This is a genomic window from Citreimonas salinaria (assembly GCF_900107235.1).
GTDB classification, from domain to species: Bacteria; Pseudomonadota; Alphaproteobacteria; order Rhodobacterales; family Rhodobacteraceae; genus Citreimonas; species Citreimonas salinaria.
Genome location: NZ_FNPF01000009.1, coordinates 57464 through 113682 on the forward strand (window position 1 = coordinate 57464; position 56219 = coordinate 113682).

At 68.9% G+C, this 56219-nt stretch carries 50 protein-coding genes and 1 tRNA gene (1 of these 51 cut by a window edge); 28 read left to right on the plus strand and 23 right to left on the minus strand.

What is annotated here, in order from left to right:
* The first annotated feature begins 118 nt into the window (after positions 1–118).
* Positions 119–1423: a GumC family protein gene (locus BLW27_RS12165; protein WP_089883772.1), complete on the plus strand. Its 1305-nt coding sequence runs from the start codon at positions 119–121 to the stop codon at positions 1421–1423.
* 57 nt (positions 1424–1480) lie between these two features.
* Here BLW27_RS12165 and BLW27_RS21695 read toward each other — a convergent pair whose 3' ends face one another.
* Positions 1481–2755, minus strand: coding sequence for a CpsD/CapB family tyrosine-protein kinase (locus tag BLW27_RS21695; protein ID WP_245710863.1), 1275 nt, complete (start codon positions 2753–2755; stop codon positions 1481–1483).
* 565 nt (positions 2756–3320) lie between these two features.
* Here BLW27_RS21695 and BLW27_RS12175 point away from each other — a divergent pair.
* Positions 3321–4085: a WecB/TagA/CpsF family glycosyltransferase gene (locus BLW27_RS12175; RefSeq protein WP_089883664.1), complete on the plus strand. Its 765-nt coding sequence runs from the start codon at positions 3321–3323 to the stop codon at positions 4083–4085.
* Between the two features lie 6 nt (positions 4086–4091).
* Here BLW27_RS12175 and BLW27_RS12180 read toward each other — a convergent pair whose 3' ends face one another.
* From BLW27_RS12180 to BLW27_RS12195, 4 genes are all read right to left on the minus strand, one after another.
* Complete coding sequence (locus BLW27_RS12180) at positions 4092–5486, minus strand: hypothetical protein (RefSeq protein ID WP_089883665.1); 1395 nt, start codon at positions 5484–5486, stop codon at positions 4092–4094.
* Between the two features lie 122 nt (positions 5487–5608).
* Positions 5609–6229: a DUF1523 family protein gene (locus tag BLW27_RS12185; protein ID WP_089883666.1), complete on the minus strand. Its 621-nt coding sequence runs from the start codon at positions 6227–6229 to the stop codon at positions 5609–5611.
* Between the two features lie 72 nt (positions 6230–6301).
* Entirely contained in the window at positions 6302–6703 is a 402-nt protein-coding gene (locus tag BLW27_RS12190) for a hypothetical protein (RefSeq protein ID WP_218141114.1), read from the minus strand.
* Positions 6704–6806: 103 nt separating this feature from the next.
* Entirely contained in the window at positions 6807–8279 is a 1473-nt protein-coding gene (locus BLW27_RS12195; RefSeq protein ID WP_089883668.1) for an NAD-dependent succinate-semialdehyde dehydrogenase, read from the minus strand.
* An 83-nt stretch (positions 8280–8362) separates the two neighbouring features.
* Here BLW27_RS12195 and BLW27_RS12200 point away from each other — a divergent pair, with 83 nt between their 5' ends.
* Positions 8363–9151, plus strand: a complete 789-nt coding sequence (locus BLW27_RS12200) for an alpha/beta hydrolase (RefSeq protein WP_089883669.1) — start codon at positions 8363–8365, stop codon at positions 9149–9151.
* A 63-nt stretch (positions 9152–9214) separates the two neighbouring features.
* Here BLW27_RS12200 and BLW27_RS12205 read toward each other — a convergent pair whose 3' ends face one another.
* The 5 genes from BLW27_RS12205 to BLW27_RS12225 form a co-directional block, all read right to left on the minus strand.
* Complete coding sequence (locus BLW27_RS12205) at positions 9215–9691, minus strand: Hsp20 family protein (protein ID WP_089883670.1); 477 nt, start codon at positions 9689–9691, stop codon at positions 9215–9217.
* A 192-nt stretch (positions 9692–9883) separates the two neighbouring features.
* The gene (locus BLW27_RS12210) at positions 9884–10711 is read right to left on the minus strand and encodes a trypsin-like serine peptidase (protein WP_342708065.1); all 828 of its coding nucleotides are present in this window, start codon (positions 10709–10711) and stop codon (positions 9884–9886) included.
* A gap of 57 nt (positions 10712–10768) precedes the next feature.
* A complete protein-coding gene (gene glcF / locus BLW27_RS12215) occupies positions 10769–12145 on the minus strand; it encodes a glycolate oxidase subunit GlcF (RefSeq protein WP_089883671.1) in 1377 nt (458 codons plus the stop codon).
* 36 nt (positions 12146–12181) lie between these two features.
* Positions 12182–13294, minus strand: a complete 1113-nt coding sequence (locus BLW27_RS12220) for an FAD-binding protein (RefSeq protein WP_089883672.1) — start codon at positions 13292–13294, stop codon at positions 12182–12184.
* Positions 13295–13363: 69 nt separating this feature from the next.
* Positions 13364–14812: an FAD-linked oxidase C-terminal domain-containing protein gene (locus tag BLW27_RS12225; RefSeq protein WP_089883673.1), complete on the minus strand. Its 1449-nt coding sequence runs from the start codon at positions 14810–14812 to the stop codon at positions 13364–13366.
* Positions 14813–14975: 163 nt separating this feature from the next.
* On the opposite strand from BLW27_RS12225, the gene BLW27_RS12230 reads away from it, so the two are divergent.
* A complete protein-coding gene (locus BLW27_RS12230) occupies positions 14976–15386 on the plus strand; it encodes a CopD family protein (protein ID WP_089883674.1) in 411 nt (136 codons plus the stop codon).
* An 8-nt stretch (positions 15387–15394) separates the two neighbouring features.
* On the opposite strand, the gene BLW27_RS12235 is transcribed toward BLW27_RS12230, so the two are convergent.
* Genes BLW27_RS12235 through BLW27_RS12250 form a run of 4 tightly spaced genes read right to left on the minus strand, consistent with a single transcriptional unit; the run spans position 15395 to position 22118 of the window.
* Positions 15395–17434 carry a DUF7408 domain-containing protein gene (locus tag BLW27_RS12235; protein WP_089883675.1) on the minus strand — a complete coding sequence of 680 codons (2040 nt, stop codon included), beginning with the start codon at positions 17432–17434 and terminating at the stop codon, positions 15395–15397.
* 33 nt (positions 17435–17467) lie between these two features.
* A complete protein-coding gene (locus tag BLW27_RS12240; RefSeq protein WP_089883676.1) occupies positions 17468–20239 on the minus strand; it encodes a DUF4159 domain-containing protein in 2772 nt (923 codons plus the stop codon).
* The gene (locus tag BLW27_RS12245; protein WP_089883677.1) at positions 20236–21114 is read right to left on the minus strand and encodes a DUF58 domain-containing protein; all 879 of its coding nucleotides are present in this window, start codon (positions 21112–21114) and stop codon (positions 20236–20238) included. The genes BLW27_RS12240 and BLW27_RS12245 overlap by 4 nt, the downstream gene beginning before the upstream one ends.
* Complete coding sequence (locus BLW27_RS12250) at positions 21111–22118, minus strand: AAA family ATPase (protein ID WP_089883678.1); 1008 nt, start codon at positions 22116–22118, stop codon at positions 21111–21113. Before BLW27_RS12250 ends, BLW27_RS12245 begins: the two co-directional genes overlap by 4 nt.
* Before the next feature lie 70 nt (positions 22119–22188).
* Here BLW27_RS12250 and BLW27_RS12255 point away from each other — a divergent pair, with 70 nt between their 5' ends.
* Complete coding sequence (locus BLW27_RS12255; protein WP_089883679.1) at positions 22189–22770, plus strand: DUF1285 domain-containing protein; 582 nt, start codon at positions 22189–22191, stop codon at positions 22768–22770.
* A 90-nt stretch (positions 22771–22860) separates the two neighbouring features.
* Positions 22861–23061 carry a DUF2798 domain-containing protein gene (locus BLW27_RS12260; protein ID WP_281242753.1) on the plus strand — a complete coding sequence of 67 codons (201 nt, stop codon included), beginning with the start codon at positions 22861–22863 and terminating at the stop codon, positions 23059–23061.
* A gap of 10 nt (positions 23062–23071) precedes the next feature.
* On the opposite strand, the gene BLW27_RS12265 is transcribed toward BLW27_RS12260, so the two are convergent.
* The gene (locus BLW27_RS12265) at positions 23072–23890 is read right to left on the minus strand and encodes a sulfotransferase family protein (protein WP_089883681.1); all 819 of its coding nucleotides are present in this window, start codon (positions 23888–23890) and stop codon (positions 23072–23074) included.
* A 104-nt stretch (positions 23891–23994) separates the two neighbouring features.
* Here BLW27_RS12265 and BLW27_RS12270 point away from each other — a divergent pair, with 104 nt between their 5' ends.
* Positions 23995–25578: a DUF5928 domain-containing protein gene (locus BLW27_RS12270; protein WP_089883682.1), complete on the plus strand. Its 1584-nt coding sequence runs from the start codon at positions 23995–23997 to the stop codon at positions 25576–25578.
* A gap of 4 nt (positions 25579–25582) precedes the next feature.
* Complete coding sequence (locus BLW27_RS12275; protein ID WP_089883683.1) at positions 25583–25951, plus strand: histidine triad nucleotide-binding protein; 369 nt, start codon at positions 25583–25585, stop codon at positions 25949–25951.
* Between the two features lie 141 nt (positions 25952–26092).
* On the opposite strand, the gene BLW27_RS12280 is transcribed toward BLW27_RS12275, so the two are convergent.
* Positions 26093–27019 carry an ABC transporter ATP-binding protein gene (locus BLW27_RS12280; RefSeq protein ID WP_089883684.1) on the minus strand — a complete coding sequence of 309 codons (927 nt, stop codon included), beginning with the start codon at positions 27017–27019 and terminating at the stop codon, positions 26093–26095.
* Positions 27020–27090: 71 nt separating this feature from the next.
* Here BLW27_RS12280 and BLW27_RS12285 point away from each other — a divergent pair, with 71 nt between their 5' ends.
* Positions 27091–27288: a zinc-finger domain-containing protein gene (locus tag BLW27_RS12285; protein WP_089883685.1), complete on the plus strand. Its 198-nt coding sequence runs from the start codon at positions 27091–27093 to the stop codon at positions 27286–27288.
* A gap of 28 nt (positions 27289–27316) precedes the next feature.
* Here BLW27_RS12285 and BLW27_RS12290 read toward each other — a convergent pair whose 3' ends face one another.
* Positions 27317–28126 (minus strand): ABC transporter permease, encoded by an 810-nt coding sequence (locus tag BLW27_RS12290; protein ID WP_089883686.1) that lies wholly within the window; start codon positions 28124–28126, stop codon positions 27317–27319.
* A 122-nt stretch (positions 28127–28248) separates the two neighbouring features.
* On the opposite strand from BLW27_RS12290, the gene BLW27_RS12295 reads away from it, so the two are divergent.
* Positions 28249–28857, plus strand: coding sequence for a GcrA family cell cycle regulator (locus BLW27_RS12295; protein ID WP_089883687.1), 609 nt, complete (start codon positions 28249–28251; stop codon positions 28855–28857).
* 78 nt (positions 28858–28935) lie between these two features.
* On the opposite strand, the gene BLW27_RS12300 is transcribed toward BLW27_RS12295, so the two are convergent.
* The 3 genes from BLW27_RS12300 to BLW27_RS12310 form a co-directional block, all read right to left on the minus strand.
* On the minus strand, positions 28936–30405 hold the full coding sequence (locus tag BLW27_RS12300) for an ABC transporter substrate-binding protein (protein WP_089883688.1): 1470 nt from the start codon (positions 30403–30405) through the stop codon (positions 28936–28938).
* Positions 30406–30569: 164 nt separating this feature from the next.
* Positions 30570–31859: an acetylornithine deacetylase/succinyl-diaminopimelate desuccinylase family protein gene (locus BLW27_RS12305; RefSeq protein ID WP_089883689.1), complete on the minus strand. Its 1290-nt coding sequence runs from the start codon at positions 31857–31859 to the stop codon at positions 30570–30572.
* Between the two features lie 103 nt (positions 31860–31962).
* The gene (locus BLW27_RS12310) at positions 31963–32922 is read right to left on the minus strand and encodes a DUF2125 domain-containing protein (RefSeq protein WP_089883690.1); all 960 of its coding nucleotides are present in this window, start codon (positions 32920–32922) and stop codon (positions 31963–31965) included.
* A gap of 92 nt (positions 32923–33014) precedes the next feature.
* On the opposite strand from BLW27_RS12310, the gene BLW27_RS12315 reads away from it, so the two are divergent.
* From BLW27_RS12315 to BLW27_RS12325, 3 genes are all read left to right on the plus strand, one after another.
* Positions 33015–33542 carry a gamma-glutamylcyclotransferase gene (locus BLW27_RS12315; RefSeq protein WP_089883691.1) on the plus strand — a complete coding sequence of 176 codons (528 nt, stop codon included), beginning with the start codon at positions 33015–33017 and terminating at the stop codon, positions 33540–33542.
* A 64-nt stretch (positions 33543–33606) separates the two neighbouring features.
* Complete coding sequence (locus BLW27_RS12320) at positions 33607–34782, plus strand: biopolymer transporter ExbB (RefSeq protein WP_089883692.1); 1176 nt, start codon at positions 33607–33609, stop codon at positions 34780–34782.
* A gap of 3 nt (positions 34783–34785) precedes the next feature.
* Positions 34786–37059, plus strand: a complete 2274-nt coding sequence (locus BLW27_RS12325; RefSeq protein ID WP_089883693.1) for a peptidoglycan -binding protein — start codon at positions 34786–34788, stop codon at positions 37057–37059.
* A 79-nt stretch (positions 37060–37138) separates the two neighbouring features.
* Here BLW27_RS12325 and BLW27_RS12330 read toward each other — a convergent pair whose 3' ends face one another.
* Positions 37139–39559 (minus strand): DNA topoisomerase IV subunit A, encoded by a 2421-nt coding sequence (locus BLW27_RS12330; protein WP_089883694.1) that lies wholly within the window; start codon positions 39557–39559, stop codon positions 37139–37141.
* 218 nt (positions 39560–39777) lie between these two features.
* Between BLW27_RS12330 and BLW27_RS12335 the strand changes: the two genes are divergently transcribed.
* From BLW27_RS12335 to tuf, 6 genes are all read left to right on the plus strand, one after another.
* Positions 39778–40485, plus strand: a complete 708-nt coding sequence (locus BLW27_RS12335; RefSeq protein ID WP_089883695.1) for an SH3 domain-containing protein — start codon at positions 39778–39780, stop codon at positions 40483–40485.
* A 49-nt stretch (positions 40486–40534) separates the two neighbouring features.
* Positions 40535–41365 carry an SDR family NAD(P)-dependent oxidoreductase gene (locus tag BLW27_RS12340; protein ID WP_089883696.1) on the plus strand — a complete coding sequence of 277 codons (831 nt, stop codon included), beginning with the start codon at positions 40535–40537 and terminating at the stop codon, positions 41363–41365.
* A 61-nt stretch (positions 41366–41426) separates the two neighbouring features.
* Entirely contained in the window at positions 41427–41627 is a 201-nt protein-coding gene (locus BLW27_RS12345; RefSeq protein ID WP_089883697.1) for a twin transmembrane helix small protein, read from the plus strand.
* A 1-nt stretch (position 41628) separates the two neighbouring features.
* Positions 41629–42204 (plus strand): cob(I)yrinic acid a,c-diamide adenosyltransferase, encoded by a 576-nt coding sequence (locus tag BLW27_RS12350; RefSeq protein ID WP_089883698.1) that lies wholly within the window; start codon positions 41629–41631, stop codon positions 42202–42204.
* Between the two features lie 215 nt (positions 42205–42419).
* Entirely contained in the window at positions 42420–42983 is a 564-nt protein-coding gene (locus BLW27_RS12355) for a hypothetical protein (protein ID WP_089883699.1), read from the plus strand.
* 137 nt (positions 42984–43120) lie between these two features.
* Positions 43121–44296, plus strand: a complete 1176-nt coding sequence (gene tuf / locus BLW27_RS12360; protein WP_089883700.1) for an elongation factor Tu — start codon at positions 43121–43123, stop codon at positions 44294–44296.
* Between the two features lie 191 nt (positions 44297–44487).
* On the opposite strand, the gene BLW27_RS12365 is transcribed toward tuf, so the two are convergent.
* Positions 44488–44715: a hypothetical protein gene (locus BLW27_RS12365; protein ID WP_089883701.1), complete on the minus strand. Its 228-nt coding sequence runs from the start codon at positions 44713–44715 to the stop codon at positions 44488–44490.
* Positions 44716–45201: 486 nt separating this feature from the next.
* Between BLW27_RS12365 and BLW27_RS12370 the strand changes: the two genes are divergently transcribed.
* Positions 45202–45277, plus strand: a tRNA-Trp gene (locus BLW27_RS12370).
* Positions 45278–45430: 153 nt separating this feature from the next.
* Here the strand turns inward: BLW27_RS12370 and BLW27_RS12375 are convergent.
* A complete protein-coding gene (locus tag BLW27_RS12375) occupies positions 45431–46045 on the minus strand; it encodes a hypothetical protein (protein ID WP_143042254.1) in 615 nt (204 codons plus the stop codon).
* 310 nt (positions 46046–46355) lie between these two features.
* Here BLW27_RS12375 and secE point away from each other — a divergent pair, with 310 nt between their 5' ends.
* The 8 genes from secE to rpoB form a co-directional block, all read left to right on the plus strand.
* Positions 46356–46553, plus strand: coding sequence for a preprotein translocase subunit SecE (gene secE, locus BLW27_RS12380; protein WP_089883703.1), 198 nt, complete (start codon positions 46356–46358; stop codon positions 46551–46553).
* 193 nt (positions 46554–46746) lie between these two features.
* Positions 46747–47280, plus strand: a complete 534-nt coding sequence (gene nusG, locus BLW27_RS12385; RefSeq protein ID WP_089883775.1) for a transcription termination/antitermination protein NusG — start codon at positions 46747–46749, stop codon at positions 47278–47280.
* A 121-nt stretch (positions 47281–47401) separates the two neighbouring features.
* Positions 47402–47854 (plus strand): 50S ribosomal protein L11, encoded by a 453-nt coding sequence (gene rplK / locus BLW27_RS12390; protein ID WP_089883704.1) that lies wholly within the window; start codon positions 47402–47404, stop codon positions 47852–47854.
* 4 nt (positions 47855–47858) lie between these two features.
* Positions 47859–48563, plus strand: coding sequence for a 50S ribosomal protein L1 (gene rplA, locus BLW27_RS12395; protein ID WP_089883705.1), 705 nt, complete (start codon positions 47859–47861; stop codon positions 48561–48563).
* A gap of 261 nt (positions 48564–48824) precedes the next feature.
* Entirely contained in the window at positions 48825–51140 is a 2316-nt protein-coding gene (locus tag BLW27_RS12400; protein ID WP_089883706.1) for a DEAD/DEAH box helicase, read from the plus strand.
* 440 nt (positions 51141–51580) lie between these two features.
* A complete protein-coding gene (rplJ, locus tag BLW27_RS12405; protein ID WP_089883707.1) occupies positions 51581–52099 on the plus strand; it encodes a 50S ribosomal protein L10 in 519 nt (172 codons plus the stop codon).
* Between the two features lie 75 nt (positions 52100–52174).
* Positions 52175–52558, plus strand: a complete 384-nt coding sequence (gene rplL, locus BLW27_RS12410) for a 50S ribosomal protein L7/L12 (protein ID WP_089883708.1) — start codon at positions 52175–52177, stop codon at positions 52556–52558.
* A 251-nt stretch (positions 52559–52809) separates the two neighbouring features.
* Positions 52810–56219, plus strand: partial view of a DNA-directed RNA polymerase subunit beta gene (gene rpoB / locus BLW27_RS12415; protein WP_089883709.1) — the 5' portion only. 733 nt of this gene lie beyond the right edge of the window; 3410 of the gene's 4143 nt are visible here — the first part of the coding sequence; the start codon lies at positions 52810–52812; the stop codon falls past the right edge of the window.

Genomic DNA, 56219 nt, shown 5'->3' on the forward strand with positions numbered 1-56219 from the left:
GGTCGCACCCTGCGGGCGTGACAGCGCCGCTTGCGTTCTGCTACGCAGGCGCACCGCGCGATGCGCGCAGCGGCGCGGTCCGGCCGAACGACTCGACCACCTTTTGCGGGAGCGCATGATGGACAGGTTTCAATCGCTCGACGAGATCATCGCGGCGCTGCGGCGGCGGGCCTTCGTGATCCTGGTCATCACGATCACCGGCTGCATCCTGTCGCTGTTCTACGCGCTGCAGATGCCGAAGGTCTACGAGGCGACCGCCGTCCTGCAGGTCGAGGAGGCACGCGTTCCCGGCGGCCTGGCCGGCGCGGGCACCGAGACCGGCCAGGCGTCGCGCCGCGTGCGCCTGATCGAACAGCGGCTCATGGCGCGCGACAGCCTTCTGGCGGTGATGGAGAAATACGACCTGTTCACCGACGATCCGGCCATGCCGGTCACCGAACGGCTGGCCCTGATGCGCGAAGCGTCCTCGATCGAGGAGATCGTCAACCCGCTGGGCGGGGCGGCCGAGGTTCCGTCGGGGCTTTATATCACGGTGCGGATGGAAGACCCGCAGAAGGCCGCGGACGTGGCGAACGAGTTGATGAACACGCTGGTCGCGCATTCACGCGATCGCGGCATCACACGCGCGCGCGAGACGCTCGACTTCTTCGCCACCGAAGAGGCGCGCGTGCGCGACGAGATCGAGGCACTGGAGGCCGAACTGGCGGAGTTCAAACGCGCCAACGCCGAACAGCTTCCCGAGGGGCTCGTGGAACTGCGCCGCCAGCTCAGTTCTCTGCGCGCCAGCCAGCTGGACATCGACAGCCGGATCGTCGCGCTTCAGACGTCGGCCGACCGCCAGCGTGAATCGGTGCAGGCGCGCAACGAGGCGCTGCTGCGCGAGCAGCGCGCGCTGCTGCAGGCGCGGATCGAGCAGGTCGAGGCCATGCTGGCCGACGCCCCCGAGGTCGAGCGCGCCCTGAGCGCGCGCGAGCGGGCGCTGGCGCAATTGCAGGAGGAATATACCGTTCTGGCCCGTCGCAAGGCCGAGGCCGAGCTGGGACAGGAACTGCAGGACCGCGAGCAGACCGACCGCATCGAGGTGCTGGAGACCGCGCTGGTGCCGGCGACCGCTGTCTCGCGCAGCCGGCAATCGGCGGCCTTGCTGGGCGCGATGCTCAGTTTCGCCGCCGGGCTGGCCTTCGCCGCCGCGATCGAGCTCGTGAACCCGGCGATCCGCACCACCGGCCACATGGAGCGCGCGCTGGGCGTGTCGCCGGTCGTGGCGGTGCCCTATGTCAACAACGAGGCCGACCGGCGGCACGAGAACCACATGCGGATGGGCTGGGCCGCGGCTTTCGCCGTGCTGCTTTTCGTCGGGGCCTGGCTGAGCACCGGCGGGCTGACCAACGCGATCTCGAGACTGTTCTTCGGCGGGACCTGAAGGTTTCGCGTCGGGGTGCGTCACACCGCGCGCGCCGGGCCCTGCAGCGGCCGGCCGTCAGTAGGGGTAGTGCCGGACGTCGCTGTCCTCGGCCATGTTCAGAACCATGCACAGCAGGGGCACCCGGTCGCCCATGCGGCGTTCGACGGACTTGACCTCCTTCGGGGTGGTGATGCCGCCCCCGATCACAAGGATCACCCCGTCGAAATGCGGCCGCAACGCCATCACGTCGTCGGTATAAAGCGCGGGCGGCAGGTCGAACAGCATGACGTCCGGCGCAAGCTCGGCCTCGATCCGGGACAGCGTATCGGCGGTGCGCGGGTCCTGCATCAGCTCGGCGGCGTAAGGCTCTCGCCGGCCGTTGAAGCCGATCGCGAGGTTGTGGCCGCCGTCGAAATCGTTCTGCCCCAGCCGCAGCAGATGACCGGACGGCGCCACCTCGCCCCGCAGCATGGCGCCGATTGCCGCCGGGTCTGCGTGCCCCAGCGTCGTGTGCAGCGACGGGCGCCGCAGGTCGAGGTCCAGCATCACCGTGCGGCAGTTTTCCTGGCGCGACAGGCTGATCGCCAGGTTCGCGGCGGTGAACGTCTTGCCGCAGCGCGCGGTGGGCGAGGTGATGGCGACGCGCTTCCAGCCGTTGTCGGACAGTGCCTGCAGCAGGCGCGTGCGCAGCATGTCGAAGGCGGCATGCGCGGGATCGTCGCGCCGGGCCGCGACGATGCGGTGGCGGTCCAGATGCGCGCTGGAGGCCGTGAACCGGCCCAATGCGTCCCAAGAGGACGTGCGGGAATCCGTTCGAGGCGTCGCCGGAGGATGCGCCGGTCGTGCCAGCTCCTGCGCGGCGGGCGGCGTCTCGGGCGCCTCCTGCCGGGGCAGTGCGGGCATGGCGTCGGCATCGCGCGCGCTGCCCGAAGCGTCCCCGGGATCGTCGTCCGCGGCGGCGGGCGTGGTTGCGGGCGGAGCGTCCGCAGGCTGCGGGTGCTGTGGTTCGGCCGCCGTGACGGGGCCCCGAGCGCCGGCGGCACTTGGTCGCTCGCCCGGCGTGGGGGAGGCGCGGGGCGGGTATTCGGGGCGTTCTTCCTGCGGCGGCGCGGCGATGGCGGGACCTTGCCCGCGCACCCGGCGCAGGACCCGCGCGAGTTCCGCCTTCGGAAGCGCTGCCAGACGCACGCGCCGCGCGCCGCTGGCGGGCGAAGCGGCAGGCGCGGGTTCCATGTCCGGAGGCGTGGGGTGCGCTTCGGCCTTGCCGGCAGCTTTCGGCAGCTGTGCGTCAAACGCTTCCCGCGAGGGGCCGGTATCGGGCGGTGCGGAGGCGTCGCCCGTATTGGCCACGGTCGGTTCGGTGGCGCGCGGCGTAGAGGGGACGTCGTGCCGCTCTTCCGGCGCGGAAGGGACGGCCTTGCGGTGTTTGCGGACCAGCCTTGGGCGGCGAGGGCGCGGCACGTCGTCGGACTCCGCCGACGGCGGAGGCGGGTCCTCTTGCGGCGCGAAGCGATCGCATGACCGGGTTTCCGGCCCGAGGACGAGAGGGGCTTCCCGATAATCCTCCGCCCCGTCGTGCAGCGGCCAGCGTCTGCGGAACCGGGGGCCGGCGTTCATCCGACGCGCCCCGACGTGGTTCGCCCGCCAAGAGCCGGGCACAGGGGCGCGATCTTCTGTGTGCGGGCGTCGTGCATGAATCACCGTGGTCGTGGGCGGCCATGAACGGCCGGGATCATCGTTTGGTTAATCAGCTAAATCTGTCCGGAATAAGGAGCTTTTGCGGGCATTGTGGACGGTCCGGGCCGCAGTGGATCGAACTGGCTGGGCGCGGCGGATTCATCCCGTCAGTTGCGAAAATGTCACGGCATTTCCGGCCGAAAGTCGCTATTTCTATTCCCGAGGAGAACGCACATCCATGGACTTCACCGTCGAGGGACAAACGGTGCGCGTCACCGTTCCGAACTGGGCCGCGCTCGAGGCGCGTGTGACCGAAAGGCTGGCGCAGCGGAAGGGCTTTGCGCTGGCCACGCTGAACCTGGATCACCTTGTGAAGCTGCGCCAGTCGCCCGCCTTCCGGAGCGCCTATGCGGCGCACGAACTTGTCACGGCCGACGGCAATCCGATCGTCTGGGCGTCGCGCCTGGCCGGGCGCCCCGTCGCGCTGGTGCCCGGATCGGACGCGGTGCTGCCGCTGGCGCGGGTGGCGGCGCGGCAGGGCGTGCCCGTCGCGCTGGTCGGCGCGACGGCCGAGACGCTGGCGGCGGCGACAGCCGCGCTGGAGCGTGACGTGCGCGATCTCGAGGTCGTGCTGTGCACGGCACCGCCGATGGGCTTCGACCCCGAGGGGCCGGGCGGTGCCGAGATTCTGGAACAGGTGGTGGCCTCGGGCGCGCGGCTTTGCTTCATCGCCCTGGGCGCCCCGCGGCAGGAAATCCTGGCGGCGCGCGGCCGCGCGCTGGCGCCGCATGTCGGGTTCGCCTCGGTGGGCGCGGGGCTGGATTTCCTCGCGGGCACGCAGCGGCGTGCGCCGCTCTGGGCGCGGCGGCTTTCGGTCGAATGGATGTGGCGGGCGCTGTCCGATCCCCGGCGGCTGGCGGGACGCTACGCCCGCTGCGTGGCGATCCTGCCCGGGCAACTGGCCCAGGCGGTCGTGCAGCGTTTCAGGACGCGCGGCGCCTGAGCGGCGTCACATCACGGGTTTCCACTTCAGCCGCAGCGCGCCGACGCGGCCGATGGCGCGACGGGCGGACAGGCGTTCGGCGTGGCCGAGCAGCGCGCCGGTGATCAGCCAGGTGACCGGCGTCAGCGTGGCATTGGGCAGCAGGTCGACGATGTTGATGGCCAGCAGCAGGCACAGCGGCCCGGTCGTGGCCGCGACCAGCCGCGCGGTGGCGCCACGCGACAGCCACCACAGCATCACCAGTGGCCATAGAAGCAAGCCGAACTCGGCCAAGTAGCCGATCCAGCCGTAGACGCCGATCAGGATGATCCACCGCCCGTCGGTCACCGTGTCGATCTCGCCCGAGCGGGGGTCGAAGATCTGGTTGCGGCCGTAGCTGCCCCAGCCGAAGAACGGCTTCTCGTAGGCGCGTTCGATCAGCCGCGTCTCGTTGTCGAAGCGGAACCGCAGCGATGCCGCGCGATCGGGATCGACCCGCGCCGCGGCGTTCAGCATCCTGTCCTCGGGTATCAGGTCGGCGTTCTTCAGCACCGGGTAGGCGGTCGCCAGCAGCGCCAGGAGCAGCGCGATGCGTATCTGCATGCGGTTTCCCAGAAACAGCGTCAGCGGCAGCAGCAGCACGGCGAAGAGGATCGCGCCCAGCGACTTCGCTAGGATCAGCACGATCGTCAGCCAGACGGCCGCCAGAAGCATCCGTGGCCGGCGCGGTCCGCGCGTGCGCCACAGCGCCACCGCGCAGATCAGCCCGGTCAGGGCGAAGAACGCGACCCAGATGCCGTGATACAGGAACACCATCGGTCGGAAGCCGCCGAACCGGATCGTCTGGGCGAACTCGTGCTGATACCAGCCGTAGATCCACAGGTTGAGCTGCGGTGACAGGCGGATCTCGATCAGCATCGGGATGGTATAAAGCACCGCCGCGACCACGAGCGCCCGCATCAGCACCCGCTGCGCGCCGCCGGTGGCGATGAATTGCCGCGCCAGCAGGAACGGCAGGATCAGCAGGATCTGCCCCAGGACCAGCGCCACAGCCTCCTTGAGCCCCAGGCCCGGCAGGTGGACGACCCCGTAGTGGACGGGGGCCGGGTTGGTCAGCGCGGTGAACAGCGGAGAGAAGACGAAAATCAGCGTCAGCCCCCAAGCCACCGGGTTCAGCGGCAGCAGCGGGCCGGGCGGGCCGTGCCGCGTCAGGATCAGGAAGAAGGCGGCCAGCGCCGGGATGTTGTGCTTGTCCAGTGGCGGCATCATCGGAAAGTCGAAGCCGGCGGGACGCTCGGGCAGCAGAAGGTAGCCCAGAAGCAGCGACCAGATCAGCGCATGCCGCGGCGGCCGCAGCGCGAACAGCAGCAGCGTGATCAGCGGCCAGACGGCCAGCATGAGGGTCGCGAAGAGGTTGGGCATCGGCTGCGTCGGGTCTCCTGACACAGGCGGTAGCGCGGCGATCCGTCAATGTCGTGCCGGATTTGCGTCGAAAGCAAGGAAAGGCGCGGCAGCGCCGGCCCGGGCGCGGCCTAGGTCGGAGACTAGTGCCGAGACCGCGAGAACGCCCGCCGCAGCCGACTTCCGCCGTCGTCCAACCGCTGCCCCATGCTGTCGAGCGCCGGGGCCAGCCGGTTGCGGTGGAAACGCCGCCAGCGCACCCACAGCGCCCAGCCGACCGCCGCAAGCACGATCAGGATCACGATCGACGTCCACGGGATCACCGTCACGTCCGGACCCGCGACCCGCCGGACCGAGAGCGCGTTGGGGAAGATGGTGAACAGCTCGGCCCGCCATCCGTAGTGCTTGATCGCCACCCAGACCGGGTCGGCGGCGGTCGAGCGCAGGTCGGCGGCCTCGGCCTGCAGGTTGGAGGTGTCGAACTTGAAATAGGGTGGCCAGCCCCAGCCCGTATCCTCGTTGCGGTAGACCATCACGTCGCCGTCGGCGCGGCGGGTCTGGATGAAGAACACGTCGCGGTTGGCCATGGTGCCGTCGGTGCCGACGTCCGCCCGCGCCCAGAACCAGCGGTTGTCGCCGGGATCGATGCGCTTTTCATACGTGTCGGTGATCCGCGCGATGTCGGTCTGCGGCAGCGTGTAGTGCAGGAAGGCCGCGGCGAGCAGCCAGAACACGATGATGAACGTCCACTTCACGTAGGCCATGCGACCCCCTTCGGCTGAGTCTTCCGGATAGACGATCCGCAATGCTCTGGCCAGTGCCGGCTGCGGGCCGCGCTACCAGCGTCCGTGCCGCCAGCGCCGCGGGGCGGTCACCACCACGAGCAGCATCGGCGGCGCCCAGATGAGCGCGGATTTAAGCCCGAGTCCGAGGAAATGCATGACGCCACCGCGCGGATCGGCGCCGAGAAGCGTCGACAGCGGCGCGTCGCCGGCCGCGTAGAGCCCCGCGAAGGCCGCCGCGGACAACAGCGTCAGCGCGACCGCGGAGAGCGCCGCCTGAAGCGCCAGCCCCGCCGGCGTTTCGGGCACCAGCGCCTCGACCCCGCGGGCAACGGCGACGGCCAGCGCGAAAAGCACGAGCGTGGGCAGGGCGAGTGCGGCGATCATCGGGATGAGGTGGCGCCGACACGAGCCTTCGTCAAGCGGCGCGGCGCCTGCGTCAGGTTTGGCTGCCAAGCCCGCCGCCTCGCGCTTTGCGGCGCTTTCCAACCGATGAAGGCAGGGCGGCGTGCGCCCGATATGGTAGTCCCGCGCCCGGCCAGGGGCGCGGGGCGCGTCATCAGACCGTCAGGCAGACGTATTTCATCTCGAGGTAGTCCTCGATCCCGTGGTGGCTGCCTTCGCGGCCGAGCCCCGACTGCTTCACGCCGCCGAAGGGGGCAAGTTCGGTCGAGATGATGCCGGTGTTGACGCCGACGATGCCGTATTCCAGCGCCTCGGCGACCTTGTACACGCGGCTGAGGTCCCTGGCGTAGAAGTACGACGCCAGGCCGAAGATCGTGTCGTTGGCCATGGCGATCACGTCGTCCTCGTCCTCGAACCGGAACAGTGGTGCGAGGGGGCCGAAGGTTTCCTCGGTCGCGAAGGCCATGTCCTGCGTGGCGCCGGTGACGATGGTGGGCCGGAAGAAGCTGCCCTTCATCTGCTGCTTCTCTCCGCCCAGGATGATCTTCGCGCCCTTGGATTTCGCGTCCGCGATATGCGCCTCGACCTTTTCCACGGCCTTGTCGGTGATGAGGGGGCCAAGCTCGGTGCCCTCTTCCAGACCGTCGCCGACCTTCATCTCGGACACGCGCTTGGCGAGCTTCTCGGCGAACTGGTCGTACACGCCGGCCTGCACGTAGATCCGGTTGGCGCAGACGCAGGTCTGGCCGTTGTTGCGGAACTTGCACAGGATCGCGCCCTCGACCGCGGCGTCGATGTCGGCGTCGTCGAACACGATGAAGGGTGCGTTGCCGCCCAGCTCCATGCTGCACTTCATCACCTGGTCGGCGGCCTGCTTCAGCAGGATGCGGCCCACCTCGGTGCTGCCGGTGAAGGTCAGCTTGCGCACCTTGGGGTTCTCGCAGAACTCCTTGCCCACGTCCGACGACGACGAGGACGGCACCACGTTGAACACGCCCGCCGGAATGCCCGCGCGCTCGGCCAGCACGCCGAGTGCGATCGCCGACAGCGGCGTTTCCGACGCCGGTCGGCCGACGAAGGCGCATCCGGCGGCCAGCGCCGGGCCGGCCTTGCGGGTGATCATTGCGGTGGGGAAGTTCCACGGCGTGATCGAGGCAGCGACACCAATCGGCTGCTTGATGACGTGGATGCGCTTGTCGCGCCCGTGGCCGGGAATGATCTCGCCGTAGATGCGCTTGGCCTCTTCGCCGAAGAATTCGATGAAGGAGGCGCCGTAGGCGATCTCGCCCTTGGCTTCGGCCAGCGGCTTGCCCTGTTCGGCGGTCATGATGGTGCCAAGGTCGTCCTGGTTCTCCATCATCAGGTCGAACCACTTGCGCATGATCGCGGCGCGTTCCTTGCCGGTGTACTTCGCCCAGTCCTTCTGGGCGGCGTAGGCGGCGTCGATCGCCTGGGCGACCTGCTCGCGCGAAAGGTCGGCCACCTGGGCGATCACGTCGCCGCGGGCGGGGTTGGTGACGTCGAAGGTCTTCTCGCCGTCGATCCATTCGCCATTCACGTAGGCACGCGTCTCCAGCAGCGACGGGTCCTTGAGGCGCGATTTGAGATCGGTCGTGTCGTCGAGCATGAGAGTCTCCGATGCGGTTGCCGCTTGGCGGGCGGTGGATCTTCTGGTGTCATGTCAGCCGAAACCCGACGTGGAGGATCCGGATGACCCTGGACGATGCCTATGCCAATGCAGCCTATATCGCGGATGCGGACGCCTATCCAGACCAGTGGGCACAAGCCGCCGAGGCCTACCGCGGCCGCCTGGCCGCGGCGGGGCGGGCGCGGCTGGGCATCATGTACGGCCATGGCCCGCGCGAGGCGCTGGACTTGTTCCTGCCCGACGGCGTGCCCGAGGGCCTGTGCGTCTTCGTGCATGGCGGCTACTGGCTGAAGTTCGACCGGGCCCATTGGTCGCACCTGGCCGAAGGTCCTCGCGCGGCGGGCTGGGCGGTGGCGATGCCGTCCTACGACCTGGCGCCGCGCGTGCGCATCAAGGACATCACGCGGCAGATCGCGCAGGCGGTCACGCGCGCCGCGCACGAGGTCGAGGGCCCGATCCGGCTGACCGGGCACTCGGCCGGGGGGCATCTGGTGGCGCGGATGGCGATGCCGGGCGTGCTGCCCGACGCGGTGGCGGCGCGGCTGGCGCACGTCATGCCGATCTCGCCCGTGGCGGACCTGAGGCCGCTGATGCAGACATCGATGAACCGCGACCTGCAGATCGACGAGGCCGAGGCGCAGGCCGAAAGCCCGATGCTGCACCCCGCGCCAAAAGTGCCGGTGACCGTCTGGGTCGGCGGCGACGAGCGGCCCGCCTTCCTGGAGCAGGCCGAGGCGCTGGCGAAAGCGTGGGGCGCGGGTCACGTGGTGGACGCGGGCAGGCACCACTTCGACGTGATCGACGGACTGGCCGATGCCGACAGCCGCATGACACGCACGCTGCTGGACTGAGACCGCGAACGGAAAAGGCCCCGGACGAACCGGGGCCTTGGGCGGATTGGCTGATCGAATGGATCAGTTGACGGTTTCGGCGTCCTGCACGTCCTTCGTGACGGCCTGCCGCGCCTGCGGCTTGGCGATCTCGATGCGACGCGGCTTCAGCGCCTCGGGCATCTCGCGCACCAAGTCGATGTGCAACATGCCGTTCTCGTGGCTGGCCCCGGTCACGCGTACGTGGTCGGCGAGGGTGAACCGACGCTCGAACGCGCGGGTGGCGATGCCGCGATGCAGGTAGGTGCGGCCTTCGTCGTTCTCGGACTTGCGGGCCGAGACGAGCAGCGCGCCTTCCTTGACCTCGACGGTCAGGTCGTCGTTGGAGAAGCCCGCGACGGCGATCGAGATGCGATAGGCATCATCGGCGGTCTTCTCGATATTGTAGGGGGGGTAGCCCGGCTGGCTGACGTCGTTGGCCAGGACCCGGTCCATCAGGTCGGCGATCTGGTCGAAGCCGACGGTTGCACGGTAGAGCGGTGCAAAATCGTAGTGTCGCATGGAATCCTCCGTTGAGCGATACCGATGTCCGCGCCTTCCACAGGGGACAGGCGCCAAGTCGTGCCGGAACCCGCCACGGGCATCCCGGCGACGAATATCTGGGAAGGCCGCTTCGCCGATTCAAGAGGTCCGGAGGCTCGGGAAGCGCAGGAGTTCGCCGAATGAGGCGCGCAGCCGGCGCACGAAGCGCCGTCAGGGCCGCGCCGAGGTGACGAACTTCGCGCCGGTGTCGCGGCGCATGCCGGCGCGCATCGGATCGGGCCCGGCGCCCGATCCAGTGCGCGCTTCCAGCGCCGCGCGCAGCGCGGGGAGCGGCGCGGCGAGGCTCGTGCCCAGGCTGACCGCGCGTTCTCCGGCCCGGGCCATGGCCGATATCACCGATACGATCCGCGGCGTGCCATCCTCGGCATAGTGGAAGACCGGGGATCCCGAGGCGCCGAAATCGACCGGGCAGGACAGGATCAGCATTCCCTGCTGCCGCGCCAGAACCTCGCAGGCATCCTGCAGGCTGGGGGCGTCGGCGCGGTCATGGGCATAGGAGACGACGCCGACCCTCTCGCCTTCGGCCGGCTCGACATCGAGGGCCAGCGGTTTGATCATGCCGGTGCGGATCGGGTGTTGCAGCTCGACCAAGGCCAGGTCGTTGCGCACGCGGATGGCGGTGTCTGCGTTGCCGGGGTCGAAATCCGGATGGGCGAGGGCACGCTTCACCCTGCGGTAGGCGGCGGCGCGACCGTTTCGCCAGCCGGCCAGAAAGCGGATCTCGTCCTCCGCGACCGGGTGCCCGGCCTCGTCGAACAGGCAATGCGCGGCCGTCAGGACCAGGTGCTCTTCGATCAGCGCGCCGGTGCAGAACACGCGGCCGTCGATCTCCAGCCGGCCGACCGCCGCCCAGGCGCGGCCGGATTCGCTGGTTTCCATCGAAAACAGGCCTTGTGCGTTCGCGGTGCCTGCCGCGAAAGCGATGAGGAGAAAGACAAACGTGCGCACCGGATGGCCCTTGAAGGTCAACTGCCGCATTCTGCCCCGCCCTGATGGCGAAAGTGGGGCAGGTCCTGAAGATCGGAGGAAACCCGCCTATTCCGCCCGCTGCATCGCGGGAGGCATCGGCCCCCCGGTTGCCCAGTCGAGCAGCTCGACCGTGTGCACGACCGGCACCTCGGTGCCCGATCCGATCTGCATCATGCAACCGATATTGCCTGCCGCGATCACCTGTGGCGCCCTGGCTTCAAGCGTGCGGACCTTGCGCTCCTTCAGCTTGGCCGAGATGTCGGGCTGCATCAGGTTGTAGGTGCCGGCGCTGCCGCAGCACAGGTGGCTGTCCGCCGGCTCGACCACCTCGAAGCCCGCGCGTTTCAGCAATGCCTTGGGGTGCGTCTTGATCTTCTGGCCGTGCTGGAGCGAGCAGGCCGCGTGGTAGGCCACGCGCAGCCCGCCGGGCGTCGCGGCGGGCGGCGCGTGCACGCCCTTGCCCGGACCCGCGTCGATGCCCGCAACACCGTCTTTCGCTTCCTGCGCGGTGCGGGTGTCGGATTCGGGCATGAGTTCGGCCAGCACCTCGCTGACATCCTTGGCAATGGCCGAGACACGCGCCGCGTCATCCGCCAGCGGATCCTGGGCGAACATGTGGCCGTAATCCTTCACGGTCGTGCCGCAGCCGCTGGTGTTGATGACGATCGCGTCCAGCCCCTTGCCGTCCATCTCGCGCGTCCAGGCGCGGATGTTGGCGGCGGCGTGCGCGTGGCTGTCGTCGGTCTTGCCCATGTGGTGGGTCAGAGCCCCGCAGCAGCCGGCGCCCTTCGCCACGACGACCTCGGCGCCCAGCCGGGTCAGCAGGCGGATGGTGGCGTCGTTGATGTCGGTGTTCAGTGCCTTCTGCGCACAGCCGGTCATCAGCGCCACACGCATCCGCGGCGTGGCTTCGGGCGCGAAGCTTTGCGGATCGTCGTTGCGGCTGACCGGCGGGATGCGCTTCGGCGCCATGGCCAGCATCGCGCGCAGCCGCGCGTCGGGGATCAGTCGCGCGAAAGGCCGGCCCAGCTTGGCCGCGACCAGCGCCGCACGGAACCGCCCCGAATAGGGAAGGATCCGCGCCAGCGTCCAGCGCAGCGCGCGGTCGTGCCACGGGCGCTCGTAGTGCTTCTCGATGTAGTCCCGCGCGTGGTCGACGAGATGCATGTAATGCACGCCCGAGGGGCAGGTGGTCATGCAGGCAAGGCAGGACAGGCAGCGGTCGATGTGCTTGACGGTCTTCGCGTCCGGCTTGCGCTCGTTCTCGAGCATGTCCTTCATCAGGTAGATGCGGCCGCGCGGACTGTCGAGCTCGTCGCCCAGCACCTGGTACGTCGGACAGGTCGCGGTGCAGAACCCGCAATGCACGCAGGCGCGCAGGATCTCGTTCGCGCGGGCGGTGCCGGGATCGGCCAGCTGCTCTTCGGTGAAATTGGTCTGCATGGCACTCTCTGTCGTAAAAAGGGGCGCGGCGGGGCTTCAGGCGGTCATCAGCCCCGGGTTGAGGATGCCGCGCGGGTCGAACCGGGTGCGCAGCCCGTCCGACAGCGCGGCCAGCGGGCCGGGCTCGGGCTGGAGCGCCGGGGCATCTCCGGTGCCGCGCACGCGCGTCGCGTGGCCGCGGAATTCCCCCAGCCGCGCGCGGGCGTCGGTACCCACCGGCAGCAGCGCCCAGATCAGCCCGCCGCCCCAGTCGAAGTGATGCGCCTCGGCGCTAAGGCGCGCGGCCAGCGCCGGACCGTCAGAGGGCTTGCACGAGATCCGCCACACATCTCCTTCGCGGCCCGCCAACGCCTGCACGTCGCGCACGGCGAGCCAGCTTGCCGCCACGCTGTCGGGATCGTCGTCGACCCGCACGGCTTGGCCGCCGAACATGTCGCGCAATCGGCCGGCGCGGTAGGAGACGGATTTCTCGAAGCCCTCGATGCGCAGCATGGTGACCGGCTGGCCGTCCGCGCCGCGCGGGAAATGCGCCGCCCCCGTCACCTCGAAAGGTGACCCCAGCGCGCGCGCCATCGCTGCCACGGCAGCCTCGTCGCCGAGTCCGTCGAGCACCACGCAGGCCTGCGTCTCGGGGCGCGGCAGCACCTTCAGGCTGACCTCGGTCAGCACGCCCAGCGTGCCCCGGCTGCCGGTCATCAGCTTGACCAGATCGTAGCCGGTGACGTTCTTCATCACGCGACCGCCGTTCTTGATGACGGTTCCCGAGCCGTCGACGAAGCGCACGCCCAGCATGAAATCGCGGCAGGCCCCCGCTTGGATCCGCCGCGGCCCCGAGACGTTGGCGGCGACGACGCCGCCGATCGTGGGCGTGCCGTTCGTGCCCAGCAGGGGCCGGTGATCCATCGGCTCGAAGGCCAGTCGCTGGTTCTCGGCCGCCAGCGCCTGCTCGATCTCGTCTAGCGGCGTGCCCGCCCGCACCACGACGGTCAGCGCGCCGGGCTCGTAAAGCGTGATGCCCGACAGCCCGCCGGTTTCCAGCACCGCGCCCTGCGACGCGCCGAGCCCCCGCGTGCCGCCGCCGCGAATGGTCAGCGGTCCGGTCGCGCCGGCGACGGCTTCAGCCAGCTCGGCCTCGCTTTCAACTCTCATCCACCACGCCTCTTCATTCTGGCGAAAAATATTCGTCGGGAGTCGCCATGCGACGGTGGCAGAGCCCGCTTACTCCGCCGCGACCGGCACGACGCGCCGGGCATCCGATGCGTCCAGCGGAAAGACCTTCGCCGGGTTCAGCAGCCATTTCGGGTCGAACACGTCCTTCACCGCCATCTGCGCCTCGAGATCCGCGGCGTCGTACTGGTCGTGCATCAGGTCGCGCTTCTCGATGCCCACGCCATGCTCGCCGGTGAGACACCCGCCGACCTCGACGCACAGCTTGAGGATCTCGGCGCCGAAGGCCTCGCACAACTCCAGCTGGCCCTCCTGGTTGGCGTTGAACAGGATCAGCGGATGCATGTTGCCGTCGCCCGCGTGGAACACGTTGGCCACGCCCAGTCCGAACTCCTTCGACATCTCGCCGATGCGGCGCAGCACGTAAGGCAGCTCGGACACCGGGATCGTGCCGTCGAGACACATGTAGTCGTTGATCTGCCCCATCGCGCCGAACGCGGACTTGCGGCCAAGCCAGATGCGGCCGGCCTCGTCGGCATCCTTCGCCTCGCGCAGCTCGACCGGGTCATGGCGGCGGGCGATCGTCGTGATCTTGCCCAGCTGCTCGTCGATCTCGGCGGGGCTGCCCTCGACCTCGACGATCAACAGCGCCTCGCACATCGGGTAGCCGGCCTTGGCGAACGCCTCGCAGGCCTCGATGCAGGGGCGGTCCATGAACTCAATCGCCACGGGCAGCACGCCCGCCTTTATGATGTCGGACACGCAGGCGCCCGCGACCTCGGAGCTGTCGAAGCCCATCAGCACCGGGCGCGCGCCTTCGGGTTTGCGCAGGATGCGCAGGGTCGCCTCGGTCACCACGCCAAGCTGCCCCTCCGAGCCGCAGATCACGCCCAGCAGGTCGTAGCCGCCGGCGTCCAGATGCGCGCCGCCGATCTCCATGATCGTGCCGTCCATCGCCACCATCGTGACGCCCAGCAGGTTGTTGGTAGTCACGCCGTATTTCAGGCAATGCGCGCCGCCGGAATTCATCGCGATGTTGCCGGCGATCGCGCAGGCCAGCTGCGACGACGGGTCGGGGGCGTAGAAGAAATCGTCCGCTTCCACCGCGCCGGTCACCGACAGGTTCGTGCGCCCGGTCTGCACGCGGACGAAGCGGTTGTCGTAATCGGTCTCCAGCACCCCCGTCATGCGTGCGACGCCCAGCAGCACGCAGTCGGCGGTGGGCAGCGCGCCCCCGGCCAGCGAGGTGCCCGAGCCGCGGGGCACGACCGGTACGCCTTCCTCGTGGCAGATGCGCAGCACGTCCGAGACCTCGGCCGTCGTAGACGGCAGCACCACGGCCAGCGGTGGACAGCGATAGGCGGTCAGCGCATCGCATTCATAGGCGCGGGTCTCGGACTCGTCCTCGATCACGGCGTCGGCGGGCAGCACGTCGCGCAGCCGTTCGACGATCCGCCTCTTGCGCGAGATCACCCCTGCGTTCGGTTGAGGCATCTGCATGGCCGTCCTCCATGGGTCGGTAAGCCTGAATTGGTCAGTTTATATAACCAGATCAGCGGATGGGCGAGTCTTTTCTGGTCTCGCCGGGTGCTGGCAGGACAACGCGCGCCACGGGGCTCCGGCTCCGCTTGCCTTTCGGGGCGCCCTTGGGTCAGGTGCGCGCATGGCCTGGATCAAGATCATTCACCTTCTATGCGTCATGGGCTGGATGACGTCCATCTTCGCCGTCCCGCGCGCGCTGATCTACTGGCGGCGCGAATGGGACCGGCTGGGCGAGTTCGGCCCGCTGGGCGACCTGACGATCCGACTTTATCGCTTTTCGCTGGGGCTGGGCGTCATCGCGCTGGGGACCGGGATCTGGCTTGCCACGATCTGGGGCTGGCCCGCCTGGACGCACCTGAAGCTGGCGCTGGTCCTGGTGCTGGTCGCGCATTACGGCTGGACCGGGCTTCTGGTGCTGCGGGCGCGCAAGGGCGGCTTCGGCCGGACCGACCGTTATCTGCGCATCTTCAACGAGATCAGCGTGCTGGTGGTGATTGCCGTGCTGTGGGTCGTGGTGGTCAAGCCTTTCTGAGTCGACGCTCAGCGCCGCCCCTCGCGCAGCCAGCCCGCCAGGATCAGCGCCGAGGCCAGCAGCAGCACCAGCCACGAAGGCAGCACCGGCATCTGCGTGACGCTGAGCGTCTCGTAGGCTTCGCGCGGGGTGATGCCGATCCAGCCGCGCCCGGCGGCGGGGCGGCCTTCGCGGACTTCGCGAATGTCCGGCACGCCCTCTTCCAGCCGCAGCACGCCGCCGCGCCCCTCCTCGATCAGCGGGCGCAGGGCCTCGCCGCTGGCGATGGTCTGCTCGAACTCGCGCGGGGCGGCGGGGCCGAGGCCGACGACCGCCTGCTGCTCGCCCTCGGACAGGCGGTAGAGCCCGATCTCGGGGCCCTCGTAGACCGTCTCGAACCGGCCGGGGGCGACCTGTTCCAGCACCAGCTCCTCGGTCTCGCCGTCGGGGCGGGTGATCGTGACGGGGCCGACCTCGTCCTCGAGCGAGCGGCGGATGATGCGCATGGTCTGCCCCGTGGGTTCGGCCCACAGCGCCTCTTCCTCGAGCTCGGGTTCCTTCATCATCCAGTGCGCCAGCCGGCGCAGCAGTTCCAGCTGCGGGCCGCCGCCCTCGAAGCCGCGGTTCCACAGCCAGGCGTGGTCCGATGCCAGCAGCGCGACACGGCCCTCGCCCACGCGGTCCAGGATCAGCAGCGGGCGGTCGTCCGCGCCCTGCATGACGACCTCGCCGCCCGTCGGCTCGACTTCGATCTGGCGCAGCCAGCGGCCCCACTCGCCTTCGCCTTCCAGCCCGGCGGTCACCGGGTGCTTCTGGCCCAGTTCGGTGATTTCGGGGCGATAGGCTTCCTCGATCAGCCGTGCGGTGGGTTCGGCGGGGATGATCTCGGCCAGGGGCGATCGGTAGATGGAATCCGCGCTGGCGAAATCGGGGCCGGCGGCGATCAGCACCGCGCCGCCGTCCTCGACGTAGCGGCGCACGTTGTCGAGATAGATCGCCGGCAGGATGCCGCGCCGCTGGTAGCGGTCGAAGATGATCAGGTCGAAATCCTCGATCTTGTCGAGGAACAGTTCGCGCGTGGGGAAAGCGATCAGCGACAGTTCGGTGACCGGCACGCCGTCCTGCTTTTCCGGCGGCCGCAGGATGGTGAAGTGCACCAGGTCGACCGAGGAATCGGATTTCAGCAGGTTGCGCCAGGTGCGGCCACCGGCATGCGGCTCTCCCGAGACCAGCAGCACGCGCAGCCGGTCGCGCACGCCGTTGATCTGCACCAGCGCGGTGTTGTTGCGGTCGGTCAACTCTCCCTCGGCCTCGGGGACGGTGAACTGGATCACGTTCAGGCCGCCGTGTGGCAGGGTGATCGGCAGTTCTAGGTCCTCGCCGATGGGCACCGAGAAGGTGCTTGGCTCGGCGCCGTCGATCGAGATCTCGATGTCGGTGCGGATCTCATCGGGTGCGGCGCCCTCGTCCTCGATCCGCAGGGTCAGCACCACTTCCTCGTCGAGGATGGCGAAGGCGGGTGCGTTCTTGACGATCAGGCGCCGGTCCCAGTCGTCTTCCTGTCCGCTCAGCAGCAACTGCATCGGCGCCGGCAGGTCCGGGGCGATTTCAAGGTCGTGCAGCCGGCCGTCCGACAGAAGGAACACACCCGCCACGCGGCCGCGCGGTTCCTCGGCCAGCGCGGCCGACAAGGCAGTCATCAACTGCGTGCCGGCATCGCCCTCGCCGTCGCCCACGGCGATGCGGCGCACCTCGGTGTTGGGGCGCGCCTCCAGTTCGGCCTGCAGGGCGTCGGCTGCGGCCGTGGTGACGCCCGCGCGTTCCGCCAGCCGTTGCGAGGCCGAGCGGTCCTCGATCATCAGCACGATGTCGGACAACGGGTCGCGGTTCTCGACCTGCCACGAGGGCTGGGTCAGCGCGCCGACCAGAACGGCGGCGGCAAGGCCGCGCAGCGCCCAGCCGGCCAAGCCGCGCCAGACCGCCAGCGCGGTGCCGGCCAGCGCCAGCACCCCCAGCGCGGCGATCACCGCCCAGGGCAGCAGCGGGTCGAAAACGATCTGTCCCATGATGTCAGTCCTGTTTACGGGTGCCGGCGTGCGCGGTCAGTTGCCGAGCCGGTCGAGCAGCGCGGGCACGTGAACCTGGTCGGATTTGTAGTTCCCGGTCAGCACGTGCATCACCAGGTTCACGCCGAAGCGATAGGCGATCTCGCGCTGCCGCTCACCGCCGAAGCCGCTGCCGACCGGCACCATCGGGTTGCCGTTCTCGTCCATCGCCCAGGCGCTGGCCCAGTCGTTGCCGCCGATCACGACCGGCGTGACGTTGTCGTTGAGGTTGCGGAAGGGCATGCCCTCGACCAGTTCGGCGTCGGGCGGTGCTGCCTCGACCCACAGGTCGCGCCCGGCATAGCGGCCGGGGAAATCCTGCAGCAGGTAGAACGTCCGCGTCAGCACGTGGTCGGCCGGCACGGGCTCCAGCGGGGGGATGTCCAGCGGCGCCGCGATCTGGCGCAGCCGGCGGTTCTCCGGCGTGTCGCCGCCGAAATCCGCCACGTCGCCGTCGCGCGTGTCGAACAGGATCATCCCGCCCGAGCGCAGGTACTCGTTCAGCTTTGCGTAGGCCGCGTCCGAGGGGATCGGCTGGTCGGCGGTGATCGGCCAGTAGAGGAACGGGAAGAACGACAGTTCGTCGGTTTCCAGGTTCACGCCCATCGGGTCTGCGGGTTCGACCGAAGTGCGGAAGTACAGCGTCTGCGAAAGACCATAAAGGCCGGCGCGGGCCAGTTCGTCGACCTGTTCGTCGCCGGTCAGGACATGCGCCAGAACCACGTCCGTCGTCGCCGCGACGGCGCGGGATTCGTCGGTGGTGTCCTGCGCCTGCGCGTACTGCGGCGACAGCGTCAGCAGCGCGAGGCCGATCGCGGCCAAACCGGCGCGCGGCCCGCGCAACCGGCCCGACAGCGCCAGAGAGGCGACGATGTCGGCCGCCAACAGCGCCAGGGCCAGCGCGATCAGCCAGCCCGACAGCGGCGTCTCCTGCGGGCGGCTCAGCCCCTCGACCGCGATGCGTTCGGGCCAGGCCGCGGGCTGCAGCACGGCGTCGCCGCCCATGACGTTGCGCGCCACCGCGCGGTCCTCGCCTTCGTAGAGTCCCGGTAGCAGGTCCGGGCCAAGCGGCGCATTCGCCAGATCCTCGCCGGCGACGCCGGGCAGGGTGTCGGCCTCGTTCTCGCGCCCGAATGCGTCCAGTACGGTGACCGGCTGCCAGACCGTACCTTCGAGGTCCTGCGCCTCGCCCTCTCCGACCGAGGACGACACGGCCAGGCGTTCGAGCATGCGCACGAACAGCCCCGACAGCGGCAGCGTCGACCAGTCGGCATTGGCGGTGACGTGGAACAGCACGACCTGGCCCTGTCCCACCTGCTTGCGCGTCACCAGCGGCGTGCCATCGGCCAGCTGCGCGATCACGCGGCTGGCCAGCGAGGGGTCGGGCTGGGCCATCACCTGGCTCGACACCGTGACGTCGGGCGGGATCGCCAGCCCGTGGAAGGGGCTGTCCTCGTCGAAGGGGGCGATGGCCTTCGGCTCGCCCCAGCTCATGGCGCCACCGACGCTGCGACCGCCGGCCCGCAGGCGCACCGGCATCAGCGGATCCTCGGCGTCGCGTCCGACATCGCTTGCGGCCAGGCGCGGCCCGGCGAAGCGCAGCAGCATGCCGCCGCTCTCGACCCATTCGGTCACCGCGTCACGTTCGCCGGGCGACAGCGTCGCCACGTCGGCCAGCACGATCACGTCGGGATTGGCGGGCAACACGTCGGTCAGCGCCCCGTCGAGCAGTTCTGCCGTCGGCTCGAGCGCGCGGCTGAGGTAATGCAGCGGCGACAGCAGCTCGAGCCCCTCGCGGTCGTCGCGCCCAGCGATCAGGGCGACTTCGCGCCGGCGCAGGGAATCGTCGGTCAGCGCGACCGCACCGGCGCTGCGGCTGCCCTCGATCTCGAACCGGGTCATGCGCGCGCGCAACTCGGCCGGCAGGGCGATCTCGGTCGTGGCGGTGGTGGCGTCGGCTTCGAACGTGACGGGGCTGCGCACCAGCACGGCCGGGTTGCCGGCCGGGTCCAGCCCTTGACCGGTCAGCGTGACCTCGGACACGGGGCCGGGACGCAGGCGGTGCGCGGTGATCTGCACGGCGCCGTCCTCGAAGCGCGCGGGCTCCAGCGCGTACAGGCTGCGGGGGCTTTCGAACACGGTGACCGTGCCGCGGGCTTCGAGCGCCGCCAGCAGCTGGTCGCGGCTGTCGCGCGCAAGGCCGTCGGACATCCAGTAGCTGTCGAACGCGCCTTCGGGCAGGGCGGCCAGCGCGCGTTCGACCGTCTCGGCCGACGGCTCCCACGGGTTGGGCAGCACGCCCTCGATCCGGGTGCGCATGACGTCCGCCGACTGGAAGCGCACCGTCTCGGGTTCGGTCAAGCGAAGGAGGCCCACGGTGCGGTCGTCACGTGCCGCGCGGGTCAGCAGCGCATCCAGCGCCGTCTGCCGCGCACGCCAGTCGTCGGCCGAGGCCCAGCTGGCATCCATCACCACCAGAAGCGGCCCCGTTCCGCCGGCGCTGTCCTCGGCCTGCGGGTTCAGCACCGGCCCGGCGAGGCCCACGATCACCGCCGCGACCGCCAGCATGCGCAGCAGCAGCAGCCACCACGGCGTGCGGTCGCTGACCTGCTCGTCGTCGCGCAGGCCCAGCAGCAGCGCCACGCCGGGAAAGCGCCGGCGGATCGGCGCGGGCGGCACGGCGCGCAGGATCACCCACAGGATCGGCAGCGCCAGCAGGCCCAGCAGCAGCCAGGGGGCGGTGAATCCGAGGACACCGAAAAGCGTCATCCGTGGCTCCCGTCGATTGCGCGATACAGCCACAGCAGCGCCGATTGCGCGCCGTGGTCGGTGTGGTGGCAGTGGTAGTGCCAGCCGGTCAGCCGCGCCAGCCGGGCCAGCCGGTCCTTGCGCTCGGCCAGCCGGTCCAGGTAGCGGCCGCGCAGGTCGCCGGCCTTCAGCGTCTCGTGCGCCATGGTGCCGCCGACGGACTCGAAGATCGTGCGGCCCTGGTAGGGAAAGGCCTCTTCGGCGGGGTCGAGAACCTGCAGCAGCGCGCCGCGCACGCCGCGATCGGCGGCCTTGGTCAGCGCGCCCTCGACCGGTTCGAGATTGCCGAGGAAGTCCGAGACGAAGATCGCGCGGGCATGGGGCAGCATGCCGCGCGATTCGGGAGCGGCGTAATCGTCCACGCCCTCGTCCGACAACAGCTCGGCCAGGCGCGCGATCTGCTGGTTACCGCGGCGGGGCGGCAACTCCCAACCCGTCAGTCCGACGCGTTCGCCGCCGCGGATCAGCAGGATCGCGACCGCCAGCGCAGTCAGACGCGCTCGGTGCGACTTGGTCGGCAGGTCCTTGTCGGACGCGAAGCGCATCGACGCACCCTGATCGACCCACAGCTGCACCGACTGCGCGACCTGCCATTCCCGCTCGCGCACGAACTGGTCGTCGCCCCGGGCGGAGCGGCGCCAGTCGATATGGCGATAGCTGTCGCCGGCGCGCAGCGGGCGGTATTGCCAGAAATCGTCGCCAAGCCCCGCGCGGCGGCGGCCGTGCTCGCCCAGCAGTACGGTGCCGGCAAGCTGCTCGGCCCGCGCCAGAAGGGCGGGAAAGCGGGCGGCCTCTTCCTGGGCGTTCTGTCGAAGAAGGGCTGTGTCGGCTGTCACGCAGCGGCCTCGGCGGCGGTCATGCGGCTGGCGACGCCGTCGATGAGCCCGCCCAGATCCTCGCCGCGCGCACGAGCCGAGAAGGTCAGCGCCATGCGGTGCACCAGCACGGGCCGCGCCATGTCGATCACGTCCTCGGGCGAGGGCGCCAGCCGGCCCTGCAGCAGAGCGCGGGCCCGCACGGTCAGCATCAGCGCCTGCGCCGCGCGCGGGCCGGGACCCCAGGCGACCATCTCGCGCACCTGCTCGGACGCCGCCGGATCGCCGGGGCGGAAGGCGCGCACGAGGTCGAGGATCATCTCGACCACCGCGTCGCCGACCGGCATCCGGCGCAGCAGCGTTTGCGCCGCGATCAGGCTGGGTCCGTCGAACACGGCATGGGCCTGCGACTCCTCGACGCCGGTGGTGGCCAGCAGGATGTCGCGCTCGGTCTCGCGGGTGGGGTAGGGCACGTCGATCTGCACCAGGAACCGGTCGAGCTGCGCCTCGGGCAGGGGATAGGTGCCCTCCTGCTCGATCGGGTTCTGGGTCGCCAGCACGTGAAACGGCGCCTCGAGCTTGCGGGTCGCGCCGGCCACCGTGACCTCTTTCTCCTGCATCGCCTGCAGCAGCGCGGATTGGGTACGGGGCGAGGCGCGGTTGATCTCGTCCGCCATCAGAAGCTGGCAGAAGATCGGACCCTCGATGAAGCGGAAGGCGCGGGTGCCGTCGGCGCCGGTTTCCAGAACTTCCGAGCCCAGGATGTCGCCCGGCATCAGGTCGGGGGTGAACTGCACGCGGTTGCCGCGCAGGCCTAGAACCGTCGACAGCGTCTCGACCAGGCGCGTCTTACCCAGCCCCGGCAAGCCGATCAGCAGCGCGTGGCCGCCGCATAGCAGCGACGCCAGCGTCAGGTCCACGACGCGCTCCTGTCCGATGAAGCGGGCGGTGATCGACCGCCGTGCTTCGGCCAGCTTTTCCTCGAGCGCCTCGATGTCGGCGACCAGATCCTCGGCAGACGCCATGGCAACTCTCCCTTGCGCGATTAGGTTGTATGGCACGAAACTACCCTTAAGCGGGAGAATGGCAAAAGTTATGAGCGCACAAAATGTCGTGACACCGTCCGCGGACGGAATCGCCGCACAGGCCAGCACCGTTGCGAAGGGCAAGGGCATTCCGCCTGTGCACAAGTGGAATCCGCCGTTCTGCGGCGACCTGGACATGCGCATAGCGCGCGATGGCACCTGGTTCTACCTGGGCACGCCGATCGGACGTCCGGGGTTGGTGCGGCTGTTCTCGTCGATCCTGAAGCTGGAGGACGGGAAGTATTTCCTGGTCACCCCGGTCGAGAAAGTCGGCATCACGGTCGAGGACGCGCCCTTCGTCGCCACAGATGTCGAGGTTCAGGGCGAGGGGCGCGTCCAGGTCCTGACCTTTCGCACCCATGTGGGCGACGTCGCCGAGGCCGGTCCGGATCATCCGATTCGCGTGGAACGCGACCCCGAGACCGGAGAGCCTTCACCCTACGTGATGATCCGCGCCGGTCTCGAGGCGCTGATCGACCGCAAGAGCTTCTACCGCCTGGTGGAGCTTGGCGCGCATCACGACGGCTGGTTCGGGCTGTGGTCGAAGGGGCAGTTCTTCGGCCTGATTCCGTCGGACGAGCTGCCCGACTAGCCGCCGCTGCCGCGTTCGACCATTCGGTGCGGCTCGCCATCTTGCGCCGCATACAACCAGGACCGCCATGTTCCCCGCTTCTTCCAGCCGCTGTTCGCCCTGTTCCTGTCGGGCATGATGTCTTGCCTGGTGTCGTTCATCTCGACCGTCCGCGGCGTGGGCCTGATCAACGGGCGGGTGGCGCTGTGGCTGACAAAGTGGATGGCGTCGTGGGCAGTGGCCTTTCCCGCCGTGCTGGTGGTGGCGCCGATCGCGCGGCGCATGGTAATGGCGCTGACGCGCGCGACGTGACGGCGCCGGGTCAGTCGCCCAAGGCCGCGTGCACCGCGTCGAGGTCGATCTCGCGCACGGGCGCGCGCCGCGACGGCTCTTCGGCATCGTAGCCGAACAGCGCGAAATCGCGGCCGTAGATCTCGTGCATCAGGTGCATCGACAGGTCGTCGAAATACGCCTCGACCGGGTGGGCGCGCTCGGGGCCGTGCCCGGCGCTTTCGTTGAAGCGCGGCAGGTCGGCCGGGTCGATCTGGTGGCGCAGGCGCGCGCCGGTCAGCACGTCGCGCAGCCCGTCCTCGAAACGCTCGGTGTGGAAGATGCGGTCGTAGCGGCCGCCGTTGGTGATGAAGGTGCCGACGTGGCCAGACATCGCTGACCAGTGGATGTCGGGCTCCATCGGGCGGCGCCAGCGGATCGTGTCGCGGGCGAACAGCAGGAAGCGGCGGAACGAGGCGATCTGGTCGAACGGCTGCTTGCCGTCGTCGCCGCCCACCTCGACCCCGTATTTCTGCACGATCAGCGGCACCATGTTGCCGCGATAGCGCCCGCCGTTGCGCTGGATGCCGCAGATCTTGTCGAAGAACGACGACAGTACCCGCGAATAAGGATTGCGCACGCAGGTGAAGGCGGGCGCGGTGCGCGCCGTCACGGCCTTGCGGATCGGCTTGCGGCTGTGGTCGAAACCCCACTTGTGGATGCCCTCCCGGGCGTCGTGGATGTCGCCGTCGTAGAAGCGCCCGTGATCGCTGAAAAACAGCGCCTGCCCGATGGTCGAGCACGCGCATTTCGGCACCACGCGGTAGATCAGGCTGCCGCTTTCGGTCATCCAGGTGCCGGGAAACCCCATTAAGATAGCCTTTCGTGCGCGCGCCGCGGGCGCCGGTTGCAAAAGAGCAAAGAAATCCGGATTGTTCAACGAAACTATGCCGATGGGCGGCGGCCGGGGGACGGGTGGCACGGATAGCCTACATTCTGCTGTGCCACGACGACGCGGACGCGGCAATCGCGCTGGTGCGTAGTCTGACTGCGGCGGGCGATGCGGTGGCGGTGCACCTGGACGCGCGGGCCCCGCGCGGGACGTGGCAGGCGCTGTGCGAAGGCTTGTCCGGGAATGCGAACGTGGTCTTCGCGCCCCGGCGCACGCGCTGCGGCTGGGGCGAATGGAGCCTGGTGCGCGCGACGCTCGACGCGCTGCGGGCCGCGCGCGATGCCTTTGCCGACGCCACGCATTTCTTCCTGATCTCGGCGGACTGCATGCCGATCAAGTCGGCCGGGCACATCCACGCGCAGCTCGACGCGCACAACGTGGACCGGATCGAAAGCGCCGATTTCTTCGCCTCCAACTGGATCAGGACCGGCTGGACCGAAGAGCGCCTGATCTACCGCCACTGGTTCAACGAACGCACCCAGAAGCGCCGCTTCTACGCGATGTACGAAATTCAGAGGCGCCTTGGCCTGACCCGCGCGATCCCCGATGACCTGCGGGTGATGATCGGGTCGCAATGGTGGTGCCTGCGGCGCGCGACCGTCGACGCGGTGCTGGACTTCCTGACCGCGCGTCCCGAGGTGGAGCGGCTCTTCCGGACCACCTGGATCCCCGACGAGACAATCTTCCAGACGCTGGTTCGGCATCTGGTGCCCGAGGCGGAGATCGATAACCGTCCGCCGACGTTCCTGACGTTCACGGATTACGGTATGCCGGTGGTCTTCCACGACGATCACTACGACATGCTCGTCGGCCAACGCGAGTTGTTCGCGCGCAAGATCAGCCGCGAGGCGCTCGACCTGCGCCGCCGGCTGCACATGCTCTACACCGCCGAGGGCGTCGGGTTTACGGTCTCGGACGAAGGGCGGGCGCTTCACGCCTTCCTGACGGGCCAGGGTCGGATCGGCCAGCGTTTCGCGCCCCGCTTCTGGGAGCGGGCGGCGACGCCGGATCCCGACTGGGATCTGATGATCCTGGTCTGCAAGAAGCGCGACGTCGGCAAGCGGCTGGTGGGGCGGATTCGCGAGGCGACGGGGCTTGCGTGCCACGATTACCTGTTCGACGAGGAAGATTGCCCGCTGCCCGACCTCGGCGGCGTGGCGACGACGCTGGAAAAGCGCGGGCGTCACCGGCGCGCGGCGCTGCAAGTGCTGTACGAGCATCACGATACCGATCGCCTGCTGATCTGCCTCGATCCCCAAAGCCACGCGCTGATAGACGATTTCGCCCGCGACCGGAACCGCACCCGGCTGCTGGAGGTGCAATGCGACCATTCCGATGCCTGGCTGGCGGGCCATGCGAGGCGTCTGGGCCTCGCCGGGGCGCACACGTCCGACGCGGCGCTGTCGGACCTCTTGCCCAGCCTGCGCAACGCGATCATGCATGAACGCGATCGAATCCGGTCCGCCCGCCACGCCGACCACGTCCGCATCCGCGAGGGTGACGCGCCCGCCGCGATTGCCGCCGCGCTGGAGGCGTTCCTGGCGGTCGAGCGCGACATCGCGGACCGGATCGCCGACCAGAACGGCCTGTTTGCCGACGAGGAGTGAGCCAATGCCTTTCGAATACGACGACCAGAACATCTTCGCGAAGATCCTGCGCGGCGAGATTCCCAATGACACCGTGTTGGAAACCGAGCACAGCCTTGCGTTCCGCGACATCCGCCCGCAGGCGCCGATCCACGTGCTGGTGATCCCGCGCGGGCGCTATGTCAGCTTCGATCATTTCGCCCAAGAGGCGTCCGAGGCCGAGATCGTCGATTTCGTGCGCGCGGTGGGGGAGGTGTGCCGGATGGCAGGCGTCGAGGCGGACGGCTTCCGGCTGATCGCGAACGCGGGCAAGCACGGCGTGCAGGATGTGCCGCACCTGCACGTCCACATCCTGGCAGGACGTTCGCTGGGGCGGATGCTGTCGCCAGCCTGAACCGGGCGCTGCCATGCGGAGCAGGCCTGCGGCCCGCGCCGGTCATCTCGTCCGTCGCGTTTCACGCGGCGTCCTCGGGATGCGCACGAACGCCGGAGGCGGGCATCTCCGTGCCTGTCGGCGAGGTGGCGAAGGGCGGGGTCAGGCGGCGGGTTTCGAGCGGGTCAGCGACAGGAACACGTCCTGAAGGTCGGCCTGCTCGGTGCGCACATCGCGGATGCGGATACCCTGCGCGCGCACCGCTTCCAGCACGTCCTCGGCCGACATGCGCCCCGAGCGGTAGCTGAGCGCGATCGTGCCGTCATCGCGCCGCTCGGGCGTCAGCCCGTCTGCGTGGGGCAGGGTGTCCGGCGCGTTCTCGGGCGTGATCACCATGGTCTTGGCATCGAGCTGACCCAGCAGGTTCGTCGTGCTGTCGCGCGCCACTAGATCGCCGTGGTTGATGATGGCGATCTCGTCGCACATCTCCTCGGCTTCCTCAAGGTAGTGCGTGGTGAGGATAATCGTCATGCCGCGCTCGCGGTTCAGCTTGCGGACGTTCTCCCACAGCATCTGGCGCAGCTCGATGTCGACGCCGGCGGTAGGCTCGTCCAGAACCAGCACCTGCGGGTGGTGGACCAGCGCCTTGGCCAGCAGGAGCCGGCGCCGCATGCCGCCCGACAGGGTGCGGGCATAGGCCTCGGCCTTGTCGGACAGGCCGACCATCTCCAGGATCTCGTCGCTGCGGCGGTGCGATTTCGGCACGCCGTAAAGCCCCGCCTGCACCTCGAGCGCGCCGCGCGGGGTGAAGAACGGATCGAGGTTCAGTTCCTGCGGCATCACCCCGATCGAGGCGCGCGACTGGCGCGGGTTGTCGTCCTGGTCCCAGCCCCAGATCCGGACCTTGCCCGCGGTCTTGATCACCAGCCCGGCGAGGATGTTGATCAGCGTCGACTTGCCCGCGCCGTTGGGCCCCAAAAGCCCGAAGACAGAGCCCGCCGGGACGGTCAGGTCGATGTCGCGCAGGGCCCGGTGGCCACCGTCGTAGGTCTTGGAGAGGCCCTCGATGCGGATCGCGTCCTGTGTCATGCCGTCCCTTGCTCCTGCCATGCGCTTAATTCATAACGCATGTAGGCCAAGCTTCAGCGAAAGGGAATGGCATGAGCTTTGACGCGCCCGAGACCAAGATCGTCGACAGCCACCGCGTGGCCTGCGATGGCGGCGAGGGTGCGCTGGGTCATCCCCGCGTCTGGCTGATGATCCCCGCGACGCAGGGTTGGGTGGAATGCCCCTATTGCGACGCGCGCTATGTCCACCGCGACCACGCCGGCGATACGACCACGGGACCTGCGGCCTGAAGGCTGTGCGACCGACCGGCGCTTCGGCTCAGGCCTTCAGACGATAGCCGCGCCGGAACATCCACCAGGTCACCGCGCAGACGCCCAGCGTCCAGGCCAGCGAGAAGAGGAAGCCGAACAGGGGATCGCTGTCGCTGACGTCGATCATGCCGTAGCGCACCCCGTCGATCAAGTAGAAGACCGGGTTCGCGTGGGTGATCTGGTAGAGCCCCTGCGGCAGCGCCTCGGCCGAGTAGAAGGTACCCGACAGGAAGGCCAGCGGTGTGATGACGAAGTTCGTGATCGCCGCCATCTGGTCGAACTTGTTGGCGAAGATCCCCGCCAGCATTCCCAGCGCCGACAGGAAGGTCGCGCCCAGCAGGACGAAGGCCAGCGCGATCAGCGGATGCGCCGGCACGATCCCCACGAAAAGCGCGAAGGCGATCGTGATCACCACCGCCACCACCAGCCCGCGCGCCACGCCGCCGGCGAGGTAGCCCAGCACCAGCTCTCCGGGCGACAGTGGCGGCATCAGCGTGTCGACGATGTTGCCCTGCACCTTCGCGATCACGATCGAACTGGACGTGTTGGCGAAGGCGTTCTGGATCACCGTCATCATCAGGATGCCCGGCGCGATGAAGGTGGTGAAGTCGACGCCCATCACGTCGCCCCGGCGCGGCCCGATGGCGATCGAGAAGATCACCATGAACAGCCCCGCCGTCACCAGCGGCGCGGCCAGCGTCTGGGTCCAGACGTTGAGGAAGCGCAGCACCTCGCGCTCGGCCAGTGTGTAGAGGCCCAGCCAGTTGACGCGACCGAAGCGGCGATCGCCGGGGGCGTAGCTTTGCGTGTCGGGCATGTCCGGCTCCTTGACACGAGACGCGCGTCTTGTAACCGCGCAGGCGATGATTACAATAGGCGCAACGGAATTGCTGGGCGGCCACGGTGAAGCGCGGCCGCTTTTTTCAATGAGGAATGCCCATGTCCTGGACGGATGAACGAGTCGAGATGCTCAAGAAGATGTGGTCGGAAGGGCAGTCGGCAAGCCAGATCGCCAAGGAACTGGGTGGGGTGACGCGCAATGCCGTGATCGGCAAGGTTCACCGGCTGGGCCTGTCGAACCGCGCCGGAGCCGCACCGGCCCCCGCGGCGGCCGCCGCCCCGGCCCCCGAGCCGAAGCCCAAGGCCGAGGCCAAGCCGGCGAAGGAACAGCCGCGCCCGATGCGCGAGGCGACGCCGCCGCCCGCGGCTCCGGCCGCAGCACCGGAAGAGGTGGCGAACGATCCCGACCCCGCGCCGCAGCCGCTGCGCAAGCAGATCATTCCCGCGGGCCAGCCTCTGCCGCCGCAGCCTTCGGCGAACGAGATCAGCCCCGAGGCGCTCGCCAAGGTCAGTGCGATCGAGAAGAAGGCCAAGCGGCTGACGCTGATGGAACTGACCGAGCGGACGTGCAAGTGGCCCGTCGGTGACCCGGCAACGCCGGATTTCTGGTTCTGTGGTCTGCCGGTCCAGCAGGGCAAACCTTACTGCGAGGCGCATGTGGGCGTGGCATTCCAGCCGATGTCGTCGCGCCGCGACCGCCGCCGCTGACGCGGCATCCGATCTTCCGCAACGAAAGACGGCCGCCCCTCGGGGCGGCCGTTTCGCATCTCTTAGCCGTGTCCGCGGCTACTCGGTCCAGCGCACGTCCGTCAGGTCGACAGCCTGCGTGGGTGCGTTGGTCCACAAGCCTTCGATCCGGGCATCGGCCACCGTGGCCACGCCAAGCTGGAACAGGTAGGCGTTGACGTAGTCCTCGGCGATGATCCGCTGCGCCTCGGCCAGAAGGTTGCCGCGTTCATCCGGGTCGGCGGTCGCGCCCAGGCGCTCCATCACGTCCTGGAAGGCGGGGTTGTCGTAGCCGAAGTAATAGTCGGGCCGGGCGTAGATGTTGATGTCCATCGGCTCGGTATGGCTGACGATGGTCAGGCCGAAATCCCGGCCGCGGAAGACCTCTTCCAGCCACTGCGCCCATTCGAGGTTGGTGATCTCGGTCTCGATCCCGACTTCACGCAGCTGGCTGGCGATGATCTCTCCGCCGCGGCGGGCATAGGACGGCGGCGGCAGCTTCAGCGTGGTGGTGAAGCCGTCGGGGTAGCCCGCCTCGGCCAGCAATTCGCGGGCGCGCTCGGGGTCGTGGGGCGACAGCTCGAGCAGGTCGACGTAGTCGGGGTGGTGCGGCGCGAAATGGGTGCCGATCGGGGTGCCCTGGCCGAACATGGCGCCGTTGATCACCGCCTGCCGGTCGATCGCGTGAGCGATGGCCTGGCGGACGCGGACGTCATTCAGCGGCTTCTGCTGGTTGTTGATGCCGAGGATCGTCTCGCCTTCGGTCGAGCCTTCGAGGACCTGGAAGCGCGGGTCGGCCGCGAACTGCGGCAGGTTCTCGGGTGCCGGGTAGCTGTAGAAGGCGTCGATGTCCTGCGCCATCATCGCGGCGAAGGCGGCGGTCGGGTCCGAGATGAACTGGAACGTCGCCTCGGTCAGCGCAGGCGCCTCGCCCCAGTAATCCTCGTAGCGTTCCAGCGTGATGCGGTCGCCCTGGATCCACTCGTCGAACTGGAAGGGGCCGGTGCCGACCGGGTCGGACTTGATCGTGTCGATGCTTTCGGGCGCCACGATAACCGCGTCGCCCCAGGCGAGGTTGAACAGCAGGCTGCCGTCGGGCTGGGACAGGGTCAGGCGGACGGTCTGCGGGTCGACGGCCTCGACGGTGTCGATGTTCTCGAACAGGACCTTCTGGGCGTTCTGACTGTCCTCGGCCATGGCGCGCTCGAACGAGAAGACCACGTCCTCGGCCGTCAGGTCGGTGCCGTCGTGGAAGGTCACGCCGTCCTGCAGGGTGAAGGTGTATGTCAGGCCGTCCTCGGAAATCTCCCAGTCCGAGGCGAGGCCGGGCTCGACGGCTCCGGTCTCGGTGAAGCGGGTGAGGCCCTCGAACACGTTGGAATAGAGGACCTGGTCGATCGCGCCGGCGGCGGCCGAGGTCGGGTCCAGATGCGGCGGTTCGAGCTGCAGCGCGATGGTCAGATCGGTCTGCTGGGCCATGGCGGCGGTGCCCGACAGAAGCAGGGCTGCGAGGGTGAGATGGCGGGTCATGGGGGCCTCCCGGTGGTTGACGGGACGAGAGTGCCGCCAAGCCCCGCGGGACGCAAGCGCCCTATGTCCCACGGTGGGACATCGGGGCGCCCCAGCAAAATCAATGCCTTGCGGAGACGGATTCAGGATCGCTTAACGATTGACCGGTTCTCGTGGCTGCGAGGCTAGGGTAGCAGCAGCGTCTCCAGCGCCCGGCCCATGACGCGCGCGCTGGCGATCATGTCGTCGACCGAAACCCATTCGTCGGGCTTGTGGGCCAGTTCCAGAACGCCGGGCCCGTAGGCGATGCAGTTCTTCAACCGGCCGATCCGGTCGATGTGCTTCTGGTCGTAGGAGCCGGGCGAGGCGACATAGGCCGGGTCGTGGCCCGTCACTGCGCGGATCGCGCCCGCCACGGTGGTCACCACCGGCGCGTCGCGTTCGGTCATCGAGGGCGTGATGCGGTTGATCTCGCGCACCGCGTAGTCGAAGCGCGGGCGGGTCTCGCGCAGGTTTTCCAGCACGGCGATCACCTCGGCCTGCACGTCCTCGAACGTCTCCTCGATCAGGTAGCGGCGGTCGATGGCGATGCGGCACGAATCCGGCACGCAGGCCGAGGGCAGGCCGGTGTAGTCGGTGGCCTGCTCGGGCTCGCCGCCGTGGATCGAGTTGATGTTGAGCGTGGCCTGACGCGCGCCGTCGGGGATGACCGGCATGTCGGTGCGCCGGTTGGCCAGAGCGGGGAACAGGTCACGCTCGAACGCGTCGAGCACGGCGCCCATGTGGCGCACGGCGCAATCGCCGAGGAACGGCATCGAGCCGTGGGCGATCTCGCCCTTGGTCTCGATCTCGGCCCACCAGCCGCCGCGATGGCCCAGGCAGATGCGGTCGTGGCCCAAAGGCTCGGGGATGATGACGTGCTGCACGCGGGCAGGGTCGAAGTAGCCCTGCTCGGCCAGATAGGCGACGCCGCCGTAGCCGCCCGATTCCTCGTCGGCGGTGCCGCTGATCTCGATCGCGCCGGCGAAGTCGGGATGCTCCTCGATGAACGCCTCGGCCGCGATGATCGAGGCGGCAAGCCCGCCCTTCATGTCGCAGGTGCCGCGGCCGTAGATGCGGTCGCCGTCCAGTTCGGCGCCGAAGGGGTCGCGGGTCCAGCCGCTGCCCACCTCGACCACGTCGGTGTGCGAGTTGAAGTGCACGCAGTCGCCGGGGCGCGTGCCCTCGCGCCGCGCGACGATGTTCCAGCGCGGATGCGCGTCGCTGTCGCCGGGGGCGCCCTCCGCGCGGATCAGCTGGCAGTCGAAGCCGCGCGGCGCGAGCCGGTCGCGCAGCAGTTCGCAGATGTCGCGGTAGAGGTCGCCCGGCGGGTTCAGGGTGGGGATGCGGACCAGCGCCTGCGTCAGTTCGATCAGGTCGTCGCGCTTGGCGGCGATCCTTTCGCCCAGCGGGTCCCGTGCATCCTGTCCGTCCATGCGTGCTCTCCTGCGTGCGTTCGTTTCCGGATCACTGTCCGGCTGTCCGCAAGCGGACGCAAGGGGGCGGCGGCAGCCATGAATGCGGCGATGCCCGCAGGCGTCAGGGCAGACGCAGGCGCGGGGCCTCGCCCATGGGGATCGGCCCGATACGGACCATCCCGTCGTCGAAGCGCAGCGGCAGGTCCAGCGTCTCGGGGTTGCCCGAAAGCTGGGCGACGAGGCCGAGCCCCTGTTCCAGCGTGCGCGCCATCGCCTCGGGAATGCGTTCGGCCTCGACCGCGGCGTCGAGCAGGTCGCGCCAGTTCTCGGCCCGCAGGGCCAGATCGCCGGTCGCGCGGCCGGCCTCGTCGATGTCGAGATCGCCGGCAAGGCGCAGGAACAGCGCGCCCTTGCGGTATTCCGCGCCGCTCAGGTCCAGCGAGACCGGCTGCGGGCGGCCGATTTCCAGAGCCTCGCGGGTCCACGGCTGGTCGAAGCCGATGGTCGCCTGCAGGGCCAGCCCGTCGGCGGCACCGCCCGCGACCCCGCCCGCGGCGGCGTCGGCCGAGATGCCGACGCGGTAGACCTGCGCGTCCTGGTCCACGGCAGCCAGGCCCGCGGCCAGCCCGGCCAGCGCCAGGTCGTTGTCGGGGCCGTCGATATTCAGCACGTCGGCCTCGAACCCGGCGCGCTGCACGGTGTCACCTTCGCCCAGGTTGACGCTGGCGCGCATCCCGTCGGCCTGGACGGCGTAGATGTCGTCGTCGATCACGACGGTCTGGGTGTCGGGGAAGATCAGGATGGCGTGGCCGCGCCGGTAGACCAGTTGCAGCACCTGGAAGAACGGCGCGCGCCAGGCCAGCCCCGCGTCGGGATCGGCCAGCGCGAGATCGATGAAGGTCGCGTCCAGCCGGTTGGGAAAGCCGCGGATGAACAGGTCGGTGTAGTCCGCCTCCCAGCCCTCGGCGCGCCGGTCGTCGAACCAGGCCTCGATCTCGGACCGCAGGGCCTGGGCGGACCAGAACCAGAACCCCGACCAGGCGAGAGCCGCAAGCACCACCACGAAGGCCAACCGTTTCATCGCAACCCCTTTCGCCCGTCTGCGCGCTGGAATAAGCCCCCTGCGTGGGAAGGGAAAGGGCGGACGCCCGGGTCATCGAGGAGAGGCTGTCCATGACGCTGTGGGTCTTCGGCTACGGATCGCTGCTGTGGAACCCCGGGTTCCCGGTGGCCGAACAGCGCCACGGGCGGCTGGCCGACTACGCGCGCAGCTTCTGCATGCGGTCGATCCACCATCGCGGCACGCCCGAGATGCCGGGGCTGGTCCTGGCGCTGGACGAACATCCGGGGTCGGTCTGCGAGGGACTGGCCCTGCGCGCCGAGCCGGGGACCGAGGACGCGACCATCGCCTACCTGCGCGAGCGCGAACTGGTCTCGTCGGCCTACCTGGAGCGCATCCTGCCGGTCGACCTGACGGACGGGACACGGGTGCAGGCGGTGGCCTACGTGATCGACCCTGATCATGAACAATACTGCACCCTGACGCTGGACCAGCAGGCGACGATCATCGCCCGCGCGCATGGCGGACGGGGGCCGAACCCCGACTACCTCTATAACACCGCGCGGCACCTGTCCGAGCTGGGAATCCCCGATCCCGAGCTCGACTGGCTTGTCGAGCGCGTGCGGCATCTTAACGGATAATCGCTTGGCTTCCACGGGCACGCCCTCTAGGTTCGCCGCACCGCAACGACGAGGCGCGCGCCCGATGGATCAGGCCGATCTCGAGGCCAGACTGCAATTCTCACAGCCCGTCCGGCAGGTCGTGCTGATGCTTCTCGTTCTGGGGTTGTCCATCGCCGGGTCGATCGTGGCGCTGCCGCGGGTCCTGCCGGTGTTCGAAAGCAACCCGTGGTTGAACGGGTTCATCCTGCTGGTCTTCGTCGTGGGCGTGGTCGCGTGCTTTTGGCAGGTGGCGCAGCTGATCTACTCGGTGCGCTGGATCGAACGCTTCGCGTCCGAGGGCGGGTCGGACAGCCGTGCGCCACAGCTGCTGGCGCCGCTGGCGCAGCTTCTGGGCCGGCGCGACCGGCGGATGCAGATCACCACCACGTCGACGCGGTCGATCCTCGACTCGGTCGCGCAGCGGATCGACGAGGCGCGCGAGATCACGCGCTACATCGTGTCGCTGCTGATCTTCCTCGGCCTGCTGGGCACGTTCTACGGGCTGGCGACGACGGTGCCGGCGCTGGTCGACACGATCCGCAACCTCGCCCCGCAGCAGGGCGAGGAAGGCGTCGAGGTATTCTCGCGCCTGATGAGCGGGCTGGAGGACCAGCTGGGCGGCATGGGCGTGGCTTTCGCCTCGTCGCTGCTGGGCCTGGCGTGCTCGCTGATCGTGGGCCTGCTGGAGCTGTTCGCGGGCCACGGGCAGAACCGCTTCTACCGCGAACTGGAAGAATGGCTGAGCTCGATCACGCGACTGGGGTTCTCCTCGGACAGCGAGGGGCCCGACCTGGGCGCCGCGGGCGTCGTGCTGGATCGCATGGCCGAGCAGATGGAGCGCCTGCAATACCTGTTCACCCAGTCCGAGCAGGGCCGGTCCGAGGTCGACACCCGGCTGGGGCAGCTGGCCGACAGCGTCGAGCGGCTGACCGAGCGGATCGAGGCGTCGTCGCCTTCGGCCTCGTCGCTGGCGCGCATCGCGGAGGGGCAGGAACTGCTGGCCGAGGCGATCCGCGAGAAGGAGACATCCGAGGGGCTGGACGCCGAAAGCCGGATGCGCCTGCGCTCGATCGACGTGCAGATGCTGCGCATTCTCGAAGAACTGGCCGCCGGCCGGCAGGAGACGATGGCCGAGCTGCGCACCGATCTGTCGACGCTCACGCGCAGCGTGAACCAGATCGCGCGCGGCGCGCGGCGCGACGGCGGCGAAGGGGGCTGATCGATGGCCCTGTCCCGGCGCACCGGTGGGCGGCTGCAATCGTCGATCTGGCCCGGTTTCGTGGACGCGATGACCGGCCTGCTGCTGGTCCTGACCTTCGTGCTGTCGATCTTCATGGTCATCCAGTTCGTCCTGAACGAAACGATCTCGGGGCAGGAAACCCAGCTTGACCGGCAGCAGGAGGAAATCACGCGCCGCGACGACGAGTTGGCGGCGCTGTCGGCCGAGGTGGAGCAGCTGGCCCGCGCGCTGGGCGTGTCGGAACGCGAGAACACCGCGCTGACCAGCCAGCTGGGCGAGCTGGAATCCACCCTGTCGGACACCGAGACGCGGCTGGCCGAGCAGGGGCGCCTCATCGACACGCTGACCGCGACCCGCGACCGTCAGGCGGCGGAACTGGACGCGGCGCAGGACCGGATCGCGTCGTTCGAGGATCGCGTGGCCACGCTTCTGGCGCAGCGCGACGATGCGCGGGCGCGCGGCGCCGCACTGGCCGAGGAGCGCGACGCGCTGGCCGACGAACGCGACGCCGCCCGCAGCACGATCGCCGATCTGCGCGCCACGCAGGAAGACCTGGAGGCGGCGCGCGCGCAGGCGATTTCGGAACGCGACGCGCTGGACCTGGCGTTGGCGCAGGCCCGGACCGAGATGGACGAACAGGTCGAAACCGCGCGCCTGGCCGCCGCCCGGCGCGAGGCGCTTGAGGCGCTGGTCGCGGACCTGCGCGCGCAGAACGCCGAGGCCGAGGACCGCATCGGCAGCCTGAACACCCGCGTCGAGGACCTGCAGGAGACGCTCAGCGACGAGGAGGCGCAGCGGCTGGCCGAGGCCGAGGCGGCCGCGGCGCTTCGCCGCCGGCTGGAAGAGGCCGACGCCGAACTGACCGCGATGACCATGGCGCTGGAGCAGGAGCGCGCCCGCGCCGAGGAGACGCTGACCCTGCTGGCCGCCGCGCGCGAGGCCGAGGAGGACCTGAACGCCCGGCTGGCCGCGGCGCTGGTCGAGGGCGAGCAGGAGGCGAACGCGCTGCAGGACCGGATCGAGACGCAGGAAGCCCGGATCGCCGAGCTCGAGACGCGGCTGGGCGAGACCAGCGAGGAGGCCGAGCGCGAGGTCGCCGCGGCGCGCAGCGAAGCGCAGGCGGCCGAGACGCGGCTGTCGGACCTGTCGGCGCAGCTGGCGCGCGCGCTGGCCCGCCTGGCCGAGGCCGAGGCGCTGGAAGCCGAGGTCGAGACGCTGCAGGCGCGCAACGCCGAGCTGGTGTCCGAGGTCGATGCGGCGCGCGCAGGCGCGGCGGTCGTCGAGACCCTGCGCAGCGAACTGGCCGCCGCCGAGGCGCGCGCCGAGGAACGGGTCGAGGAGGCGCGTTCGCTGGAGGAGCAGCTGGCCGCGGCGCTGGCAGCGCGGATGGAAGACCGGGCGACGGTCGAGGAGACGCGCGCGCGCCTGGCCGAGGCGCTGGCGGCGAAGCGCGCGGCCGAGGCCGCCGCCGAGGAGCGCCTGGACGAGGCCGAGCAACGCGCCGTGCTGCTGTCGGAGGCGCGCGAGACACTGGCGCAGACCAGCGAGCGCGCGACCGAGGCCGAGCGGGAGACCGAGCTGCTGAACCAGCAGGTGGCCGCGCTGCGCGAGCAATTGCAGGAGCTGCAATCCATCTTGGGCGACAGCCGCGCGCGCGACGCGGAAGCGCAGGTGCAGTTGCAGAACCTCGGCTCCGAACTGAACGCCGCGCTGGCGCGGGCCGCGGCCGAGGAACGCCGGCGGCGCGAGCTGGAACAGGCCGAGCGCGAGCGGCTGGAGGCGCAGGCGCAGGACCTGCAGCGCTACCGCAGCGAGTTCTTCGGGCGGCTGCGGGACGTGATCGCCGAGACCGAGGGCGTGCGGATCGAGGGCGACCGGTTCGTGTTCTCGTCCGAGGTGCTGTTCGACGTCGGCTCGGCCGAGCTGTCGGGGGCCGGTCGGGACGAGCTGGAGAACATCGCGGGCATCCTGCGCGGCATCGCAAGGGACATCCCGCCCGAGATCGACTGGGTCATCCGCGTCGACGGCCACACCGACGACATCCCGATCCGGGGCAGCGCGCGGTTCGAGGACAACTGGGAACTGAGCCAGGCGCGGGCGCTGTCGGTCGTGCGCTACATGATCGACGACCTGGGCATCCCGCCGCAGCGCCTGGCCGCGAACGGGTTCGGCCAATACCAGCCGATCAATCCGGCCGACACGCCCGAGGCGCGGGCGCAAAACCGGCGGATCGAGTTGAAGCTGACCGAGCGCTAGGCCGGCACACGGCGCTCGCGCCTGTCGGCGCATCGCCCCGCCCGCCGTCCCGCTGACCGCCGCGCGCGGGCGAGCGCGGTCAGGTGAAGCGGTTGTCGCGGGGGAAGCCGCGCGGTGCCATGCGGCCGGAGCCGGCGCGCTTGCCCAGCCATTCATCGAGTTGCGTTTCGGTCCGGGTGCGGCCGGCGGGGTCGCGCCAGGTCAGGCCCTCGGCCAGGGTGAAGGTGCGGGCGTCGGACAACCCGCCATCCTTGTATTTCTGCAGCCGCACGCCCTTGCCGCGCGCCATCTCGGGCAGCTCGTCGAGCGCGAAGACCAGCACCTTGCGGTTCTCGCCCACCACGGCGACGTGGTCGCCGTCGACACGTCGGCAGACCTTCGCGCGGGCGGGCGCGCGCACGTTGAGCGCCTGCTTGCCGGCGCGGGTCTGGGCTACGACCTCGTCCTCGGGGACGATGAAGCCGTCGCCGGCGCTGGAGGCCAGCAGCAGCTTCTCGCCGGGGCGGTGGATGAACAGGTCGACGATCTCGGCCTCGTTGGGCAGGTCGACCATCAGGCGCAGCGGTTCGCCCATGCCGCGGCCGCCCGGCAGGCCCGCCGCCGACAGCGTGTAGAACCGGCCGTTCGAGCCGAAGACCAGCAGGCGATCGGTCGTCTCGGCGTGGAAGACGAAGCGCGGGCCGTCGCCGTCCTTGAACTTGAGCTCGCGGTCCAGCGCGATGTGCCCGGTCATGGCGCGGATCCAGCCCATCTGCGAGCAGACGACGGTGATCGGCTCGCGCTCGATCATCGCCTCGAGCGGGACCTCTTCGACCTCGGTCGCCTCGGCGAAGGCGGTGCGGCGGGCGCCGCCGGCATAGTCCTTGCCGAAGCGCTTGCGGGTCTCGCGCAGCTCTTCGGTGATGCGGCGCCACTGCGAATCCTCGTCGTCGAGCAGGTCGGCGAGGCCGGCGCGCTCCTCCATCAGGCGGTCACGCTCGGCGCGCAGCTCCAGTTCCTCGAGCCGGCGCAGGCTGCGCAGGCGCATGTTGAGGATCGCCTCGGCCTGCACGTCCGAGAGGCCGTCCTCGTGGCCGGCATAGCGCTGCGGCACGCCGCGGCCGGACTCGTCGCCCAGCTCGGCCGGCGCGATCGCGTCGGGATCGGCGACCAGCGTCAGGGTCTTCGGATCGGTGCCGCGCAGGGGCGAGACGTAGTCGCGCTGGTCGGTGGCGCGGGGGATTCCCGCCTGGTGGGCCTTCGACCAGTCCTCGACCATCAGCGCGGCCTTGGGGTCGTCGTCGTAGCGGATGATGTCGATCACCCGGTCGAGGTTGAGGAAGGCGGCGATCAGCCCCTCGAGCACTTCCAGCCGGTTGTCGATCTTCGCCATCCGGTGGCGCGAGCGGCGGATCAGCACGTCGCGGCGGAAGTCGAGGAAGGCGCGCAGCACCTCCTTCATCGAGCAGACCTTGGGCGTCACGCCGTCGATCAGCACGTTCATGTTCAGCGCGAAGCGGGTTTCCAGGTCCGAGTTGCGGAACAGCGTGCCCATCAGCACGTCGGGGTCGACGTTGCGCGACTTGGGCTCCAGCACCATGCGGATGTCTTCGGCGGATTCGTCGCGGACATCGGCGAGGATCGGCACCTTGCGGGTCTGTATCAGTTCGGCCAGCCGCTCGACCAGGCGCGATTTCTGCACCTGGTAGGGGATCTCGGTCACGACGATCTGCCACTGACCGCGGCCGAGGTCCTCGACCTCCCACTTGGCGCGCAGGCGGATCGAGCCGCGGCCCGTGGCGTAGGCCTGCGCGATCGTCTCGGCCGGCTCGACGATGACGCCGCCGGTGGGGAAATCGGGGCCGGGGACGTATTGCAGCAGCGTCTCGTCGCCGGCGTTCGGGTGCCGGATCAGGTGGATGCAGGCGTCGATCAATTCGGCGATGTTGTGCGGCGGGATGTTCGTGGCCATGCCGACCGCGATGCCCGAGGCGCCGTTGGCCAGCAGGTTCGGGTAGGCGGCGGGCAGCACGACCGGTTCGTTCAGGCGGCCGTCGTAGTTCGGGCGGAAATCGACGGCATTCTCGTCGAGGCCGTCGAGCAGCGCCTCGGACATCACGGTCATGCGCGCCTCGGTGTACCGGCTGGCTGCCGGGTTGTCGCCGTCGATGTTGCCGAAGTTGCCCTGACCGTCGACCAGCGGGTAGCGGATGGTGAAATCCTGCGCCAGACGCGCCATCGCGTCGTAGATCGCGCTGTCGCCGTGGGGGTGGAAGTCGCCCATCGTGTCGCCGCTGATCTTGGCGGATTTCAGAAAGCCGCCCGTCGACGACAGGCGCAGCCGCCGCATCGCGTAGAGGATGCGCCGGTGCACCGGCTTCAGCCCGTCGCGCGCATCGGGCAGCGCCCGGTGCATGATCGTCGACAGCGCGTAGGTCAGGTAACGCTCGCCGATCGCGCGGCTGAGCGGTTCCGAGGTATCGCGTGGGGGAAGGGCGGGCTCGATCGCGTCGTCACTCATGCAGGCGGTGATAGCGGCGCGGGGCGGGGCGGTAAAGCGGCTGTGCGACGGCCGGCGCGGATTCTGTCCCGCATCTCCGCCGGGCGGATTCCGTCGGTGCCGCATCAGCGCAAGCGCGCGGAGCGCATGACGGGGCGTGACGGCCCCGCGAGGCACGAATGAGCGGAACCCGGCGTGACGACCGGCGTTGTCGGCGCAAGACAAAGAAGGAAAACGCCATGCGCCTCGTCGTCGTCACATTCGCGCTGCTTGCAGTCGCCTGGTACGAACTTTCAGGCGGCGCCGAGTTCGAACCCGGCGACGTGTCGCTGACCCTGTTCGCCGAGCCCAGCTATGAGGGCCCGGTGCTGTTTTCCGGGCTTCTGGATGGACCAGGACAAGGCGTGCGTCAATCCCGGGTACGGCAGGCGGCGGTCGATGTGGCAGAAACCCGCGCAATCGCGAGCGAACGGGCGGTGGCCAAGGCGCCGGACGCTAACGTGGTGCTGGCCAGCGCAAGCGCCATCGACCTGCCGGACAATCCCCGCCGCGGCTTCGTGCCGGGCGCGGCCTTTGCCAACGGGTCGGGCGGCGCGTTCGCGAACGGATCGGGCAGGGCCTTCGACAACGGCTCGGGCGAGGCCTTCGGGTCCGGCGCGGCCTTCGGCGCAGGATCGGCTGCCATCGTCGAAGCCGCCGCGCCTGCGCAAGCCAATCCTGTGTCATCGGACATCCGCCGCGTCGCGGACACGCGCGTGCCGCTCTACGCGCGACCGGCCGAGGGCGCCGATACCCTGGTGGAGTTGCTGCGCGGAGAGCCCGTGGCCATCCTGCGCGACGGAGCCACCGGTTGGGTGAAGTTGCGGGCACTGGACGGCGACGCCGTCGGCTGGGCCGAGGCGCGCCATCTCGAACCCGCCGGGGGTGCGGTGTTGGCGTCGAACTGAGCATACCCGCCGGCTTTCCTTTTGGCGCGCGCCCGCCTAGGTCGGGCGCATGACTAGGCGCACGATCCTCATAACCGGCTGTTCCTCGGGCATCGGGGCGGACGCGGCGCGCGGCTTGCGCGCGCGTGGCTGGCGCGTCTTCGCCGCGTGCCGGAAGCCGGCCGATTGCGAGCGGCTGCGCGCCCAGGGTGTCGATGCGCCGCAACTGGACTACACCGACCCGACCAGCATCGCCTCGGCGCTGGAGGAGGTCCTGGCGGAGACCGGCGGGACGCTGGACGCGCTGTTCAACAACGGCGCCTACGCGCTGCCCGGCGCGGCCGAGGATCTGCCCGCCGACGCCCTGCGCGCGATCTTCGACGCCAACGTCTTCGGCTGGCACGACCTGACGGTGCGGGTGATCCCGGTGATGCGGGCGCAGGGGCACGGACGGATCGTCAACCATTCCTCGGTCCTTGGCTACGTCTCGATCCCGTGGCGGGCGGCCTACAACGCGACGAAATACGCCACCGAGGCGTTGACCGACACGCTGCGGATCGAGATGCGCGACACGCCCATCCACGTGGTCACGCTGAACACCGGGCCGGTCTCGTCGCGCATCCGGGTGAATTCCATTCCGCATTTCGAGCGATGGATCGACTGGCAGGGCTCGGCCCGCCGTGCGCAGTACGAATCGAGCCTGCTCAAGCGGCTTTACGAGGATCGCGGCAAGGACCGGTGGGAGTTGCCGCCCGCGGCCGTGACGCGCGCGCTGGTCCGCGCGGTCGAGGACGCCCGCCCCCGGCCGCGCTATTACATCACCGCGCCCAGCCGCCTGATGGCCGTGGCCCGACGCGTCCTTCCGACGCGCGCGCTGGACTGGGTGCTGTCGAAAGGCTGAAAGGCGGGTTCGCAATCGGGCCGTCCGGGTCTATGTGCTGCGTGTCGGAACCGGAGGGACCATGCTGCAAGATCCTTTGTTCATCGCGCTAGGCATCGCCTGCCTCGCCGTCGTCGCGATCCTGCTGTTCGGGATCGGAAGCTTCGCCAAGGGGGGCGAGTTCAACAAGAAATATGCCAACAAGCTGATGCGGCTGCGGATCGCCGCGCAATTCGTCGCGGTGCTGCTGATCCTGCTGTTCGTCTGGATGAGGGGAAGCTGACATGGTCGTTCTCAACAAGATCTACACGCGCACGGGCGACAAGGGCGAGACCGCGCTGGGCAACGGCACGCGGGTCCCCAAGTTCTCGCCCCGGGTCGAGGCCTACGGCACCGTGGACGAGCTGAACTCGGTCGTGGGGCTGGCGCGGCTGGCGGCGGAGGGCGGTGCGGACGCGGCGCTGGCGCGCATCCAGAACGACCTGTTCGACCTGGGCGCCGACCTGTGCCTGCCGGACATGGACGCGGATGCCGCGCGGGAATACCCGCCGCTGCGGATGGATGCCAGCCAGGTGGAGCGGCTGGAGGCGGAGATCGACGCGATGAACGACCGGCTCGAGCCGCTGCGCAGCTTCGTGCTGCCGGGCGGATCGGCGCTGGCGGCGCACATGCACCATTGCCGGACGGTCTCGCGTCGGGCCGAGCGGCTGGCTGTGGCGCTGTCCACGGTGGAAGAGGTCAACCCGGCGGCGGTGAAATATCTCAACCGCCTGTCGGACTGGTTCTTCGTCGCGGCGCGCATCGCCAACGACGACGGCCGCGCGGATGTCTTGTGGGTTCCCGGAGCGAACCGCGCCTGAGGCGCGGCGGACCTGCCGGTGCAGGTCCGGCGAAGGGAACGGCGCGAAGCGCCCGGAACGGACCGCGCCTGAGGCGCGGCGGGCCTGCCGGGGGCATGTCCGGCGAAGGGAGCGGCGCGAAGCGCGAGGCGCGAACCGGACACAGCCGGCCGCGACCCTGTTTGCGCGTCAGCGGTGAACCGGCTACCCCTGACGCGTCCCGCAGGAGAGACCCGATGCGCCACGCCCTTGTCCTTTGTGCCGCGATGCTCGCGCTGGCCGGCTGCGCCGCGCCGACCGCCGATCTGGAGGGGCCGGTCGACCCGCTCGGCGACTTCCAACTCGGGTTCTCTGAGGTCGTGGCGCCGAACCTCGAAGCGATGCTGGTGACCGAGACGGTCGACGCCGAGACGTGGACCGCCGCGGTGGATCGCGCGCTCGAGACGCGTTTCGGCCGGTTCGGGGGCAGCCGCTGCTATCACCTGGGCGTCAGCGTCGAGGCCTACTCGATGCCGCCGCCGTTGGTGCCGGGGCGGCTGGCGCTGGCGGCGCGGGTGACGGTGTGGGACGACGCGGCGCAGCGCAAGCTGAACGAGGAGACCAAGCTGATCACCGTGATCCGCGCGCTCGACGGCTCGATCTCGCGCGCCGCGCGCACGCGCGCCGACAAGGTGCGCCTGCTGGCCGAGGGCCTGGCGCGCCAGACCGAGGAGTGGCTGCGCGAGATGCAGGAGACCGAAGGCTGGTTCGGCGCGGCCGGGGAAGGCGAGAGCGCCGCGGTCGAGTGTGTTCGGCGGTGACAAGCCGCGGCGGCGCCTGACGGCAGGGTCGCGCCGGAACCGGCAACACCTGCTTGATTTTCCGGTCCCGACCCCATACACGGCGCGCGGTGCAACATCGGGTCGGGTGACCCCTAAATCACGAGGCGTCCTGAAAGATGGCAAAGGAAAAGTTCGAACGCGGCAAGCCGCACTGCAACATCGGCACGATCGGCCACGTCGACCACGGGAAGACGACGCTGACGGCTGCGATCACGAAGTACTTCGGCGAGTTCCGCGCGTATGACCAGATCGACGGCGCGCCCGAGGAGAAGGCCCGCGGGATCACGATCTCGACCGCGCACGTGGAGTACGAGACCGACGCGCGCCACTACGCGCATGTCGACTGCCCCGGCCACGCCGACTACGTGAAGAACATGATCACCGGCGCGGCGCAGATGGACGGCGCGATCCTGGTGGTGAACGCGGCCGACGGCCCGATGCCGCAGACGCGCGAGCACATCCTGCTGGGCCGCCAGGTCGGCATCCCGGCGATGGTGGTGTTCCTCAACAAGGTCGACCAGGTGGACGACCCGGAACTGCTCGAGCTGGTCGAGATGGAAGTGCGCGAGCTTCTGTCGGCCTACGACTTCCCGGGCGACGACATCCCGATTATCGCGGGCTCGGCTCTGGCCGCGATGGAGGGCCGCGATCCCGAGATCGGCGAGAACAAGATCCGCGAACTGATGAAGGCCGTGGACGAGTACATCCCGCAGCCCGAGCGCGCGATCGACCAGCCGTTCCTGATGCCGATCGAGGACGTGTTCTCGATCTCCGGCCGCGGCACGGTGGTGACCGGCCGCGTCGAGCGTGGCGTGATCAACGTGGGCGACGAGATCGAGATCGTCGGCATCCGCGACACCAAGAAAACGACCTGCACGGGCGTCGAGATGTTCCGCAAGCTGCTGGATCGCGGCGAGGCGGGCGACAACATCGGCGCGCTGCTGCGCGGCATCGACCGTGAAGGCGTCGAGCGCGGCCAGGTGCTGTGCAAGCCGAAGTCGATCACCCCGCACACCAAGTTCGAGTGCGAGGTCTACATCCTGACGAAGGAAGAGGGCGGCCGCCACACGCCGTTCTTCGCGAACTACCGCCCGCAGTTCTACTTCCGCACCACGGACGTGACGGGCACGGTCCAGCTTCCCGAAGGCACCGAGATGGTGATGCCGGGCGACAACCTGAAGTTCGTCGTCGACCTGATCGCCCCGATCGCGATGGAAGACGGCCTGCGCTTCGCCATCCGCGAAGGCGGCCGCACCGTCGGCTCCGGCGTCGTCTCGAAGATCGTCGAGTAAGGCGCAGCCGAACTGCCCGAGACGAAAGGAAAGGGCGCCCCCGGTGGGGCGCCCTTTTGCGTGGGCCGCGCGCATTGCGGTCCGCGATTGTCCAGGGGGGGGGGGCGAAAGCGAAAAAGGCCGCCCCGGTTGGAGCGGCCTTTGGGGCGTGCGGCGTCGCGCCAGAGGGCGCGCCGCGCGCGGGAGCGTCGTCAGTCCAGATATCCGCGCACGGCGTTGCGCTTCTCGCTTTCGGAATCGCCGCCGTGGATCACGGTCAGCAGCACGTTCACCTCGCGCTCGGACAGGGTGGAGAGGTCGGCCTCGGGGGCGTAGCGCGCGATGTCGTTGAGCTGACCTTGCGTCGGTGCGGCGACGGCGGCCGTTGCGGTGCCGAGCGCCGCTGCGGCGACGAGGGCGGATGCGATGATGCGTTTCATGTGTGTTCTCCTGTGTTCGCCGGGCGGAATGCCCGTTGCGTGTCTTGCGAGACTGGTGCCGCCTCAACCGTGTGCGGCGGTCTGTGCGTCTCGACACAACGTCATCTGGTGGGCGCCCGGAAAAAGCAAAATCACAAGATGATACTGCACTGGTAACGGCATCTTGTGATTGACTTTAAACGATAAAAATTAGGGGTCGCAAAATCGCACGAATGGCTTGTTTTTCGTGGCGTTCAGGCGCTTTCCGGCGGCGCTTCGCGGCGTCGGCGGCTGCGGAACCTTGTGCACAGGCGCACGGTGGCGGTGAGTGCGCGCGCGAGCTGCCCTCTTGAAGAAGCGGCGCGGGTGCGGCGACGCGCTTCGGCCGCGGAGCCCGCCCCTTGGGGCCGAGAGGAGGCCGTCCGGACGGCCTGGCGAAAAGCGCCGCGGAAGTGGGCGAACGGGCCTTGATTTTCGGCAGGCGTTGACGTACCTCGCGTTCATCGCAGGGGTATAGCTCAGTTGGTAGAGCGACGGTCTCCAAAACCGTAGGTCGCGGGTTCGAGCCCTGCTGCCCCTGCCAGGTCCCGCGCGGACCAGCTGCGTGCCACCCGAAAAACGAACCTTTCTGCACATGCGGTGCGGGGGCACAGGCAAGTCTTGTGCGCAGCGAACAGCCGCGCACGAAAAAAGGCCGCCCCGAGGGACGGCCTTTCTTGGTGCCATGAAGCGGCGATTACATCGCTTCGATGCTCTCGACCACCGTCATCACGCGGTCGCGGTCACCGCTTGCCAGTGCGGCGCGCAGTTCCACGGCGTCGTCTGCCGTGATGGTCGTCAGGTCGAACTCCGGCGCGATGAGGCGGATGTCGCGGATCTCGGCGTCGGTCAGCATCAGCGTCGTTTCGTCGTCGCTGTTGACGATCGCGCGGATCTTTTGCTCTGCATCGCTGGCGTCAGCCGAGCGAACGATCGACAGCGCCTGCAGAATCTGCGCATCGGTCATGGTGGCGATGTCGACGTCCGGAACGGCTGTGCGGACCTCGACCAGCTGCGCTTCGGTGAAGGTCGCGGTCACCACGGAATCGATGTTGATCAGCGCCTGCATGCGCTGCTGGCGATCGTCGAACGACCCGCCGCCGTGGGCGATGGTCACCAGTTCCTGAACGGTCTCTTCCGGCAGCAGCTCGACGTTGACGTTCGGCAGGAAGCGCTCGACTTCGGTAATCTGTGCCTCGGTCTGCGCGAACGCGCCGGTTGCCAGAACTGCGGTCAGGGCGGTGGTTGCGAAAATGCGTTTCATCGTAACTATCCTTTCGTTGCGTTTCAGTCGCAGCAGGCGCGCCGCCATACGACGCACCGTCTGGGAAAAGAACATACGTTGGCCGTAAGAGTTCCGAGCCGCGTGAGGGAAACATCCGCCGTCGCCTGCGGAACCCTCCGTGCTTTTCAAGCGGCCTGACAGCTCGAAACGCCCTTGTTGCGCGCGTGTGGCGGGCGCAGGGCGCGACAGGCATCCGGGCGGTCGGGTTTGCGGATCAGGGTTTCGTGAACCTCGCTCGCGTGCCTGTGATGGGCGTGCGCGCGTGGCGGCGGCCTTGCGTCCGCGCATGGGGGCGCGTAAGGGAGCGCGGAACGTTCACGAGGAAGGCTTTCACGCGATGGCCCGCACCAACCCGCTTCAATTTGTCCAGCAGGTCCGCGCCGAGGTGGGCAAGGTCGTCTGGCCGACCCGCCGCGAAGTGGTGCTGACCACGATCATGGTCTTCGTCATGGCGACGCTGACAGCGATCTTCTTCGCGCTGGTCGATCTTCTCATCCGGCAGGGCCTGCAGGGCGTTCTGACGATCTTCGGCTAGACGGCCGACGGCACTTGAACTCGTGCGGGTGCGCGGGTAATCACGCGCCACTTCGTGACGGGCGTGCAATGATTCGAGTTGCGCGCCGCTTTTTTGCTTCCCGTGCGCGCCTCCGCGCATCCGGGCAGTGCAAGACGCGAAGGCGCGACATGGAATGAACCGGCGCGGCCGGCAAGGACAAGGGTTGGGCCAGATGGCGAAGCGGTGGTATTCGGTTAGCGTCCTCTCGAACTACGAGAAGAAGATCGCCGAACAGATCCGGACGGCGGTGGCCGAGCAGGGACTCGAGGACCAGATCGACGAGGTCCTGGTGCCCACCGAAGAGGTGATCGAGGTCCGCCGCGGCAAGAAGGTCTCGTCCGAGCGCCGCTTCATGCCGGGCTACGTGCTGGTCCACATGGAGATGTCCGACAAGGGCTACCACCTGATCAACAGCATCAACCGCGTGACCGGCTTCCTTGGTCCGCAGGGCCGCCCGATGCCGATGCGCGACGCCGAGGTCGACGGCATCATTGGCCGCGTCCAGGAGGGCGAGGAGACGCCGCGCACGCTGATCCATTTCGAGATCGGCGAGAAGGTCAAGGTCACCGACGGCCCGTTCGAGGGCTTCGACGGCACGGTCGAGGGCGTGGACGACGACAACCAGCGCCTGCGCGTCGCGGTGTCGATCTTCGGCCGGGAAACCCCGGTCGAACTGGAATTCACCCAGGTCTCGAAAGAGGGCTGAGGGAAGGTGGGCGTTCGCGCCCGCATCATCCGTGGGAGGCGAGGGCATCGCGATGTCCGGACCTGACCGCGCAACGAAACGCCCCGCGACGCGTCACGGGGCCGGTTGAAAGGAAGAGCCGATGGCCAAGAAGCTCGCCGGCAAGATGAAGCTGCAGATCCCTGCAGGCAAGGCAAACCCGAGCCCGCCCGTGGGCCCCGCACTGGGTCAGCGCGGCATCAACATCATGGAATTCTGCAAGGCGTTCAACGCCAAGACGCAGGAGATGGAACCTGGTGCTCCGTGCCCGACGGAGATCACGTATTACCAGGACAAGTCCTTCACCATGGACATCAAGACGCCGCCGGCGTCGTACTACCTGAAAAAGGCCGCCGGCCTGAAGCCCGTGGGCAAGCGCAACCGTCCCCGCGGTGCCGTCCTGCCGGGCCGCGAGACGATCGCTACCGTCACCACCAAGCAGGTGCGCGAGATCGCCGAAGCCAAGATGCGCGACCTTTCGGCGACCGATGTCGAGCAGGCGATGAAGATCATCCTCGGCTCGGCGAAGTCGATGGGTATCGAGGTGAAGGGGTAAGATCATGGCGAAACTCGGAAAACGCGCCCGCGCGGCCCGCGAAGCCTTTGCCGGCAAGGAAAACCTCTCCGTCGAGGAAGCGATCAGCCTGATCAAGCAGGTCGCCGGTGCGACGAAGTTCGACGAGACCGTCGAGATCGCGATGAACCTGGGCGTCGACCCGCGCCACGCCGACCAGATGGTCCGCGGCGTCGTCGGCCTGCCCAACGGCACCGGCAAGACGATGCGCGTTGCGGTCTTCGCCCGCGGCGCGAAGGCTGACGAAGCCAAGGAAGCCGGGGCCGAAATCGTCGGCGCCGAGGACCTGATGGAGACGATCCAGAACGGCACGATCGAGTTCGATCGCTGCATCGCGACGCCGGACATGATGCCGATCGTCGGCCGCCTGGGCAAGATCCTGGGTCCGCGCAACCTGATGCCGAACCCCAAGGTCGGCACGGTGACGATGGACGTGGCCCAGGCGGTCAAGGATGCCAAGGGCGGCCAGGTGCAGTTCAAGGCCGAGAAGGCCGGTGTCGTGCACGCGGGCGTCGGCAAGGCGTCGTTCGACGAGGCCAAGCTGGCCGAGAACATCCGCGCCTTCGTGGCCGCGGTCTCGGCCGCCAAGCCCGCCGGTGCCAAAGGCACCTACATGAAGAAGATCGCCCTCAGCTCGACCATGAGCCCGGGCGTGACCGTCGACGTCAACAGCGCGACCGGCGCGGCCTGACGTAGGCGACATGAGATGACGAAGGGCGGGCCGACCGGTCCGCCCTTTTTCGTTGGCGGCTTCGGTTCTCGGCGGCGCCCGAAGGCCCAAATTCCGACCCGCGCCGCGACGTCACACATGCGCGCGCCGGCTGCAGCCTGCCGGTCCGCGATGTTTTTCCCCGTATACACGCGCCCGCCGTTGCGTTACGCGGCATCCTTTCCCACCTGTCCCAAAGACAGCCCGTGCCGCGGCGCGGGCACCACCAGATCGGTTTTTCGAATGATTGCTTCCCTGTCCCAAGCGCTGTCCGAGCGTGGCTACGATACCCTGACCGCGGTGCAGGAGGCCGTGACCGACCCTGCGCTGAACGACGCGGACCTGCTTGTCTCGGCGCAGACCGGCTCGGGCAAGACCGTGGGCTTCGGCCTTGCGATCGGCCACACGCTGCTGGGCGACGCCGACACGCTGGGGCCCGCCGCGGCACCGCTGGCGCTGATCGTGGCGCCCACGCGCGAGCTGGCCTTCCAGGTCACGCGCGAGCTCAACTGGCTCTACGCCAAGGCCGAGGCGCGGGTGACCTCCTGCGTGGGCGGGATGGACATGCGCGACGAACGCCGGGCGCTGGAGCGCGGGGCGCACATCGTCGTGGGCACGCCGGGCCGGCTGGTCGACCACATCAAGCGCGGCTCGCTGGACATGAGCGGACTGCGGGCGATCGTGCTGGACGAGGCCGACGAGATGCTGGACCTCGGGTTCCGCGAGGATTTGGAATTCATGCTGGGCGAGGCGCCGGTGGATCGCCGGACGCTGATGTTCTCGGCCACGGTGCCGCCGATGATCGTGACGCTGGCGCAGCACTACCAGCGCGATGCGGTGCGGGTCACCACGCTGTCCGAACGCAGCCAGCACGCCGACATCACCTACCAGGCGCTGCGGGTGGCGCAGCAGGACGCCGAAAACGCGATCATCAACGTGCTGCGCTACCACGAGGCGCAGAACGCCATCGTCTTCGCCAACACACGCGCCACGGTAAACCGGCTGACCGCGCGTTTCGCCAACCGCGGCTTCGCCGTCGTCGCGCTATCGGGCGAGCTGAGCCAGGCCGAGCGGACGCACGCCCTTCAGGCGATGCGCGACGGCCGCGCGCGGGTCTGCGTGGCCACCGACGTGGCGGCGCGGGGCATCGACCTGCCGAACCTGGAACTGGTGATCCACGCGGAACTGCCGTCGAACGCCGAAGGTCTGTTGCACCGCTCGGGCCGGACCGGCCGGGCGGGCCGCAAGGGGATCTCGGCGCTGGTCGTGCCGCCCAAGGCCGTGAACCGGGCCGAGCGGCTGCTGCGCAGCGCGCGGGTGACCGCCGAATGGACCACCGCACCCGACGCTGACGAGATCCTGCGCCGCGACGAGGAACGCCTGCTGGCCGATCCCGTCTGGTCGCAGGAGATCTCCGAGGTGGAGGCGTCCTTTGCCGAGAAGCTGACCGCGCAGCACGCGCCAGAGGTGATCGCCGCGGCCTACCTGCGGCTCTACCGCGAGCGTCATTCCGCGCCCGAGGAGCTGGTGTCGCCGGATACCCGCGCGCCGGCGAAGGAACGCACGCCCTTCGGTCCCAGCACGTGGTTCTCGCTGTCGGTCGGTCGCGACGACCGGGCCGAGGCGCGCTGGCTGCTGCCGCTGCTGTGCCGCGCCGGCGGACTGGACAAGGATCACATCGGCGCGATCAGGGTGCAGCAATCCGAGACGCACGTGGAAGTGGCGGATGCGGGCGTTCCGGGCTTCCTGTCTTCGCTGGGCACCGGTGGCGAGCTCGAGAAGGGCGTGACCGCGCGCAAGATGGACGGCGCGCCGGATGCGGGATCGAAACCGCCTGCGAAACGGCGCGAAACTGCGCCGAAACCGCCGCGCAAACCGGCTGCTCTGAAGCCGCGCGAGGCAGACGATCGGCCCGGATACCAAGCCGCGACTGCGCCCGAGGCGAGGCCGGAACCAACCGCCCCGAAGGCCGAGCCGTCGGTATCGGAGCCTGCACAGCGCGCCGCGCCTGCGCCAACGTCCGGGCGCGATGGCGGCGATGACGCGAAGCCGCGAGAGGCGAGAAAGCCCGCGGCTGCCCGTCCGCCGCGTGACGATGCGGGCAAGCCCGCGAAGCGGTCGTACGGCGAGCGGAACGCGGACGATCGTCCGGCCGGCAAGCGCTACGGCGAGAAGTCCGACGGCCCGCGGCCTGCTGGCGGCAAGTCCGGTGGCTACAAGGGCGCCGGATCGCGGCCGGGCACCCCCGAACGCGGCGAGCGGACCGCCCGCCCCGAGCGCAAGGAGTGGGCCGGTCGTCCCGAGAGGGCAGAGCGCGCCGAGCGTCCTGCTGCGCCGCGCGCCGACGCATCGGACACGTCCAAGCGCTTCGTGCCGCCGCGCCAGGGCGCCGGGGGCAAGCCCGGTGGCAAACCGGCAGGCAAGCCCGGTGCGCGACCCGGCGGCAAGCCCGGGGCGAAGTTCGGTGGCAAGCCGGGCGCCAAGTTCGGTGCCAAGTCCGGTCCAGGGGCAGGGGGCAAGCGCCCCGGCGGCGCGCAGCCGCCGCGCCGCAAGCCCTGAACCCGGCCTGCATCCCGATGCGCGCGGCCGGGCCCCTTGCGGCGCGGGACCGCGCGCATCGGGCTTTTCTGCGATTGCACGAAAACCGGTCAGGGGGATGGGCAGACGCTCCGCGCGGTGCTATCTTTTCGCCGCAGCGTCAGGCCCGACCACGCGGGTGCGGTTTCCGCACCGCCGGGCCTTGGCAAGACCTTTCAAACCGGTTACGCCGTCCGGACGGTGGCCCGCGCGATTCGTGCGGGCCGTCGTTTCGTCCGAGACGGTGGGCTGACTGCTTTCGCAATCGTTAAGTCCTGCCCGAGACGGGAAGAGACATCTTTTCCGGCGCCGCGCGCGGCCCGGCTGGTGATGTGACGACCCGATCGGACCTTGTGGCATGGCGCTTGCGCCTTGCCGGAACGAGCCGGAGGGGTCGCCCCTCCATCAACTGGAGTGAAACTGTGGATAGAGCCCAGAAAGAGAAAGTGGTCGAGGAACTCGGCCAGATCTTCGAAAGCTCTGGCGTCGTGGTGGTAGCCCGCTACGAAGGTCTCACGGTTGCCGAGATGCAGGACCTGCGGGGGCGCGCCCGCGCCGCCGAAACGTCGGTCCGCGTCGCCAAGAACAGGCTCGCCAAGATCGCCGTCGACGGCACGCAATGCGAAAGCCTTGCGCCGCTGCTCGAGGGCATGACCGTTCTCACCTATTCCGAAGACCCCGTGGCAGCCGCCAAGGTGGTCGAGGATTTCGCCAAGACGAACGCAAAGTTCCAGATCCTTGGCGGGAACATGGGGGGATCGGCCCTGGACCGGGCCGGTGTCGAGGCCGTGTCGAAGATGCCGTCGCGCGAGGAGCTCATCGCTTCGATCGTCGGCGCCATCGGCGCACCCGCTTCGAACATCGCCGGTGCGATTGGCGCACCTGCATCGAACATCGCTTCGATCCTCTCGACCATCGAGGAAAAGGCCGAAGCGGCTTAAGGCACCCGATCTGATCTACGTGGGGTTGAATCCCCGACGTTGGAACACATCTCATCATACGGAAAGAGTCTCAAAATGGCTGATCTCAAAGCACTTGCCGAGCAAATCGTGAACCTCACGCTGCTCGAAGCGCAGGAACTGAAAACCATCCTCAAGGACGAGTACGGCATCGAGCCCGCAGCAGGCGGCGCGGTCATGATGGCCGGTCCCGCAGGCGGCGACGCCGGTGGCGAAGCTGCCGAGGAGCAGACCGAGTTCGACGTGATCCTCAAGTCGGCCGGCGACAAGAAGATCAACGTGATCAAGGAAGTCCGCGGCATCACCGGTCTTGGCCTGAAGGAAGCCAAGGAACTGGTCGAAGCCGGTGGCAAGGCCGTCAAGGAGCAGGTCTCCAAGGACGAAGCCGAGGAAATCAAGAAGAAGCTCGAAGAGGCAGGCGCCGAAGTCGAGCTCAAGTAATCGGTTCCGGGGTGGCGTCGCGCCGCCCCGAGAGCGCGCTTGCAAGGCTGGATCGGGTGATTTCCCGGTCCAGCCGAACCTGTCTTGGCAAGCCCGTGCGCGGGTTTCCCTGGACGAGGTTCCAGATCGGGAGGCGGCCGGTGGGACGGCAGCCAGGCATGGATCGGATCAACGTCGTCTTTGATGGGCGCGCGGCCGGAGCCCGACGGCACGCGGCGCCCAGACAGAGAACGTGAAAGGGTGCACCACTCATGGCGCAAAGTTTCCTCGGACAGAAACGGCTTCGCAGGTATTACGGCAAGATCCGCGAGGTGCTGGAGATGCCGAACCTCATCGAGGTTCAGAAATCCAGCTACAAGCTGTTCCTCAACTCGGGCGACCAGCTCGAGCCGATGGACGGCGAGGGCATCAAGGGCGTGTTCCAGTCGGTCTTTCCGATCAAGGACTTCAACGAGACCGCCGTGCTCGAGTTCGTGGACTACGAGCTTGAAAAGCCGAAATACGACGTCGAGGAGTGCATGCAGCGCGACATGACCTACAGCGCGCCGCTGAAGGTCACTCTGCGCCTGATCGTGTTCGACATCGACGAGGATACCGGCGCCAAGTCCGTCAAGGACATCAAGGAGCAGGACGTGTTCATGGGCGACATGCCTCTGATGACGCCCAACGGCACCTTCGTGGTCAACGGCACCGAGCGCGTGATCGTGTCCCAGATGCACCGCAGCCCGGGCGTCTTCTTCGACCACGACAAGGGCAAGACGCACAGCTCGGGCAAGCTGCTGTTCGCCTGCCGCATCATTCCCTACCGCGGTTCGTGGCTGGACTTCGAGTTCGACGCCAAGGACATCGTGTTCGCGCGCATCGACCGCCGCCGCAAGCTGCCGGTGACGACGCTTCTGTACTCGCTCGGTCTCGACCAGGAAGCGATCATGGACGCGTATTACGACACCGTGTCCTACACCCTGCGCAAGGGCGAGGGCTGGGCGACCAAGTTCTTCCCCGACCGCGTGCGCGGCACCCGTCCGACCTATGACCTGATCGACGCCGACACCGGCGAGGTGATCGCCGAGGCGGGCAAGAAGATCACGCCGCGCGCCGTCAAGGCGATGAAGGACGAGGGCAAGGTCGAGAACGTCCTGCTGCCGTTCGAGGCGATCGTCGGCAAGTTCGCCGCGCGCGACATCATCAACGAGGAAACCGGCGCGATCTACGTCGAGGCCGGCGACGAGCTGACCTGGACCGTCGACAAGGACGGCGACGTGACCGGCGGCACCCTCAAGGAGCTGATCGACGCGGGCGTCACCGAGATCCCCGTGCTGGACATCGACAACATCACCGTCGGCGCCTACATGCGCAACACGATGGCGCAGGACAAGAACATGAGCCGCGAGACCGCGCTCATGGACATCTACCGCGTCATGCGTCCGGGCGAGCCGCCCACCGTCGAGGCCGCGTCCGCGCTGTTCGACACGCTGTTCTCGGATTCCGAGCGCTACGACCTGTCGGCCGTGGGCCGGGTCAAGATGAACATGCGCCTGAACCTGGAAAAGCCCGACACCCAGCGCACGCTGGACCGTGACGACATCGTCGCCTGCATCAAGGCGCTGGTGGAACTGCGTGACGGTCGTGGCGAGATCGACGACATCGACCACCTCGGCAACCGCCGGGTGCGCTCGGTCGGCGAACTGATGGAGAATCAGTACCGCGTCGGCCTGCTGCGGATGGAGCGCGCCATCAAGGAGCGCATGTCCTCGGTCGAGATCGACACGGTCATGCCGCAGGACCTGATCAACGCGAAGCCCGCGGCCGCCGCGGTCCGCGAGTTCTTCGGCTCTTCGCAGCTGTCGCAGTTCATGGACCAGACCAACCCGCTGTCCGAGGTGACGCACAAGCGTCGCCTTTCGGCGCTTGGCCCGGGCGGCCTGACGCGCGAGCGCGCCGGCTTCGAGGTGCGCGACGTGCACCCGACGCATTACGGCCGCATGTGCCCGATCGAAACGCCGGAAGGCCCGAACATCGGCCTGATCAACTCGCTGGCCACGTTTGCCCGCGTGAACAAGTACGGCTTCATCGAGACGCCTTACCGCGTCGTGAAGGACGGACAGGTGACCGACGAGGTCCACTACATGTCCGCCACCGAAGAGATGCGCCACACCGTCGCCCAGGCAAACGCGCTGCTGGACGACGAGGGCCGTTTCATCAACGAGATGGTCAACACCCGCCAGTCGGGCGACTACACGCTGGCCCCGGCCGGCGCCGTCGACCTGATCGACGTGTCGCCCAAGCAGCTGGTGTCGGTCGCGGCCTCGCTGATCCCGTTCCTCGAGAACGACGACGCGAACCGCGCGCTGATGGGCTCGAACATGCAGCGGCAGGCCGTGCCGACGCTGCGGTCCGAGGCGCCGCTGGTCGGCACCGGTATCGAGGAAGTCGTGGCACGCGATTCCGGCGCAGCGATCACCGCGCGCCGCGCGGGCATCATCGACCAGGTGGACGCGCAGCGGATCGTGATCCGCGCGACGGAAGATCTCGAACCCGGCGATCCGGGCGTCGACATCTACCGCATGCGCAAGTTCCAGCGCTCGAACCAGAACACCTGCATCAACCAGCGTCCGCTGGTGAAGGTGGGTGATACGGTCGCCAAGGGCGAGGTCGTCGCCGACGGTCCCAGCACCGACATGGGCGAGCTGGCGCTCGGCAAGAACGTGATCGTCGCGTTCATGCCGTGGAACGGCTACAACTACGAGGACTCGATCCTGATCTCCGAGCGCATCGCGCGCGACGACGTCTTCACCTCGATCCACATCGAGGAGTTCGAGGTCGCGGCCCGCGATACCAAGCTCGGCCCCGAGGAAATCACCCGCGACATTCCCAACGTGGGCGAAGAGGCGCTGCGCAACCTCGACGAGGCGGGCATCGTCTATATCGGTGCCGACGTGGAGCCGGGCGACATCCTGGTGGGCAAGATCACCCCCAAGGGCGAAAGCCCGATGACGCCGGAAGAAAAGCTTCTGCGCGCCATCTTCGGCGAGAAGGCCAGCGACGTGCGCGACACCTCGCTGCGCGTGAAGCCGGGCGACTACGGCACCGTGGTCGAAGTCCGGGTGTTCAACCGCCACGGCGTCGAGAAGGACGAGCGCGCGCTGCAGATCGAGCGCGAGGAGATCGAACAGCTGGCGCGCGACCGCGACGACGAGTTGGCGATCCTCGACCGCAACATCTACGCGCGCCTGCGCCAGATGCTGGTCGGCCAGACGGCCGTCAAAGGTCCGCGCGGGGTCAAGCCCAACGCCGAGATCACCGACGAGACGCTCGACGGCCTGACCCGTTCGCAGTGGTGGCAGCTGGCGCTGGCAGAAGAGCAGCAGGCCAAGAACCTCGAGGCGCTCAACGAGCAATACGAGGCGCAGAAGCGTGCCCTGACCGCGCGGTTCGAGGACAAGGTCGAAAAGGTCCGCCGCGGCGACGACCTGCCCCCGGGCGTGATGAAGATGGTCAAGGTCTTCGTCGCCGTGAAGCGCAAGCTTCAGCCGGGCGACAAGATGGCCGGCCGCCACGGCAACAAGGGCGTCATCTCGCGCGTGGTGCCGATCGAGGACATGCCGTTCCTCGAGGATGGTACTCCGGTCGACTTCTGCCTCAACCCGCTGGGCGTGCCGTC

Excerpts from the sequence above, each read along its gene's own strand:
- BLW27_RS12165 (WP_089883772.1), top strand. The coding sequence starts at position 119 with ATGGACAGGTTTCAATCGCTCGACGAGATCATCGCGGCGCTGCGGCGG.
- BLW27_RS12175 (WP_089883664.1), top strand. The coding sequence starts at position 3,321 with ATGGACTTCACCGTCGAGGGACAAACGGTGCGCGTCACCGTTCCGAAC.
- BLW27_RS12180 (WP_089883665.1), bottom strand. The coding sequence starts at position 5,486 with ATGCCCAACCTCTTCGCGACCCTCATGCTGGCCGTCTGGCCGCTGATC.
- BLW27_RS12185 (WP_089883666.1), bottom strand. The coding sequence starts at position 6,229 with ATGGCCTACGTGAAGTGGACGTTCATCATCGTGTTCTGGCTGCTCGCC.
- BLW27_RS12195 (WP_089883668.1), bottom strand. The coding sequence starts at position 8,279 with ATGCTCGACGACACGACCGATCTCAAATCGCGCCTCAAGGACCCGTCG.
- BLW27_RS12200 (WP_089883669.1), top strand. The coding sequence starts at position 8,363 with ATGACCCTGGACGATGCCTATGCCAATGCAGCCTATATCGCGGATGCG.
- BLW27_RS12205 (WP_089883670.1), bottom strand. The coding sequence starts at position 9,691 with ATGCGACACTACGATTTTGCACCGCTCTACCGTGCAACCGTCGGCTTC.
- BLW27_RS12210 (WP_342708065.1), bottom strand. The coding sequence starts at position 10,711 with ATGCGGCAGTTGACCTTCAAGGGCCATCCGGTGCGCACGTTTGTCTTT.
- glcF (WP_089883671.1), bottom strand. The coding sequence starts at position 12,145 with ATGCAGACCAATTTCACCGAAGAGCAGCTGGCCGATCCCGGCACCGCC.
- BLW27_RS12220 (WP_089883672.1), bottom strand. The coding sequence starts at position 13,294 with ATGAGAGTTGAAAGCGAGGCCGAGCTGGCTGAAGCCGTCGCCGGCGCG.
- BLW27_RS12225 (WP_089883673.1), bottom strand. The coding sequence starts at position 14,812 with ATGCAGATGCCTCAACCGAACGCAGGGGTGATCTCGCGCAAGAGGCGG.
- BLW27_RS12230 (WP_089883674.1), top strand. The coding sequence starts at position 14,976 with ATGGCCTGGATCAAGATCATTCACCTTCTATGCGTCATGGGCTGGATG.
- BLW27_RS12240 (WP_089883676.1), bottom strand. The coding sequence starts at position 20,239 with ATGACGCTTTTCGGTGTCCTCGGATTCACCGCCCCCTGGCTGCTGCTG.
- BLW27_RS12250 (WP_089883678.1), bottom strand. The coding sequence starts at position 22,118 with ATGGCGTCTGCCGAGGATCTGGTCGCCGACATCGAGGCGCTCGAGGAA.
- BLW27_RS12255 (WP_089883679.1), top strand. The coding sequence starts at position 22,189 with ATGAGCGCACAAAATGTCGTGACACCGTCCGCGGACGGAATCGCCGCA.
- BLW27_RS12265 (WP_089883681.1), bottom strand. The coding sequence starts at position 23,890 with ATGGGGTTTCCCGGCACCTGGATGACCGAAAGCGGCAGCCTGATCTAC.
- BLW27_RS12275 (WP_089883683.1), top strand. The coding sequence starts at position 25,583 with ATGCCTTTCGAATACGACGACCAGAACATCTTCGCGAAGATCCTGCGC.
- BLW27_RS12280 (WP_089883684.1), bottom strand. The coding sequence starts at position 27,019 with ATGACACAGGACGCGATCCGCATCGAGGGCCTCTCCAAGACCTACGAC.
- BLW27_RS12285 (WP_089883685.1), top strand. The coding sequence starts at position 27,091 with ATGAGCTTTGACGCGCCCGAGACCAAGATCGTCGACAGCCACCGCGTG.
- BLW27_RS12290 (WP_089883686.1), bottom strand. The coding sequence starts at position 28,126 with ATGCCCGACACGCAAAGCTACGCCCCCGGCGATCGCCGCTTCGGTCGC.
- BLW27_RS12295 (WP_089883687.1), top strand. The coding sequence starts at position 28,249 with ATGTCCTGGACGGATGAACGAGTCGAGATGCTCAAGAAGATGTGGTCG.
- BLW27_RS12300 (WP_089883688.1), bottom strand. The coding sequence starts at position 30,405 with ATGACCCGCCATCTCACCCTCGCAGCCCTGCTTCTGTCGGGCACCGCC.
- BLW27_RS12305 (WP_089883689.1), bottom strand. The coding sequence starts at position 31,859 with ATGGACGGACAGGATGCACGGGACCCGCTGGGCGAAAGGATCGCCGCC.
- BLW27_RS12310 (WP_089883690.1), bottom strand. The coding sequence starts at position 32,922 with ATGAAACGGTTGGCCTTCGTGGTGGTGCTTGCGGCTCTCGCCTGGTCG.
- BLW27_RS12315 (WP_089883691.1), top strand. The coding sequence starts at position 33,015 with ATGACGCTGTGGGTCTTCGGCTACGGATCGCTGCTGTGGAACCCCGGG.
- BLW27_RS12320 (WP_089883692.1), top strand. The coding sequence starts at position 33,607 with ATGGATCAGGCCGATCTCGAGGCCAGACTGCAATTCTCACAGCCCGTC.
- BLW27_RS12325 (WP_089883693.1), top strand. The coding sequence starts at position 34,786 with ATGGCCCTGTCCCGGCGCACCGGTGGGCGGCTGCAATCGTCGATCTGG.
- BLW27_RS12330 (WP_089883694.1), bottom strand. The coding sequence starts at position 39,559 with ATGAGTGACGACGCGATCGAGCCCGCCCTTCCCCCACGCGATACCTCG.
- BLW27_RS12335 (WP_089883695.1), top strand. The coding sequence starts at position 39,778 with ATGCGCCTCGTCGTCGTCACATTCGCGCTGCTTGCAGTCGCCTGGTAC.
- BLW27_RS12340 (WP_089883696.1), top strand. The coding sequence starts at position 40,535 with ATGACTAGGCGCACGATCCTCATAACCGGCTGTTCCTCGGGCATCGGG.
- BLW27_RS12345 (WP_089883697.1), top strand. The coding sequence starts at position 41,427 with ATGCTGCAAGATCCTTTGTTCATCGCGCTAGGCATCGCCTGCCTCGCC.
- BLW27_RS12350 (WP_089883698.1), top strand. The coding sequence starts at position 41,629 with ATGGTCGTTCTCAACAAGATCTACACGCGCACGGGCGACAAGGGCGAG.
- BLW27_RS12355 (WP_089883699.1), top strand. The coding sequence starts at position 42,420 with ATGCGCCACGCCCTTGTCCTTTGTGCCGCGATGCTCGCGCTGGCCGGC.
- tuf (WP_089883700.1), top strand. The coding sequence starts at position 43,121 with ATGGCAAAGGAAAAGTTCGAACGCGGCAAGCCGCACTGCAACATCGGC.
- BLW27_RS12365 (WP_089883701.1), bottom strand. The coding sequence starts at position 44,715 with ATGAAACGCATCATCGCATCCGCCCTCGTCGCCGCAGCGGCGCTCGGC.
- BLW27_RS12375 (WP_143042254.1), bottom strand. The coding sequence starts at position 46,045 with ATGGCGGCGCGCCTGCTGCGACTGAAACGCAACGAAAGGATAGTTACG.
- secE (WP_089883703.1), top strand. The coding sequence starts at position 46,356 with ATGGCCCGCACCAACCCGCTTCAATTTGTCCAGCAGGTCCGCGCCGAG.
- nusG (WP_089883775.1), top strand. The coding sequence starts at position 46,747 with ATGGCGAAGCGGTGGTATTCGGTTAGCGTCCTCTCGAACTACGAGAAG.
- rplK (WP_089883704.1), top strand. The coding sequence starts at position 47,402 with ATGGCCAAGAAGCTCGCCGGCAAGATGAAGCTGCAGATCCCTGCAGGC.
- rplA (WP_089883705.1), top strand. The coding sequence starts at position 47,859 with ATGGCGAAACTCGGAAAACGCGCCCGCGCGGCCCGCGAAGCCTTTGCC.
- BLW27_RS12400 (WP_089883706.1), top strand. The coding sequence starts at position 48,825 with ATGATTGCTTCCCTGTCCCAAGCGCTGTCCGAGCGTGGCTACGATACC.
- rplL (WP_089883708.1), top strand. The coding sequence starts at position 52,175 with ATGGCTGATCTCAAAGCACTTGCCGAGCAAATCGTGAACCTCACGCTG.